The sequence below is a fragment of the Uliginosibacterium sp. H1 genome, from assembly GCF_036017065.1.
GTDB lineage: Bacteria > Pseudomonadota > Gammaproteobacteria > Burkholderiales > Rhodocyclaceae > Uliginosibacterium.
Map to the genome: position 1 here is coordinate 727,971 of NZ_JAYXHR010000002.1, position 56,370 is coordinate 784,340.

Below are 56,370 nucleotides of genomic sequence, written 5' to 3' on the forward strand. Positions count from 1 at the left end.
ACATCTACTTCCTCGCCAAGATCGGCGCCACCGATGGCAAGAGCTTCCAGCAGATGGCGGGCAGCATGACCGGCATGAGCGAGGAGGCGTACCGCGCCATGATGGTCGGCGGCGGTCGTCCCATCGAGGGCAACCGCTACCAGTCGGAGTGGGATGCCAGGCAGGACGCACGCCCCGCTGCCGAAGCAAAGAAGGAGACGAAGTAATGGCCCGTATCACCGCCAGCGTCTACACCTCCCACGTGCCGGCCATCGGTGCGGCGATGGATCTGGGCAAGACGCAGGAAGCCTACTGGCAACCGCTGTTCGCCGGTTACGAGTACAGCCGACAGTGGCTGCGCGACAACACGCCGGACGTGGTCTTCCTGGTCTACAACGACCACGCCAACGCCTTCAGCCTGGACTTCATTCCCACCTTCGCGCTCGGTACCGCGGCGCATTACGAGGTGGCAGACGAAGGCTGGGGCCCGCGTCCGGTGCCACCTGCCGAAGGGCACGCGGAACTGGCCGCGCACATCGCGCAGAGCGTCATCCAGGAGGACTTCGACCTCACCCTGGTGAACCGCATGCCGATCGACCACGGCTTCACCGTGCCGCTGTCGCTGATGTGCGGCGAGGTGCCGCCCACCGGGCAATGGCCGTTCAAGGTGATCCCGCTGGCGGTGAACGTCGTGCAGTACCCGGTGCCCTCCGGCCGTCGCTGCTTCCAGCTCGGGCAGGCGATCCGTCGCGCAGTGGCGTCCTTCGACGAAGACCTGAACGTGCACATCTGGGGCACCGGGGGGATGACCCACCAGCTGCAGGGGCCGCGTGCCGGTCTCATCAACCGCGACTGGGACAACCGCTTCCTCGACCGCCTGATCGCCGAGCCGGCGCAGCTCGCGCAGATGCCGCACATCGACTACGTGCGCGAAGCCGGCAGCGAAGGCATCGAGCTGGTGATGTGGCTGATCGCGCGTGGCGCGATGGCGGACGTGGCCGGTGGCCCGGCGCCGGTGCAGAAGCACCGCTTCTATCACGTGCCGGCGTCGAACACGGCGGTGGGCCACCTGATCCTGGAGGAAGCGTGAGGCATTCGCTCACTTCCCGTCATTCCCGCGCTCTTCGACAAGCTCAGGGAACGGACAGGAACCCGGCGACTTCGAATTCTGAAACGGCAACGACACTGGATTCCCGCTCGAGCGCAGCTCGGTTCGCCCCGAGCACGTCGAGGGGCGCGGGAATGACGGTGCGGAGGACATGAAGTGAGCAAACCCATCAAGGTCGCCCTGGCCGGTGCCGGCGCATTCGGCATCAAGCACCTGGACGCGCTGCGTCTCATCGACGGCGTGGAAGTCGTGTCGCTGGTTTCGCGCGAGCTGGACAAGACCCGCGAGGTCGCGGCCAAGTACAGCATCCCGCATGTCACGACCGATCTCGCCGACAGCCTCGCGCTGCCGGACGTCGACGCGGTGATCCTGTGCACGCCCACCCAGATGCACGCCGGTCAGGCCATGCAGTGCCTGCGCGCGGGCAAGCATGTGCAGGTAGAGATTCCGCTGGCCGATTCGCTGCGCGACGCGGAGCAGGTCGTCGCGCTGCAACGCGAGACGGGGCTGGTGGCGATGTGCGGCCACACCCGCCGCTTCAACCCCAGCCACCAGTGGGTACGCCGCAAGATCGTCGCCGGCGAGTTCGCCATCCAGCAGATGGATGTGCAGACCTACTTCTTCCGCCGCAGCAACATGAACGCGCTGGGCCAGCCGCGCAGCTGGACCGACCACCTGCTGTGGCACCACGCTGCGCACACGGTGGACCTTTTCGCCTACCAGGCGCGCAGCCCCATCGTGCAGGCCAACGCCCTGCAGGGGCCGATCCATCCGGTGCTGGGCATCGCCATGGACATGAGCATCCAGCTGCGTGCAGCCAACGGCGCGATCTGCACGCTGTCGCTGTCCTTCAACAACGACGGCCCGCTGGGCACCTTCTTCCGCTACATCGGCGACAGCGGCACCTACATCGCGCGCTACGACGACCTGGTGAACGGCAAGGAAGAGAAGATCGACGTGTCCGGCGTGGACGTGTCGATGAACGGCATCGAGCTGCAGGACCGCGAGTTCATCGCCGCCATCCGCGAGGGGCGCGAGCCCAACGGCAGCGTGGCCCAGGTGCTGCCCTGCTACGAGGTGCTGCACCGGCTGGAAATGCAGCTCGCCCAGCAGGGCTAGCGCAAGACCGCGGCCGACAACAAAAGACAAGAAAGAGGAGACAAGGACTTGATCCACGATCCACGGGAGCTGGCGGTGGAGCGCCGGCTCCGCCTGCTGTGCGACATCAGCGCGGCCATCGGCGGCGCGGTGCTCGTCGCCATTGCCGGCATCACGGTGGTCAGTGTCATCGGCCGCGCCTTCTTCTCGCACCCCATCCTCGGCGACATCGAGCTGGTGCAGCTCGGCACGGCGGTGGTGGTGGCGTCCTTCCTGCCCTACACCCAGCAGCACCGCGCCAACATCATGGTGGACTTCTTCACCCACGGCACCTCGCGTCGCACGCAGCGGCACATGGACCGGCTGGGCGTGCTGCTCTACACCGTCGTCATGGCGCTCATCGTGTGGCGGGTGGCGGCCGGCGCGGTGGCGATGAAGGCGGCCGGCGAGCGCTCCATGCTGATGGACCTGCCGCTGTGGTGGCCCTACGTGCTGATGCTGCCCGGCCTCGCGCTGTGCGTGGTGATCGGCGCCTGGCAGACCTACCGCTTCGGCCGTCCCGGCCACGGCGAGGACGGCAAGCCGGCACAGCCCGCCGCCGAAGGAGAGCCGGCATGAGCGGCATGACCATCGGCCTCCTGATGTTCGCCTTCATGCTGGTGCTGATGGCGATCCGCATCCCCATCGCCATCGCCATGTTCGTACCCGGCGCGCTGGGCTACGTCATCCTCTCCGGCTGGCTGCCGATGATCGCTCACCTGAAAGGCGCCGTGTATGGCCGCGTGTCGGTGTACGACCTGTCGGTGATTCCGCTGTTCATGCTGATGGGCGCCTTCGCGGTGCAGGGCGGCCTGTCCAAGGCGCTGTTCGATTTCGCCAACGCGCTGCTCGGCCGCTTCCGTGGTGGCATGGCGATGGCCGGCGTGCTGGCCTGCGCGGCCTTCGGCTCGATTTCCGGCAGCACCGTGGCCACCACCGCGACGATCGCCCAGGTGGCCTACCCGGAGATGCGCCGCATCGGCTACAGCGGGCGTCTCGCCACCGCCGCGCTGGCCACCGGCGGCACCATGGGCGTGCTGTTGCCGCCGTCGGTGACGCTGATGGTCTACGCCATCCTCACCGAGCAGAACATCACCAAGATGTTCCTCGCCGCCTACGTGCCGGCGCTGCTGGCCGCCATCGGCTACCTGCTGGCGATCGCCATCATCGTGCGCGTGCGGCCGGAACAGGCGCCCCCGGCGCAGGTCGTGCCGGCCGGCGAGGTGGTGTCGGCGGCGGGCCGCGTGTGGCCCATCCTCGCCATCTTCTTCACCGTGTTCGGCGGCATCTACGGTGGGTTCTTTACCGCCACCGAAGGCGCGGCCATCGGCACCTTCCTCACCTTCGGCATCACCCTGCTGCGTGGTGACATGAACCGCGAACGCTTCGTCGCCGCGGTGCGCAGCTCGGCGCAGACCAGCGGCATGATCTTCATGATCTTCCTGGGTGCCGACATGATCAACGCGGCGCTCGCGCTGTCGCAGCTGCCGGCACAACTTGCCGACGTGGTGGCCCACCTGCAGATCGAGCCGGTGGTGGTGATGGCCGGCATCATGATCTTCTACATCGCGCTGGGCTGCGTGATGGACGAGATGTCGATGATCCTGCTCACCGTGCCCACGCTGTTCCCGGTCATCATGGGCATGGACTTCATGGGCCTGGGCGGCGCCGACAAGGCGCTGTGGTTCGGCATCCTGATCCTCACCGTGTGCGAGATCGGCATGATCTTCCCGCCGGTGGGGCTCAACGTCTACATCATGAACGGGCTGGCCAAGGATGTGCCGATGGCCGAGACCTACAAGGGCGTCATTCCCTTCCTGGCGACCGACGCCATCCGCCTTTCCCTGCTGATCGCCTTCCCGGCCTTGTCGCTGTGGCTGGTGCATCGGCTCGCCTGAGGCCACAACAGAATGGTTCTGACGTCGTTGCATCTCCTTGCCGTACGACTTGTACTGTCTGCGTCGATGCGCCTAGTCACTCATTCTCCAGCTGCGGCTGCGCTCCATTCTGTTGTGACCTCTTTCTTCTCCACCACCGTTCCACACCCGCCTCACCGAGGAGACATGCCATGAACAAGCCCCTTCGCATCACCCTGGCGGCCGCCGGCCTCGCACTGTCCTCGCTGGCGGTGCAGGCCCAGGAGGTCACGCTGAAGGTGCACCACTTCCTGCCGGCCAGCTCCTATGCCCAGACCATGGTCATCCAGCCCTGGTGCGACAAGGTGGCTGCCGACTCCAACAACCGCATCAAGTGCCAGATCTTTCCGTCCATGCAGCTCGGCGGCACGCCGCCGCAGCTCATCGAGCAGGTGCGCGACGGGGTTGCCGATGTCATCTGGACGCTGCCCGGCTACACCGCTGGCCGCTTCCCCTCGCTGGAGGCCTTCGAGCTGCCCTTCATGATGCAGAACCCGGAGGCCACCAGCAAAGCACTGTGGGACTACACGCAGCAGTACAGCGCGAACGAGATCAAGGACTTCAAGCCGATCGCCTTCCACGTGCACGGCGACGGCGTGTTCCACATGACCAGCAAGCCGGTGAAGACCATGGCCGACCTGCGTGGCCTCAAGCTGCGCGCGCCGACGCGCATGACCAACAAGTTCATCGCCATGCTGGGTGGCACGCCGGTGAGCATGCCGGTGCCGCAAGTGGGTGACGCGCTGTCCAAGGGCGTCATCGACGGCGCGGTGGTGCCGTATGAAGTGGTGCCCTCGGTGAAGATCCAGGAACTGGTGAAGTTCCACTCCGAGACCGACCCCGCCGAGCCGGCGTTCTACACCTCCACCTTCGTGCTGGCGATGAACCGCGCCAAATACGACAGCCTGCCCGCCGACCTCAAGAAGGTGATCGACGCCAACAGTGGCCAGGCCGTGTCCGCCGCCGCCGGCCGCGCCTTCATGCAGGCCGACATCGAAGGCAAGAAGCTGACGACCAAGAACACCCACAACGTCATTCCGGCGAGCGAGCTGGCCGGCTGGAAGAAGATCGGCGACAAGCTGGCCGCCGACTGGGTGGCCGAGATGAGCGGCAAGGGCGCCAACGGCCAGCAGATGCTGGACGGTGCGAAGTCGCTGATCGCGAAGTACGTGGCGCAGCGCTGAGCCGGACTCACCGTCGGTCTCGTCTGCTTCGCAAGGACATTGAGTTCCGGCTTGTGAACTGTACGGTCCGGCCTATTTCGTCGGACCGTATTCCAGAGCTTCGTCGTTCCCGCGGAAGCGGGAACCCAGTGACTTTCGACAGGCTGTTAACGACGCTGGATTCCCGCTTTGCGAGCTTCCGGCAATCGCCGGAATGCCTGCGAAACCCACTACGCGGGAATGACGAGACTCTTGCCAAGAGATGACTTACTCCACCGCCATGCCGACACCTACGCGCACCATCGCCGGCCGCCAGGTCTTTCCCATCGGCCTCGGCTGCATGAACCTCAGCCACGCCTACGGCCCGCCCCTTCCGGAGGCCGATGCGCAGCGGCTCTTGCTGCGCGCGCTGGATCTCGGCGTGGACTTCTTCGACACCGCCGCGCTGTACGGCTTCGGCGCCAGCGAGGAACTGGTGGGGCGCACGCTGTCTTCGCAGCGCAGCCGCTTCCTGCTGGCCAGCAAGTGCGGCATGCAGGGCATCGAGGGCAAGCGCGTCATCGACGGTCGCGCCGCCACCCTCAAGGCGACCTGCGAGGACAGCCTGCGCCGGCTGCGTACCGACCACATCGACCTGTACTACCTGCACCGCTGGGACAAGGCGGTGCCCATCGAGGAAAGCATGGGCGCGCTGGCCGACCTGGTGCGCGAGGGCAAGATCGGCGCCATCGGCCTGTCCGAGGTATCGGCCGCCACCCTGCGTCGCGCCCATGCGGTGCATCCCGTCGCCGCGCTGCAGTCCGAGTACTCGCTGTGGACCCGCAACCCCGAGCTGGGCGCGCTCGCGGCGTGTCGCGAACTGGGCGTGGCCTTCGTCGCCTTCAGCCCGGTCGCGCGCGGCTATCTCGGCGGCGTGCTGCGCGACGTGTCCACGTTCGATGCCAAGGACATCCGCCGGTCGATGCCGCGCTTCGAATCGGCCAACTACGCCGCCAACCTGCGTCTGCTGGACGAGGCGCGGGCCATGGCCGACGAGGCTGGCTGCACGCTGGCGCAACTGGCACTGGCCTGGCTGCTGGCACAGGGCGAGGACGTGATTCCGATTCCCGGCACCACGCGCATCGACCACCTGGAGCAGAACCTTGGCGCTGCACGCGTCGCACTCAGCTCGACGCTGGTGGGCTGCCTGACTGCGCTGTTCGCGCCGGCGCGCATCGCCGGGACGCGCTACAACGAGGCGACACAGGCCGAGATCGACAGCGAAGAGTACTGAGAAGGCGCATCAGGATGGCTCTGGCGTTGTTGCATCTCCTTGCCGTACTACTTGTACTGTCACCGTCGATGCGCCTGGCCAGATCCATCCTGTTACGCCTTCCAGGCCGGACAGGTTTCACCGCATTGCGCGTCTTCGCCGGCGCCTGAAGGACGCATCATGAGCATCACGAAATCGACCGACTCATCGACGATGATTCCCACCCGCACCCAGGTCGCCATCATCGGCGCCGGCCCCGCCGGGCTGCTGCTGGGACAGCTGCTGTACAAGGCCGGCATCGATGCGGTGATCATCGAACGCCAGAGTGGTGACTACGTGCTGGGCCGCATCCGCGCCGGCGTCATCGAGCAGACCACCGCCGATGCGCTGGATGCCGCCGGCGTCGGTGCGCGCATGCATGCCGAAGGCCTGCCGCACGACGGCGTGGAGTTGTGCGTGGATGGCCAGCGCCACCGTATCGACCTCGCTGCGCTGACCGGTGGCAAGCACGTCACCGTCTACGGCCAGACCGAAGTGACCCGCGATCTCATGGAGGCGCGCGCGACCGAAGGCCTGCTCACGGTGTATGAAGCGCAGGGCGTCAGCGTGCATGACTTAGGCGCAGGGACTTCCACCGGCTCGCAGCCGCGGGTGCGCTTCACCCGCGATGGCGTCGCCCACGAGATCGCCTGCGACTACATCGCCGGTTGCGACGGCTTCCACGGCGTGTGTCGCGCCAGCGTGCCGGCCGGTGCGCTGCGCACCTTCGAGAAGGTCTACCCCTTCGGCTGGCTGGGCCTGCTGGCCGACGTGCCACCGGTGTCGGACGAGCTCATCTACGTGCGCAGCCCGCGTGGCTTCGCGCTGTGCAGCATGCGGTCGAAGACGCGCAGCCGCTACTACCTGCAGTGCTCGCTGGACCACAAGGTGGAGCAGTGGAGCGACGCCGCCTTCTGGGAGGAGCTGCGCCTGCGCCTCGACCCGCAGGCCTGCGACGAACTGGTGACCGGCCCGTCCATCGAGAAGAGCATCGCGCCGCTGCGCAGCTTCGTCACCGAGCCGATGCGCTTCGGCCGCCTGTTCCTCGCCGGCGACGCCGCCCACATCGTGCCGCCCACCGGCGCCAAGGGCCTCAACCTCGCCGCCGCCGACGTGACCTATCTCGCCGCTGCGCTGGCCGACCACTACAACGGCCGCGACGACGAAGGCCTGGCGCGCTATTCCGAGCGGGCGCTGGCGCGCGTGTGGAAGGCGGAGCGCTTCTCCTGGTGGTTCACCTCGCTGATGCACCGCTTCCCCGACAACGCCGGCTTCGGCGACCGCATGCAGGAAGCCGAGCTGGCCTACCTGTTCGGCTCGCAGGCGGCGCAGACCGCACTGGCGGAGAACTACGTCGGGCTGCCGATGGTGTTGCATTGAGGTGATGCGGCGAGTGCAACTTGGGGACGTTGTATGGGAGTTGTCGTTGGGCTTCGCTGCGCTCAACCCAACCTACGTCCACAGCGAGGGCCACGCAGGAGGGGGCAGGTTGGGTTGAGCGAAGCGAAGCCCAGCACGCAGTCTTGCCATCCGGACGGAGGACTCCGCGACGCATCGACGGACAGCGCCTTTCCCCTTGCGGTCATCTGCAGAGGCTTGCTGCAACGCCCACTGGCGGCCCTGCGGCGTCCGCCTATACTCGCGGAATGGACCAACCAGTACATCCGCGTCGACGCGCCCCGGCAAAGACCGCGACGAAGACTCCGAAGGCCGCTGCGGCGGGGACGCGCAGCAAGGCCGCGCTGCCGCGCACCAACGACCCCGAGCGCACGATGGCGGAGATCCTCGCCGTCGCCACGCAGGAGTTCGCTGCCAAGGGCCTGTCCGGCGCGCGCATCGATGCGATCGCGGACGCCACGCGCACCAGCAAGCGGATGATCTACTACTACTTCGGCAGCAAGGAGGGCCTGTACCTGGCCGTGCTGGAGGAGTCCTACCGCAGCGTGCGCCTGACTGAGGGCGAGCTGCACCTCGCCGACCTGGCGCCGGAGGACGCGCTGGCGCGGCTGGTCGGCTTCACCTTCGACCACCACTGGAACAGCCAGGACTACATCCGCATCGTCATGTCCGAGAACATGCAGCGCGGCGAGTACCTGGCCCAGAGCAAGATCATCCAGAAGCTCAACGTGCCCGCCATCAACGCCATCCGCGAGCTGTACGAACGTGGCGTCGCGCAAGGCCTGTTCCGGCCGGGGCTGGACCCGATCGACATCCATGCGTCGATCTCCGCGCTGTGCTTCTTCAACGTCTCCAACCAGTACACCTTCGACCTCATCTTCAAGCGTGATGGCCGTACGCCCAGGGCGCTGAAACAGCGTCGCGCCAACATCGTCGAGATGATCCTGCGCTACGTGCGCCGGTAACGCGCAAGGCCGCCGACAACGACAGACCACGGGCTGCTGCCGGGCGGAGGCAGGGGCTCGTCTCGCGCTGCCTGACCGCAGGCGGAATCTGCTGCGGTGCAGATGCGGGTTAGCTCGCATGGCGCAAAAACTAACTAGTTCGTACATTTTGATTGCTGGTGAAGATGGCGCGTTCCTGCGCTGGCTCCACCGGCGAACCAGGACCCGGGAACCACGGGCCCGGCTACAACAGGAGATGTGCCTCGTGCTCACAGGATTCGTCAATGCCTGCTACCGCCTGCTCGACTGGCTGGTGGCGGCGATGCTGGCACTCATGGTGGTGCTGGTGTTCGGCAACGTCGTGTTGCGATACGCCTTCAACTCCGGCATCAGCGTGTCGGAAGAACTCTCGCGCTGGCTGTTCGTGTGGGTGACCTTCCTCGGCGGCGCCGTCGCGCTGAAGGAGAACCGCCACCTCGGCACCGACTTCCTGGTCGCGCGCCTGCCGCGCCGGCTGAAGAAGCTGTGCCTCGCGGTCGGCTACCTGATGATGATCTTCGCCTGCTGGCTGGTCTTCCGCGGCGCCTATGACCAGGTGGTGATCAACGCCGGCACCACCAGTGCGGTGATGGAAGTGCCGGTCGCGTGGTTCTATGCCTCGGGCCTGGCCTTCGCGGTGCTCACCACGCTGATCCTGCTGCGCAACTTCTTCATGCTGCTCACCGGCCGCGTCGACGACGCCGACCTGGTGATGGTGCAGGAGAGCGAAGACCTGCCGCATGGCATCCCCGCCACCCACGACGCGAGGCAGGCATGACGATCGCCGTCTTCATCGGTGCGCTGCTCGCCACCATGGCCCTGGGTATCCCGGTGGCCTTCGCCCTGATGCTCACCGCGGTGGCGCTGATGTGGCACCTCGGCCTGTTCGAGGCGCAGATCCTCGCGCAGAACCTCATCAACGGCGCCGACTCCTTCCCGCTGCTAGCGGTGCCCTTCTTCATGCTGGCCGGCGAGGTCATGAACGCCGGCGGCCTGTCGCGCCGCATCGTCGCGCTGGCGCTGGCGGTGGTGGGCCACGTGAAGGGTGGCCTCGGCTACGTCACCATCGTGGCGGCCTGCATCATGGCGGCGCTGTCGGGCTCGGCGGTGGCCGATGCCGCCGCGCTGGGCGCGCTGCTGCTGCCGATGATGGTGGCGGCCGGCCATGACAAAGCGCGTTCTGCCGGCCTCATCGCGTCGGCCAGCATCATCGCGCCGGTCATCCCGCCCAGCATCGCCTTCGTGATCTTCGGTGTGGCCGGCAACGTGTCCATCACCAAGCTGTTCCTCGCCGGCATCTTCCCGGGCCTGTTGCTGGGCGCTGCACTGTGGGTCACCTGGTGGTTCCTGTCGCGCCGCGAGAACGTGGCGCCGCCGCCGCGTCGCTCGCGTGCCGAGGTGAAGCAGGCGCTGCGCGACTCGCTGTGGGCCATGGTGCTGCCGGTGATCGTCATCGTCGGCCTGAAGTTCGGCGTGTTCACGCCCACCGAGGCCGCGGTCGTGGCGGCGGTGTATGCCATCGCGATTTCCGTCTTCGTGTACCGCGAACTGACGCTGCGCACCCTGGTCCCGCTGTTCGTGTCGGCGGCCAAGACCAGCGCGGTCATCATGCTGCTGGTGGCGGCCTCGATGGTCACCGCCTGGCTGATCACCGTCGCCCAGTTGCCGGGCCAGGTCATCGAACTGCTGCAGCCTCTGCTGGACAACCCGAAGATCCTGCTGGTCGCGATCATGATCCTCGTGATGATCGTCGGCACCGCGCTGGACCTGTCGCCCACCATCCTGCTGCTGACGCCCATCCTCATGCCGCTGGTGAAGGCGGCCGGCATCGACCCGGTGTATTTCGGCGTGCTGTTCATCATCAACAACGCCATCGGCCTCATCACCCCGCCGGTGGGCACGGTGCTCAACACCGTGGCCGGTGTCGGCAAGGTGAGCCTCGACCAGGTGACGCGCGGCGTGCTGCCCTTCATGTGCGCGCAGTTCGGCGTGATGTTCCTGCTGATCCTGTTCCCGGATCTGGTCATGGTGCCCGCCCGCTGGATGTACGGCGGCTGACGGCAAAGGAATTGTTCTGCGTCACCCGCCGCGCTGGCCACGCCGCGGCGGATGGCTTCCCGGTTTGCGTAGGCCTGCAACAACCTTGCACCCACACAAGGAGACATGACATGAAAAGACTGTTCCTCAAATCCATCGTGGCGGCACTGGCCGTGGCAGCCTTCGGCGTACATGCGCAGGAGATCCGCGAACACGCGTTCAAGGTCAGCCAGGCCAACCCCAAGGGCCATCCGCTGGTGACCGGTGGCGAGAAGTTCGCCGAACTGGTCGCCGCCAAGTCGGGCGGCAAGATGAAGCTCAACCTCTTTCCCGGTGGCACACTGGGCAGTGACGCCGCCAGCGTCAGCGCGCTGCAGGGCGGCACCATCGAGATCGTGGTGCTCAACTCCGGCATCCTCGCCTCGCAGGTGAAGGACTTCGCGATCTACGACTTCCCCTTCCTGTTCGCCAACGGCAAGGAAGCCGACGCGATCGTCGACGGCCCCTTCGGTCAGAAGATGCACGCTAAGCTGCAGGAGAAGGGCATCGTCGGCCTGGCCTACTGGGAGCTGGGCTTCCGCCAGATGACCAACAGCCGTCGCGCGCTGACGAAGGTGGAGGACATCTCCGGCCTCAAGCTGCGCGTCATCCCGAACGCCATCAACGTGGACTGGGTGAAGGCGCTGGACGCCAACCCGACGCCGCTGGCCTTCACCGAGCTGTACGCCGCGCTGGAACAGAAGGCGGTGGACGGCCAGGAGAACCCGCTGTCGGTGATCCTCGCCAACAAGTTCTCCGAAGTGCAGAAGTTCCTCACGCTGACCAACCACCAGTACAACCCGCAGTCGGTGATCTTCAGCAAGAAGGTGTGGGACGGCCTCAACGCCGCCGAGCGCAAGGTGCTGCAGGACGCCGCCAACGAAGCCGCGAAGTACCAGCGCCAGGTCGCGCGTGATTCCGACGCCGGCACGCTGGACCAGCTGAAGAAGGCCGGCATGCAGGTCAGCGAGTTCTCGCCGGCCGAGACCACCAAGCTGCGCGAGCGCATGAAGCCGGTGATCGCCAAGCACGGCGAGGCCATCCCGGAAGCGACGAAGGAGATGCTGGCCGAGCTCGACAAGCTGCGTAAGTAGGAAGAGCGGGAGAAATGGTTCTGGCGTTGTTGCGCCGCCTTGCCGTACCGGCGCGTACTGTCTGCGGCGGCGCGCCTCGCCAGAACCGTTCCGCTTCGCTCCACTCCATTTCTCCCGCTCTTCCCGTGCCTGCGGCGAAGCGTCGTGGGAAGGCGAGCGTCCGGTCGCATCCGGGCGCGCCGCAAGCAGAACCCGCAGGAACCGCCACATGATCCAGGGAAGCACTTCGCTCATTGCCCACATCGGCTACCCGACGCACACCTTCAAGTCGCCGCTGATCTACAACCCCTACTTCGAGCAGGCGGGGGTGGATGCGGTGGTGGTGCCGATGGGCTGCCAGGCACCGGACTACCCGGCCCTGCTGCCGGCGCTGTTCCGCCTCACCAACATCTGCGGTGCGCTGATCACCATGCCGCACAAGGTGCGCACGCTGGAGCTGATCGACGAGCTGTCGCCCACCGCGCAGATCGCCGGCGCCTGCAATGCCGTGCGGCGTGCGGAGGACGGCCGCCTGCTGGGTGACATGTTCGACGGCGAGGGCTTCGTGCGTGGCGTGCAGCGCAAGGGCCTGCAACTGGCCGGCAGGCGCGCGCTGGTGGTCGGCTGCGGCGGCGTGGGCTCGGCCATCGCCGCGTCGCTGGTCGCCGCGGGCGTCACCGGCATCGCCCTGTACGACGCTTCCATCGACACCGCCAACGCCCTGGCCGCACGCCTGCACCAGCACTACCCGGCGGTCACCATCGTCACCGGCAGCAAGGACCCGGCGGGCTTCGACCTGGTGGTCAACGCCACGCCGCTGGGCATGCAGGAAGGCGACCCACTGCCCATCGACGTCACGCGGCTGGACGCCGGCAGCTTCGTCGGCGAGGTGGTGCTGAAGACGGAACACACGCCGTTGCTGCAGGCCGCACTCGCACGCGGCTGCAAGGTGCAGGTGGGGGCCGACATGCTGTTCGAACAGATTCCCGCCTACCTCGAATACTTCGGTCTGCCGGTCACCACGCCGGAGACCCTGCGCGCGGTGGCGCGCATGACTTACTGACGCCGCCCAACCCGGAAAGCAGGAGCCCGCGATGAATGCCCACCACCCGCTGCACGAGAGCATCCCCGAGGCCAGCAACCCGCTGGGCATCGCCGGAATCGAATTCATCGAGTACGTGACCAACCAGCCGCTGGCCCTGGGCCAGGCGCTGGAGGCGATGGGCTTCCGCGCGGTGGCGCGGCACCGCTCGCGCGAGATCACGCTGTACCGCCAGGGCGGCATGAACCTGGTGCTCAACGCCCACCCGGACGACGCGCGTGTCGGTGCCACCGAAGGCGGCGGGCCGGTCATCTCCGCGGTGGGCTTGCGGGTGCGCGATGCGCGCCTCGCGCACCAGCGCTGCCTGGACCTCGGCGCCTGGGAGGTCGCCAGCCACGCCCGCGCCATGGAGCTGCACATCCCGGCCATCCACGGCCCCGGTGGCAGCCGCTTCTACTTCGTGGACCGCTGGCAGGAGTTCTCCATCTACGACATCGACTTTACCACCATCCACGACGTCGACCCGCGGCCACCCGCGCTGGCCGGCATGCATTACTTCGGCATCGTGCAGTACATCGGCGCCGGCCGCAGCGTGGACTGGATCACCTACTACGAACGCCTGTTCGGCTTCGAGCTGATTCCCGACGACCAGCGCTTCGGCATCATGCCCAAGGGCACGCTGATGCGCAGCCCGGGTGCCGCAGGCGGCAGCGGTTTCCTGTGGCAGCTCGTGGAGCCGGTGCCTTCTCTGGAAGACGAGAGCCTGCTCAACGAGTCCCTGCAGCGCATCGGCATCGGCGTGCCGGACGTACCCGCCGCGGTCGCCGCGCTGACCGCCCGCGGGGTCAGCTTCGTGGACTCCGCCGAGCTGCACCCGGAAGACCGCGGTGCGCTGACGCGGACGGTGCTGGGCAACGTGGCCTTCGAGCTGGTTCACCAGACGAGTTGACGGTGATGCCGACCATGGCGATCGCGATGTGCAGCACAGGATGTCGGGCTTCCATGCGTACAGCCCGGGCTACGCCTGCGGCGGCACGCGCCCGCGACAACCTCCCGCTTCGTCATTCCTGCGAAGGCAGGAATCCAGCGTCGTTGGGGGTAAGAAGGAAGAGCGTGAACGACGCTGGGTCCCTGCCTTCGCAGGGACGACGGGATGGGAGGCCTTGCGGTTGCAGACGATGTGGAGACTCACCATGAACGCACTCGACGGCTTCGGCCTGGACACCATCACTTTCGCCGGCCCGCTGGAGGCCAAGCTCGCCGCCATCGCGCAGGCCGGCTTCTCGCAGGTGATGCTGAATGCACGCGACATCGTCGGCCACCCCGGCGGCGTGCCGGCGGCCGTCGCGGCGGTGCGCGCCAGCGGCCTGCGGCCCACCGGCTTCCAGGTGCTGCGTGATTTCGAGGGACTCTCCGGCCACCTGCACGACTACAAGGTGGACATCGCCAAGGGCATGCTGGAAATGTGCGCGGCGCTCGGCAGCCGCGTGCTGCTGGCCTGCTCCTCGGTGTCGCGCCACGCCACGCAGGACTACGACGGACTCGCGCGCGACCTGCGCAAGCTGGCCATGCTGGCGCTGCCGCTGGGCATCCGCGTGGCCTACGAAGGCTTGTCCTGGGGCCGCACCATCAACGAGTACACCACCGCCTGGGACGTGGTGTGCCGTGCCGACATGCCCAACCTCGGCATCGGCATCGACTCGTACCACATCATCGCCGCCAAGACGCCGCTGGACGCCATCGAGGAGCTGGACCCGGAGCGCATCTTCCTCGTGCAGCTGTCCGACTTCATGTGGCAGGAGACGCAGAGCTTCGAGGACCGCATGACCACCGCGCGCACCTTCCGCGTCTTTCCCGGCGAGGGGGTGCACAGCGACGCGCTGGCCGACCTGGTGATCCGCCTGGAGAAGACCGGCTTCCGCGGCGACTACAGCTTCGAGGTCTTCAACGACGACTACCAGCAGTTGCCGCTGGACGTCGTCGCGGCCCGCGGCCGCCGCAGCGCCCTGTGGCTGCGCGACGACGTGCTGCACCACGCGGCGCCGCTGCCGGCCTGGGCCACGCAAGCGCGCGCGGCCTGATGCCTGTCCGCGTGGCGCCTGCGCCACCTCCGTGCTGGTGAGTTTGTCGGCTCCCGGCGAGTTTGCCGAATCCTGCGGCGGCGCAACTTGTGGTCGTGCCCACGGCTGACCATGCTTGTGCAGAGGCACGGGCGTCCATCCCGGACGCACCGGGCGCATACGCAGATGCCGGGCTGACACCGGCACGCCACTCTCGGAGGAAACACCATGTACGTCAGGATGCTCACGGGGGCAGGTCTGCTCCTGCTGTCGCTCGCCAGCCAAGCGGCGACCGACTACCCCAGCGGCTACACCAAGTGCGCGCAGAACAAGGGCGCCACCTGCTCCTTCACCGGCACCCGCACGGTGGCCCTCGGCAAGTCCGGCAGCTTCGTCTACGGCAGCTTCACCAACGGCGTCGTCTGCAGGGGCAGCAACTTCCCGGCCAACAACTTCACGTCGTCGGCCTGGTGCTCCTACGCGGGGTTCGACGGAGGCGGCTCGTCTTCGTCGTCCTCGTCCTCCTCATCCTCCTCATCGTCGAGTTCCAGCAGTTCGTCGTCGAGCAGTTCGTCGAGCAGTTCCAGTTCGTCCAGCTCCTCCAGCAGTTCGAGCAGCTCCTCGTCCTCTTCGTCCACCTCGTCCGGCGGTCCGGCGAAACTGGGTTACACCTGCGCCAAGGCAGCGGCGATCGACCTGGGCAAGTACTACCTCAACAACAACCTGTGGGGTGACGACGGCACCGGCTCGCAATGCATGTGGTACACGAGCCATTCCGGCAACGACCTGGCCTGGGGCACCAACTGGAACTGGGCAGGCGCCAGCAATGCGGTGAAGTCCTACACCAGCGTGGTGCTGGGCTGGCACTGGGGCTGGCGTCGTAGCGGCACGGAGCTGCCGGTGCGCGTGTCCGACAACCGCAGCATCCCGACGACCTACAACTACACGGTGGGATCGAACGGCACCAAGAACGTCGCCTACGACCTGTGGCTGCACAACATCAACAACCCCACCTGGGAACACCAGCCCACGGACGAAGTGATGATCTGGCTGTACCGCTCCGGCGGCGCCGGCCCGGCCGGCACCAGGCAGGCCACCGTCACCATCGCCGGTACCAGCTGGGACCTGTACCGCGGCGTGGTGGGCACCTGGAACGTGTACTCCTATGTGCGCGTGTCCAACTCCAACGCCGGCACGCTGAACCTGCGCGACTTCCTCAACGACCTGACCGGTCGTGGCTGGATGAGCAGCAGCAAGTACCTCAACAGCATCCAGTTCGGCACCGAGCCCTTCGTGGGCCAGGCGCAGCTGGACGTGCACCAGTACAACGTCGACGTGCAGTGAGGCGCCGACGAGGGGGTTGTAGCTTGCCGGGCTAGCGCTCCGGTGACGAAAAAAGGGCCGGTCGATCCGGCCCTTTCTCATTGCGGCACCGACGCTGGTTTCAGCGCGGGCAGCTGGCCGCGCCGGTCTTCAGCGCGTCGGCCATGCACATCACCGCGCGCATCTGCGGCGCCTGCTTCCAGGCGTAGCTGTTGAGCGGCTGGTTGCCGCTGTAGCCCCACCAGTCCCAGCAGCCGCGCGGGTTGGCGGAGGTGGCGCCGTCGGTGGCGACGGCGCGCGGGTAGAGGATCACCAGCCCCAGCGTCTCGGCCCACTCGTTGTAGCCGGCGCGCTCGGTGAACAGCCTGTAGTTGCCGTCCGCGCCCTGGCGGCAACCGTGCAGGGCGACGTGTAGCTTGCAGGCGGTGCCGCTGCCCTCGCGACAGCGCGCCGGCACATAGGCGCGAGCCGTGTCCGCCATGCTCAGCACACCACCGGGCGCGGCCGGCAGGTAGCGCTTCTGCTCGAACTCCACGAAGCTGCCGGCCACCGGCTTGCCGGGCTTCAGCGCGGCGGTGTCCTGGCCGCGTCGCAACAGGGACTTGAGCATCGCGCCCACACCGTCGAAACGGCAGGAGGCGAGGAAGACCTTCTCGTCGCCCGGTGCATCCACCGTGCATACGTCCAGCCCGTCGGATGCGATGGGAATCGCGTGCGGCACGTTGCGGCGGCGGCTGTCGGCCTCTTCGCTCACGGTGTTGCCGAAGCCGGCGTAGAAGCCGCGGATCGCGGCGTAGGCATTGTTGCCCACCGTGGAGTCCGCCAGCCCGCGGTAGGACCACACCTTCTGCGTGGCCAGCTTCGCTACCGGGTCCACCTTGCCCTCGCCGGCCCAGCGCCGCGCCTTGTCGGCCATGCGCTCCGCCGACAGCGGCAGCCCGCCCCACTCGCTGACGGAGCCGTACATGAAGCCGAAGAACGGCCCCAGCCCGGTCAGCATGCACTGGTTGAGCGCCCACCACACCGAGCCGTCGGCGCAGGCGTAGGGCGGTGCGGCGAACAGGCCCACGCCGTCCACCCGGCCCGAGTACGCCACCGCAAGCTGCATCGCCATCGCGCCACCGGAGGACAGGCCGGACACGGTGATCTGCGCGGTGTCCAGGTGCGGCAACGCGGGCAGTGATTGTGCATGCAGGCTGGATGCTGAGCAGAGCGACAGCCAGGCGAGGGTGCGGACGAAGATTGCCTTGTGCCGCCGTTCGCGCGATCCGGACGTGTCGCGTATTGCAGGCTGCGGCGCACCGCCGGCGACGGAGGCGGGCACGGCGTGGATACGTGCGACGGGAAGCAGTGGGAGTGTCGTAGACATGGCGGTCTCGGGCAAACGGTAACGGGGCGTGGGCAGAGCATAGGCAATGCGCTGCGCATGGGTGCACTTTGCCCATGCGGACACGCCGCCGTTTGACGATCTGCCCCCTGTCAGCGCATCCCTACGCGCAATCGCGCCATCTTCCCCTTCTGGCAAACCCGCGTCAGGCCTAACTTTGCATCAACACCGGTGAGAGCTTGCACCGGCCTTCACAACGATAACAACACCCAAACAAGGATATGCCATGACCAACGCCGTTCATGACCGTACCAGTCCCGCCTATGTCGCACCGCCGATTGGCGCCGCCAACGATCTGGCGGTGTCCGGTACGTCGTGGGGAGCCATCATGGCAGGTGCGGCGGGCGCCGCTGCCCTGTCGTTGATCCTCCTGACGCTAGGCTTCGGCCTCGGGTTGTCGGCCGTTTCTCCTTGGGAGAACGAAGGTATTTCCGCCAAGGCAATCGGCGTATCAACGGTGGTATGGCTGGCTTTCACGCAGATTGCCGCCTCCGGCATCGGTGGCTACCTGGCCGGCCGTCTCCGCGTGCGCTGGTCCAGCGTACAGGCTGACGAGGTTTACTTTCGTGACACGGCGCATGGCTTCCTCGCGTGGTCCGTGGCCACATTGGTCACCGCCACATTCCTGACCGGCACCATTACCGCTGTGCTAGGTACGACAGCACCGGCCGCGGCCGCGGGCGCTGCCGTGACGGCGGAGCAGCTGGGCGAATCCCTTGACTACAACGTGGACGCCGCACTTCGCCGCGACCTGCGTACCCAGCCGCTGGATCCGGCAGTACGTGCAGAAGTCTTGCGCATCTATGCCAACGGCGTGCAAGGCAATGTGGACCTGCCCGCGGAGGATCGTCGCTATCTCGTCTCCGTCGTGACCGCTCAGACAGGCTTGCCGCCTGCCGAAGCCGAGCGTCGTGTCGACGGCAGCTACTCGCTTGCCCGCCAGACTGCGGCTGATCTGCAACGCAAGACGCAGGAAGTGGCCGACGCGACCCGTGCGGCTGCGGCCAAGACCGCCTTGTGGTCCTTCGTAGCCCTGCTGTGCGGCGCCTTCTTCGCCAGCCTCATGGCCATCTACGGCGGCCGCCAGCGCGACCTCTGACCACTGCACAGGCTGGCTCGCGCCGGCCCGTAGCAAACACGAAACATCAAGAAAGGAGACCCATCATGCGTTCGATTCTGCTCTACCTGATTGGTGTACCCATCCCGATCATCATCCTCATCGCGCTATTCACCTGAGCGTGAGGCCGGACCCGCGAGACAGGCCATTAGCGCCTGCCCGCAACAAGGGGCTGTTAAGCCCCGACCATAACCGCTTCATGCGGACCCAACCGTAGCAATCGCAACAGGAGAAATCATCATGAAGAAGCTCATCACCGCAACGATGACCGCCGCCTTTCTCACCGTCAGCATGGCCCCTGCAATGGCTGCCGATGACGGCAAGCCGAACCGCTCCGCCGGCCAGGTGGTGGATGACGCAACGGTCAACACCAAGGTCAAGGCCGCGCTGGCCGACAACGAGCTGACCAAGGCTCGCAACATCAACGTCGACACCCGTAACGGCGTCGTCACGCTGAACGGCAAGGTCGACAGCCGCGCCGAAGTCGAGCAGGCCACCGCCGTCGCCCGCTCGATCGAAGGCGTGTCCAGCGTGAACAACAAGCTGACCACCAAGTAAGCCTGCGTCAGCCACCCGGCACCGCGGCCGCCACACCGGTGGCCGCCTGCCCGCCCGGGGCCCCGGCCAGCAACCGGCGCCCCGGACATTCATCGCACAGACTGCAAAGGAGAATGACATGGCCATCTCTCAAGACTCCCCCAGCTATGGCAACAACCGTGGCGCCGCCATCATCGGCGGCCAGGGCGATACCAGCGGCCCCGGCCCGGAAATCATGGCAGCCGACACCCTTGCCGGTGACGAGGTGTACAACGCGGCCGGCGAGAAGCTCGGCAGCATCGAACACATCATGCTCGACGTGGCACAAGGCCGCATCGCCTACGCCGTGCTGTCGCACGGCGGTGTCCTCGGCATGGGCGAGAAGCTCCACGCCATCCCCTGGAGCGCCCTGACGCTCGACGCCGACCGCAAGTGCTTCGTGCTCGACATCGACAAGGAACGCCTGAAGGCCAGCGAAGGTTTCGACAAGGACCACTGGCCGTCCTTCGGCGACTCGCGCTGGGCTGCGGACATCTACGCCGCCTACGGCCGCGAGCCGTACTGGTGGGACCCGCGCGCGCACTGAGCGCCGCACACAGCGCCACGATCCGCCGGTGCCCGGAACCGGCAGATCAAGGAGCAGCGCGGGGCGATTCCTCCCTCACCCCAACCCGCTCCGGCCGGCCCGATGCATCGCAAGGTGCATCGGGCTGTTGTCGTCTGGAGGGTTTGAGCGTGCCCCCCCATTCGCTTCCTGCGCGTTGACCGTCGTGGACGGCTCCGTCTTGCGGCAGCACCCGAAGCTTGTCATTCGGTCCGTTTGACGCACCTCCATCCTGCGCGGTCTGACGCACCGTCATTCCCGCGGAAGCGGGAATCCAGCGACTTTGATTTGTGTTGTGGCGTTGTCTGCCGGCTCACGCCGTGAAGTGGCGGTTCATCGTGAGGCCGAGCCGGGACTCGCCCCGGCGGGCGAGGTACTTTCTTTGTGCGGACAAAGAAAGTACCCAAAGAAAGCCGCCCCGCTTCCGCCGCCGCCTTCGGCGGTTCCCTGCGCTGCGCGCCATGCCGAGCGGCTGCGGAACTCGCGCTTCGCGCTCAGACAGTCCTCGCCGTCGCGCTACGCGCGATTTCTCGTCCCGGCTGTGCTGCTCGGCGGCTACAGAGGGGAAGGGAGCCGTGCCACATTGCCGCGATTGTCTCTTCGGATGGCTCCACGTGAAGCATGCAGACGGTATGCTGCGGTCTTGTATGAGAGGTGAGGTTTTTGCCGATTCTGTTAGTGGGTATTGAGCCGCTACCCGTCAGACGAGAACCGTTGTGGACCAAGCGTTTAATGGTGCAGGAAGGCGCGATGTTAGGGAGCACGCGCCGATGTTAGGAAGCAAGGCTGCTCCCTAAAACAAGTTAGACATCACATGAACCCGACGCTGTATGCGTTGTGCCAAAAGCCTGTCATCGGGGCCGCCCTTTGGTTGTCTGCGCTTTGCGCATTCCCCCCGTTACTGAAGGAGACGCCCATCGCAGTTGCGCGGTCGGGTACGGTCCTGTCGACGGAGTTCAAAGTCCCGGTGAGCCACGGCTACTTCCTGTCCGCGCGGTTCACGTTTCCGAGCACGCAAGAGCGCATCAGTGACACCCTTGTGGGAAGTCGTTTCGACGCGCCATGTTACGGACCAAGTGCTAAGCGATTCGAGGATTTCCCTGCATCTGATCGCAGTCAGCTTGGGCAGCCCCTGAGGCTTAGGGTCACGATTAAGAGGCAACCGAGCGGGGCGGTCGCCTATTCACAGGACATCGCGTCAGTGTGTCGGGGCGGACATGATGGGGCGGCAGTGAAAACACAGGTGCTGAGCCTGATTGACCTTGCTGAGGGCACCTATTCGATTGAGGTTCAAAACTTGGAGTCTAGACCCGATCTCGACACACTACACCCGAGTCTCATCATCCATGCGGGTGGGAAGTAATGTCCTAACAAGTCGGTCACCTCCAATGTTGAGAGGCGCGTCGGATCAAGTCTGCGCGGCTCCAATCCCCTCTGCAGCCGCCGAGCAGCACAGCCATGACGAGGAATCGCGCGTAGCGCGACGGCGAGTACTGTCTGAGCGAAGCGAGTTCCGCAGCCGCTCGTCATGGCGCGCAGCGCAGGGAACCGTGCGAAGCACGGCGGCGGAAGCGGGGCGGCTTTCTTTGGGTTCTTTCTTTGTCCGCACAAAGAAAGAACCTCGCCCGCCGGGGCGAGTCCCGGCGCAGCCTCACGATGAGCCGCCACCCCACGGCGTGAGCCGGCAGACAACGCCACAACACAAATCAAAGTCGCTGGATTCCCGCTTCCGCGGGAATGACGGTGCGTCAGGCCGCGCCGGAATGGATGTGCTTCAGACTGCTCGGAGTGACGAGCTTCGGGGTGCTGCCGGAATGACGGAGCGTCCGCGACGTCCGGGCAAGACCGCCGCGACGTGTCCCGCTACTGCGCCACCTTCTCCCCCAGCGCACTGCGTATCGCCGCCTCCACCACCATGCGCGGTAGCGGTTTGCCGAAGAGGTAACCCTGGTGGCGTTCGATGCCACGGCGCATCAGGTGTTCGAGCTGCTCGTGCCGTTCGACGCATTCGGCGAGGATCTCGATGTTCATCGCGCTGGCGATGGCGATCACGCCGGCGACGATGGCCTGGCTGACGGGGTTGTCGGTGATGTCGGCGACGAAGGCGGCGTCCAGCTTGATCTGGTCGAAGGCCAGGTACTTGAGGCTTTCCAGCGATGAGTAGCCGGTGCCGAAGTCGTCCAGCGCGAAGCGCACGCCGCGCTCGCGCAGCTGGTTGATGACGCGGGCGGCGTCCGGGAAGGACTGCGCCTTGAGGTGCTCGGTGAGTTCCAGGCACAGCAGGCCGGGCGGCAGCCGGTATTTGTCCAGCATGCCGATGACGGTCTCGGTGAAAGCGGGATGCTCGAAGGACCGGGCGGTGATGTTCACGGCCAGGGTCATGTTCCTGAGCACGGGGTCGTGCTGCCATTTGCCCAGCGCGGCGCAGGCGGTGTCGAGCACCAGTTCCTCGATGTCGTGGATCAGCCCGCTGGCGACAGCGTCGGGCAGGAACTGCATGGGGCTGAGCAGGCCGCGCACCGGGTGGTGCCAGCGCAGCAGGGCCTCGGCGCCCACCGGGCGCAGGTTGCGGTCGACCTGGATCTGGTAGAGCAGCTCCAGCTGGCGGGTCTTGAGGGCGGCGCGCAGTTCGGTCTCGATGTTGTCCTGGTACTGCAGCTCGGTTTCCATGCTGGGCTGGAAGAAGCAGTAGCGGTTGCGGCCCTTGTGTTTGGCGCGGTAGAGCGCGATGTCGGCGCGCTTGGTCAGCTCGTCCACCGTCCAGCCGTCGTCCGGGAAGCAGGCCACGCCGATGCTGCCGTAGGAGTGCAGCATCAGGTCGCCGACGACGTAGGGCTGCGCGAGGATGGTGAGGATGCGCGTGGCGAGTGCTTCGACGTGCGCGCGGAAGGGCGTGCCCGCCGTCTGCGGGTCGCGCACCAGCAGCACGAACTCGTCGCCACCGAAGCGCGCGATGAGGTCGGCGGAGTCGATGCAGCTCTGCAGGCGCTGCGCCACCTGGCACAGCAGGATGTCGCCGACGTCGTGGCCGTAGAGGTCGTTGGTCTTCTTGAAGTTGTCGAGGTCGACGAACAGCAGGGCGGAGGGGTGGCGGTCCACGCTGACCAGGCGATGCAGGCGTTCGTTCACCGCGCGGCGGTTGCACAGCTTGGTCAACGGGTCGGTGGTGGAGAGCTTTTCCAGGTGGGTGTTCATCTGGTCCAGCTGCTGGTTCTGCGCGGACAGCAGCTGGTTGATGCGCGCCAGTTCTTCCTCGCGCCGCTTGCGGTCGTCGATATTGAAGGTGACGCCGATGAAGCGGTGCATGCCGGCATCCGCGGTGCCGGTCATGACGCGGCCATAGTTGGCGTACCACAGCCACTCGCCGTCCTTGGCGCGCAGGCGGAACTCGCTGCGGTAGTTGTCGGCGCGGCCGTCGCGGTAGGCGGCCAGCGCTTCGCCCACCGAGGGCAGGTCGTCCGGGTGCAGGATGTCGAGCCAGAAGGCGAGGCTGTCGCCGACTTCTTCCGGCTGGTAGCCCAGCTCGCGGAAGGTACGGGTGGCGGGGTGGGTCACCTTGCCGGCGACGAGGTCGTTCTCCCACAGGTCCAGCCCTGCGGCTTCGAGGGCGAGTTGCAGGCGTTTGTGGTCGTCGCTGGCGCTCATGTGCTTCGGGTCCTTCTGCGTCACCGTCGTGGCACCCGGCCGGGTGCCACGCGTCTTGGTCGATCAGGCCTCAGGTGGGCAGGGCGCCGGCGTAGCCGATGGCGCGCAGCAGGGTGGTGAAGGACTCCATCACCCCCGGCGTGCTGACCAGTTGCGGGGCGGCGGTGACCTGGACGAGGCTGACCTTCTTGCCGGTGCTCTGGCCGGTGGTGAAGTCGTAATACACCGCCAGGTCCGGCGTGGCGTTGGAGAAGCCGGCCTTCTCGTCCTCGGAGTAGTAGCAGATCGAGTCCGGCGCGATGATCAGCGGCGTGGCCTGCGCCGTCGAATAGGCGATCAGGTTCTCGTTCATGTTGTAGAGGAACACGGTGTTGGTGCTGTGGGCCGGGTCCGGGTCGGTGTCCAGGCGGATCACCCCGGCATCGAGCGAGGCGGAGCTGGTGGCCTGCGTCACCTGGGTGATGTAGTAGTTGGTGACGACCGCGGCGGCGCTGCGCCCGGTGAGGCTGGCGATCTTCGCCGCCACCGTGGCGGTGTCGGTCTGCGCCGACGAGCGCAGGAAGTTGCCCAACGCGCGGCTCTGCTCCAGCGTGCCGGGAATGTAGTTGCCGGTCAGCGCGTAGCCGTTGCCGGACGCCGACTGCCACATCGACACGCCGGCGAAGGAGCCGAAGGCCTTGACGGCGGCGCCGGCCAGCGACTCCACCTTGGGGGTGCTGGTGGTGGTGAGCACGCCGGACTGCATCTGGCTGGCCACGGTGGCGTTGTCCGCCACCACGCAGGGGGCGACCGGCAGTGCCGAGCCGGCGTAGGTGGTCTGCGGGAGTTCGGGCACGGCGCGGCCGGCGCCGTCGCCGTCCACCACCCAGGTGACGCCACCCAGGTTGAGGGCCGCGGCGATCACCGGGGCCAGGGAATTGATCGGGCCGGTCTCGATGGGAATCGTGCAGGTGGGCGTGAAGCCGCAGACGTTGGTCTGCACGGTGAGCGCGTTGCCGATGCAGGCCGACAGTTCTTCCAGGCTCATCTGCCCGGCCGCGTCCGGCGAACCCATCATGAAGATGACGCTGCAGGGGCTGCTGCCGTCGTAGTCGCCCACGGGGACGACGCCGCTCCAGTCGGGGTTGCCCGCCAGCTGGTTGATGATCATGAGTGCGTCCTGGTAACCGCCGCCGCCGCCACTACCCAGAATGGCTGCACCCGCCGCGGCATCGTAGATATCGTTCAACTCCCATGATCTGCCCGCCATCGTGACCCCCGGTTGGTTGGCACCACCGGAAATCCGGCAGGCCGAAGCCTTCGTAGCGGACGGGTAGGGCAAAACTTTAAGAAAACAGCAGGCCGGGCGTGACGCCTGCGCACGGCCTGCCCGGAAGGGTGGGTCAAGTCCGATGTCATGAAGCCGAAACGCGCGGCCGGGCAGGTGTATCCGCGTGGAGCGCGGGCCGGACCGGCTACCGGCAAACCGGTTTCGTCCCAACAGGATTCAGGCGTGAATCAAGGGGGACGAGGCCCGCGACAAGCCCGCCACGAACCACGAGCCCGCGAACCCACGAACCACGGGCGTGACGGGCGCGTCACGCCCACCTGGCTGCAGGCCTACATCCGCACCCGCTCGCCGAGGAAGTCCAGGAAGGCACGCACCCGTGCCGGCAGGTGGCCACCGTGGCCGACGTACACCGCGTAGAAGGCCTCCGTCTCGCCGGGGTTGCAGTCTTCCAGCACCGGTACCAGCCGGCCCGCTTCGATGTCGGCGCGCAGCTGGAAGGCCGCCAGCCGCACCAGGCCCAGGCCGGCGAGCGCGAGGTGGCGCAGGGCCTCGCCGTCGCTGACGCGAGTGTTGCCGTCGATCTCCCACAGGATCTGGCGCCGCTTGCGGCCGGTGCCCTCCATCAGCGGCCAGCCCTCGATGGCGCGGCGGTAGGTGAAGCCCAGGCAGTTGTGGGCGGCGAGATCCGCCGGCACCCGCGGCGTGCCGTGTTGTGCGAGGTAGGCGGGAGAGGCGACGATGTACTTGCGCGTGTCGCCGAGCTTGCGGGCCACGAGTGCGGAGTCCTTCATCGGGCCGGCGCGGATGGCGACATCGGTGCGCGCTTCCACCAGGTCCACGATGGCGTCGGTCTGCATGATCTCCACCCGCACGCCCGGGTACAGCGCCATGAACGCCGGCATCAGCGGCAGCAGGAAATGGACGCCGAAGGACTGGCTGGTGTTCACCCGCAGCAGGCCCTGCGGCGTGGCGCTGGCGGCGACGCCGCGCTCGGCTTCCTCCATGTCGGCCAGCACCCGCAGGCTGCGCTCATGGAACAGGCGGCCCTCGTCGCTGAGTTGCAGGCGCCGCGTGCTGCGATTGAGCAGGCGGGTGCCCAGGCGCGCTTCCAGCCGGCTCACCAGCTTGCTGACGGCGGACGGCGTCATGCGCAGCGCGTGGGCGGCGGCCGAGAAGCCGCCCAGTTCCACCACGCGCACGAAGACTTCCATCTCGTGGGCGCGGTTGATTTCTTGTCTCGCCATGTCTGGCCTTTCCGGTGCGTGGTCGTCTGCAACGTGCCGCAGGCGCCTGTGGTGGGCCCGCAGTGCCCTCGCAGTACGCCACATCAATCTGTGAATCCAATTCACAGGAGTTTTGCTTGCCGGCAGTCTATATCACCAAAGCCGGCTTGCTTATGCTGCGCTCCATTCCAGTCTTCCAAGGTGGAGAAGCACATGCCGCTCGCCCTCTATGCCCTCACCGCCGGTGCCTTCGGCATCGGCGTCACCGAGTTCGTCATCATGGGCCTGCTGCTGCAGGTCAGCAGCGACCTAGCCGTGTCGATTCCCGCCGCCGGCCTGCTCATCTCCGGCTATGCGCTGGGGGTGGTGGTGGGTGCGCCGGTCATGACGGTGCTGAGCAGCCGCTGGCCGCGCAAGCAAGTGCTGCTGGGGCTGATGGTCATCTTCACGCTGGGCAACCTGGCCTGCGCGCTGGCGCCCAGCTACACCGCGCTGATGGTGGCGCGCATCGTCACCGCCTTTGCCCACGGCACCTTCTTCGGCGTCGGCTCGGTGGTGGCCACCGGGCTGGTGGCAGCGGACAAGCGTGCCTCGGCCATCGCGGTGATGTTCACCGGCCTGACGATCGCCAACATCCTCGGCGTGCCCTTCGGCACCTGGCTGGGCCAGCACTTCGGCTGGCGCGCGACCTTCTGGGCCGTCACCGCCGTGGGCGTCGTCGCCTTTGCGGTCATCGCGCTGCTGGTGCCGCAGGACAGGTCGGCTCCCGAGGCGAGCGACTGGCGCGCCGACCTGCGTGCGCTGATGCGCGCCCCCGTGCTGCTCGGCCTGCTCACCACCGTGCTGGGCTTCGGCGGCCTGTTCGCGGTGTTCACCTACATCGCGCCCATCCTCACCGAGGTGACCGGCTTTGCCGATGCCGCCGTGTCGCCCATCCTGCTGGTGTTCGGTGGCGGCCTCATCCTCGGCAACCTGCTGGGCGGCAGGCTGGCGGACCGTCGCCTCGTTGCCACCGTGCTGGGCAGCCTGCTGGCGCTGTCCGTTGCGCTGGGGCTGACGACATTTTCCATCCATGACAAAACGATGGCGGTGGTCTTCGTCGGCCTGCTGGGCATCACGTCGTTTGCCACCGTGCCGCCGCTGCAGATGTGGGTGCTGGAGAAGGCGCACGGCGCCGGCCAGAGCCTGGCGTCCAGCTTCAACATCGGCGCGTTCAACCTCGGCAACGCGCTGGGTGCCTGGCTGGGCGGCGAGGTCATCGCCCGCGGCATGGGTCTGCAAGCCCTGCCTTGGGTGGCCGCGCTGGTGCCGCTGGCGGCCTTTGGCGTGGCCCTGCTCGCGCTGCGGCTGGAGGCTACGCAACGACGCAGCCCCGCCGCGGTCACAGTGGCGAGTGCGGCAGTCGGCAAGTAGCAAGCAGGGCGTCACCGGCAGGCGGCGTGTCGCACCGCCATGTGCCATGAATCCATACTTCCCTAAACACAGACGCAGGAGTGTTCTCATGAAGATCGATCTCACCGGCAAGACCGCCGTCATCAGTGGCTCCACCGCCGGCATCGGCTTCGCCACCGCCAGGGGGCTCGCCGAGGCAGGGGCCACCGTCATCCTCAACGGCCGTTCGCAGGGCTCCGTCGACGCGGCCATCGCCCGTTTGAAACAGGTGGTGCCCGGTGCGCAGGTGCGCGGTGTCGCCGCCGACGTGGCCACCGCCGAGGGCTGCGCCGCGCTGGTGGTGGCCGAGCCGGTCGCCGACATCCTCATCAACAACGCCGGCATCTTCGGCCCGCAGGATTTCTTCGACATCCCCGACGCCGAATGGCAGCGCTTCTACGACGTGAACGTCATGTCCGGCGTGCGACTGTCGCGTGCCTATGTGTCCGGCATGCAGGCGAAGGGCTGGGGCCGCGTGGTGTTCCTGTCCTCCGAGTCCGGCCTCAACATCCCGGCCGACATGATCCATTACGGCATGACCAAGACCGCCAACCTCGCGGTGTCGCGCGGGCTCGCCAAGCGGCTGGCCGGCACCGGCATCACGGTGAATGCCGTGCTGCCCGGCCCCACCCTGTCGGAAGGCGTGGAGGCCATGCTGAAGGAAGACGCCGAACGCGCCGGCCAGACCATCGAGCAGGCCGGCACCGCCTTCGTGAAGGCGCACCGCGCCACGTCGATCATCCAGCGCGTGGCAACGGTGGAGGAGGTCGCCAACCTCATCGTGTACGTGTCCTCGCCGCAGGCCTCCGCCACCACCGGCGCCGCGCTGCGCGTGGATGGCGGGGTGGTGGACAGCATCGCGTGAGCATGGCCGCGGCGCGCACGCCCGCAGCCATGCCGGCGTCACTGCGCCCGCGCCACGAGGTGCAGGAAGCTGACCGCTGGCCGCGTCGGGCCGTGGCGCGTCGACTACCATGAGCGCATGAACCGTCGCCTTCGCCTGGGTCTGCTGATTGCCGTGCCGCTGCTCGTCGTTGCGGTGTGCGGCGGCTATTACGCTGCTCTGCATCTCCTGCGCGCGCAGATCGTCGCCGCGCTGGGACAGACCGGTGAGGTGGGCGAGATCCGCGTCGGCCTGGCGCGCATCGAGATCGACGGCTTGCGCATCCGTGCCAGCCAGCGAGGCTGGCCGACGCAGGACGAGTTGCACGCGGCGCGGGTCTTCGTCACGCCCGACCTGCGCAGCCTGCTGGGCGGCCGCATCGTCGTGTCGCGCATCGAGATCGAGGACGCTGCCCTGACGGTGCTGCGCAACCGCGCCGGCATGCAGATCGTGCCCGCCTTGCTCGACAAGCCGAAGCAGCCTGCTGCCGGCAAGCCGGCTGGCCCCGACGCCCCTGCCGGCAGCGGTCCGCAGGTGCGTATCGGCCACATCGCGCTGCGCGACAGCCGCGTCGACTTCTACGATGCGACGCTGGGTGGCAAGGCGCAGCACATCCCACTCGACGAGCTGGCGCTGGACCTCACGGATCTCGTGCTGCCCGCTTTCGACGCGCGCAGCCAGCTGGATGTGCGCGCGCGCGTGGGTGGCCAGGGCAGGTTGGCGCTCGACGGCTGGCTGGTTGCCGGCACGCTGGACTCGGACCTGCAGCTCAAGCTGACCGACACCCCCCTCAAGCTCGTCGGGCCCTACCTGTTCCGCAAGCCCTACGGCGACGTGAAGGCCGGTACGCTGGCGCTGGATGTCCGCAGCAGGATCGACAAGCGCCGCCTGCACGCACCGGGGCACATGCAGCTCAGCGGTCTCGAACTCGGCGGCGTGGCGGGCTTCACGCGCGAGGCCGCTGCGGTGTTTGCACGCTCGCGCGGCCTGGATGCCGACACGAAGCGTCCGGTCGCACTGGACTTCACCGTGCAGGGCAACCTGGACGATTCGCGGTTCTCGCTCAATGAAGCGATCTACGGACAGGCCGGCAAGGCGCTGGTACAGCTCGTCGGGCTGGGCGGTGGCAGCAGCGACGGCACATCGTCCGGCACCGGCATCGGCAGCCAGATCGAGGACGCCGTCGGCAAGCTGTTCGGCAAGTAGGTGTTCGCCGGGCAGGCGGGTTCGTCGCCAGCACAGGGCGGCATCTCCCGCCTGCCTTCGCGGCGTCGCTCATAATGCCGCCCATGGACACTCAACTCGAACAGGCGCGCGACTGGTTCCTGCGCGGCATCGAACACTTCGAAGCCGGCCGGCTGGAGCAAGCCCGCGATGCCTTCCAGACCGCACTGGGTTTCGCGCCGGGACGCCCGTCGGTGCTCGGCAACCTCGGCATCACGCTGTTCCGTCTCGGCCACATGGCCGAAGCCGTGCCGGTGCTGCGGCAGGCCACCGCTGCGGACCCCGGTTATGCGGACGCATGGACCAGCCTCGGCCTGTCATTGGCCGCGCAGTCCCGCTGGCAGGAGGCGGACAGCGCGCTGGCGCGTGCCGCGGTGCTCGCGCCGCCGCAGGCCGAAGTGCTTGTCCAGCACGGCCAGTGCCTGCTGCAGCTGGGTCGTGCGCACGATGCGATGGAAGCCTACGACCTCGCCATCGAAACGCGGCCGGCCTACGCCGATGCGTGGGTCGCGCGGGGCAACCTGCTGCGCGACATGCAGCAACTGGATGCCGCCGCGACCGCTTTCGAGAAAGCCCTCGCGCTGGGTGCGGACCCGGAGCTGACCGGCTATTACCTGGCGTCGGTGCGTGGCGTCACCACGGCAGCACCGCGGCGTTATGTCGAAACCCTGTTCGACCAGTACGCGCCCGACTTCCAGTCACATGTCATCAGCACGCTGCGCTACCAGGGCCACGAACGCCTGCTGCGGCCGCTCATCAACGTCGGCCAGCGTTTCGGCCGTGCGCTGGATCTCGGTTGCGGCACCGGCCTGTGCGGCCAGCTCATCCGCCCGCTGGTGGATGTGCTGGAAGGCGTCGACCTGTCGCAAGCCATGGTCGAGCAGAGTCGTGGCACCGGCCTCTACGACACGCTGGCCCATGCTGATGTCGGCGACTACCTGAAGACCGCGCAGGGCCCGTTCGATCTGGTCATGGCTGCCGACGTGTTCATCTACGTCGGCGACCTGACGGAGATCTTCCCCGCCGTGCGCCGTCTGTTGTCCGCGGGCGGCCGCTTCGTGTTCACCGCCGAGGCCTCGGAGGGCGAAGACGTGAAGCTGCTGCCCAGCCTGCGCTACGCGCACGCCGAGGCCTACCTCCGCCGGCTGGCGGAGGCGAATGGCTTCCGGGTCGACGCGATCGAGAGCGCACCGATCCGCTACGACCAGGAGAAGGCGATTGCGGGCATGTACGTGTACCTGGCTTGAACGGCAGCGATGATCTCCACCCACATCGACGGCCACCGCTTCCAGTTGCGTGCGGCCGCCGTGTTCGTGCACGACGGCGCCGTCCTGCTGCACCGCGCGCCCGGCGACGACTTCTGGGCGCTGCCCGGAGGCCGCGTGGAGGCCGGTGAGGACGCGGCGACGACGGTCGTGCGCGAGATGCAGGAAGAGCTGGGCGAAGCCGTGCAGTGCGAGCGCCTGCTGTACACCGTCGAGGCGTTCTTTCACCACCTCGGGTCGCCGAACCACGAGATCGGCCTGTATTTCCTGGCGCATCTGCCCGCGAGTTCGCCGCTACTCGACAAGCAGCGCATACACGCCGGTGTCGAAGGTGACAAGAAGCTGGAGTTCGCTTGGTTCAGCCTGAGCGATCTTGGTGACGTGAACCTGTGCCCCTCATTCCTGCGCGATGCGCTGAACGAGCCGGGCTTGCCGTTCAGGCATGTCGTGCAACACGGCTGAAGCAGGCGGGCGCGTGGCGCGCTTCAGTCGTTGTGAAGGATGCGGCCGAAGTTGTCTTGCAGGCGGGTGATCCACCACTGCGTCTGCCAGCCATCGGTACTGAAGCGCATGTGGGAGGCCATGTCCCGCAAGCGGCGGGCATCGGGTTCGAGCCAGGTCGCCAGATAGGCGAGCACGTCGTCGGCGATATGGGTGAACTCGAGGCCGTCATGATCGAACTCGAAGACCCGTCCTGCCATGTCACCTTCCGCCGGCATCAGGATGTAGTTGCCCGAGCGCGGGGTCTCGCCGATGACGATCGCATTCTCCAGCCAGTCCGGCAGGAGATCTTCTTCCTCGTCGTCGTCGACCCAGTCCCGGAAGCAGGCGTGCAGCGCAGCCCATTCCGCAGGGGGTGCCAGATAGCGCGCGGCATCGCCGCTTTCTGCGTCGTGATACAGGACCACGCTGCCGACGCGTGCGTAAAGATCGTTCAGCCTGCCGATGGCCGGCACCGTGGCGGAGGACAGGGGCGGCGTGACGACGTGCGCGAAGCGCACACGCTTGGTCGTGCCTTCATCGTGCATGCGCCGGCACAGGAATTCGCCGGTGTGCTCGCGCAGCGCGCGTTCGAGTTGGTCGATATCCATGATCGCTGTGACGGTGCGGATCGGCGTGGAGGGTGGCGTGGACGGGTTCAGCCCGGCGGAAAGAACAGATACGCCATCGCAATCGCCGCGATGATCGCCACTGCATCCGCGATCAGGCTGCACGGCACGGTGTGCCGCGTCTTGCGGATGCCGACGGCGCCGAAGTACACCGCGATGACGTAGAAGGTGGTGTCCGACGAGGCCTGGAACAGGGCGCTCAGGCGGCCGGCGAAGCTGTCGGGGCCGAGGGTCTGCATGGTGTCGATCATCATGCCGCGCGCGCCGCTGCCGGACAGCGGCTTCATCAGCGCGGTGGGCAGGGCCGGCACGATGTCGCCGGGCACACCGAAGAAACCCAGCACGTTCGCCACGCCGCGCATCAGCAGGTCCATCGCGCCGCTGGCGCGGAACACCGCGATGCCGACGAGGATGGCCACGAGGTAGGGGATCACCATCACCGCGGTGCTGAAGCCCTCGCGCGCGCCTTCGATGAAGGCCTCGAAGGCCTGCACCTTGCGCCGCACTGCCAGCAGCAGGAAGGCGACGATGACGCCGAACAGCACCAGCCCGCTGACCAGTGCGCTGGTGGCGGACAGCTCGGCGGCGGACAGGCGTGCGAAGTACATCAGGCTGCCCGCCACGGCGGCGACCATGCCGGCCAGCCAGGAGAGCACCACCGGGTGACGTAGCTGGATGTTCTGGAAGAAGCTCGCCGACACCAGCCCGGCCAGTGTGCCGAAGAAGGTGGCGAGCAGGATGGGCAGGAACACGTCGGCCGGATTCGCCGCACCGAGCTGCGCGCGGTAGGTCATCACGCTCACCGGAATGAGCGTCAGCCCCGCGCCGTTGAGGATCAGGAACAGCACCTGCGCGTCGCTGGCCGTGTCCTTGTCCGGGTTCAGCTCCTGCAGCTCCTTCATCGCCTTCAGGCCCAGCGGCGTGGCGGCGTTGTCCAGGCCCAGCATGTTGGCGCTGATGTTCATCAGCATCGAGCCGGTGGCGGGGTGGCCGGACGGAATGCCGGGGAAGAGGCGGCGGAACAGCGGGTCCACCGCGCGCGCCAGCATCTGCACCGCGCCGGCCTTCTCGCCCACCTTCATGATGCCCAGCCAGAAGGTCAGCACGCCGGTGAGGCCCAGCGCGATCTCGAAGGCGGTCTTCGACATCGTGAAGGACTCGGTCATCACCTTGCTGAAGACGCCGGCATCGCCCAGCACCAGCCAGTGGAACAGGCAGGCGACGAAGGCGGCGAAGAAGAACAGCAGCCAGATTGCGTTGAGGACCATGGGGTGGAGTGTAGCGGGGCGAGGCGCCTGCGAGGTGCCAAGGGCGTGGGTCGTTGGAGGTGGTCGATCAACCCACTTGCCTCGTCATTCCCGCGGAAGCGGGAATCCAGCGACTTTGATTTGTGTTGTGGCGTTGTCTACCGGCTCACGGCGTAGGTTGGCGGTTCATCGTGAGGCTGTGCCGGGACTCGCCCCGGCGGGCGAGGTTCTTTCTTTGTGCGGACAAAGAAAGAACCCAAAGAAAGCCGCCCCGCTTCCGCCGCCACGCTTTGCGTGGTCCCCTGCGCTGCTCGCCGTGACGAGCGGCTCCGCAACTCGCCCTCAGTCTGTCGCTTCGCTCGGCCTTCGGTGCTCAGACATGCTCGCCGTCGCGCTGCGCGCGATTCCTCGTCACGGCTGTGCTGCTCGGCGGCTGCAGAGGGGAGGGGGCGGTGCTTACATCGCCATGGCGTGCTGTCAGCGAAAGACAGGTCGTGGCCACCCCACGACCGTTGGACAATGCCGATTGAAGCCGGCGACTGGCAGGCGCATCATGCGACGTCCGATTGCTGCCCGACACCCATGGCCCGCGTCGTCCTCACGCCACAATTGCAGCGCTTCACCGACACGCCGACTGTGGATGCGCCAGCGGCTACCCTGCACGACGCCCTGGAGGCCAGCTTCGCCGCCAACCCGCGTCTGCGTGGCTATGTGCTGGACGAGCAGGGACACGTACGCAAGCACGTCGCCATCTTCATCGACGGCGAACTGATCAGGGATCGCCAGCGACTCGACGTCGCGCTGTCGCCGGGCAGCGAGGTCTTCGTGCTGCCGGCATTGTCGGGAGGTTGAAAGAGTTGTCTGAGATCGAGATGCTCGGCGCATTTGATCGTGCTGTGGCGAGTGGGCTATTCCAGCACTATCCGGACTGGGAGGTACATGCTCGGGCAGAGGACGACGGCGGAGAAAAAGCCCTTGTCGTGGCGATCCCGGTGCCTAACCCGCGTATTGCCGGCGACCTGGAGATCAATACCTTTGACCTGCAGGTAACTGTTCACTTCGACCGCTATCACGGGCACTTCGATGCGCTGGACGATGAGGCGCTGGCATTGATAGGAAAGATTGTCTCGGATAGTTGCTCGGTGGTTTCCTACTGGCGGGACGGCAACTTGTGCTTCTCCCATTTGTCCTCCGAAGCGGACTGGCCTGACTCGAACATTGATTTTCCCTACGCGGACAGGTTGGTTTTCCGGTCATGGTCCGGAGCATGGGACCGGGAGCTGATTTGCCAGCCGCGAGATTGAATCATCGTCTCGACGGTCCCTTGTCTGTATCGACGCGGCTCCCACATGAAAGGTGACTTCTCATGACACTGCGCGCCTGGGCATCCACCCGCAAAGGACTCTTCGAACTGCTGCGCGAGGGCAGGACCTGGCGCATCGGTCGCGTCAGTTTCCTCGCCGATCCGGTGACCATGTTCCTGCCGGCGGGGCCGGATCATCCGATGATCGCGGCGCTGAACCTCGGCCATTTCGGCGTGAAGCTGCACGCCTCGGACGACGACGGCGCCACCTGGCGCGAGATCGCCACGCCGGCCTACCCGGCGCAGCCCGACGGCGTGGAAGGTGACGTGCCGTGGAAGCTGGTGCAGGTGTGGTCGATGGCCGCGGCGGATGGCGTCATCTGGGCCGGCACCTTGCCGGGCGGCCTGTTCCGCTCGACGGATCGTGGCGAATCCTGGCAATTGGTCGAGTCCTTGTGGAACATGCCGGCGCGCCGCGAATGGATGGGCGGCGGCTACGATGTGCCCGGCATCCACAGCCTGTGCATCGACCCGCAGGACCCGCGCCGGCTGCACCTCGCCATCAGTTGCGGCGGCGTCTGGTTCACCGAGGACGGCGGCGCCGGCTGGCGTCCGCGCGCGCAGGGCCTGCGTGCCGACTTCATGCCGCCGGAGCGGCAGGGTGACGAGAACATCCAGGACGTGCACCTCATCGCGCAATGCGCCCGCTCGCCGCAGGTGCTGTGGTGCCAGCATCACAACGGCATCTGGCGAACCACCAACGGTGGCGCCAACTGGAGCGAGCTCTTCCCGCCACTGACCAACTTCGGCTTCACCGTGGCGGCGCATCCGCACGACCCGGAGACGGCATGGTTCGTCCCCGCAGTGAAGGACGAGCGTCGTGTGCCGGTGGAGAACGCGCTCTTCGTGCATCGCACGCAGGACGGTGGCAAGACCTTCGAGGAACTGCGCAAGGGCCTGCCGCAGGAGCACTGCTACGACCTCGTCTACCGCCACGGCCTCGCCGTGTCGCCCGACGGCCAGCACCTGATGATGGGCAGCACCACCGGCAACCTGTGGGCGAGCGGCGACGGCGGCGACAGCTGGCAGACGGTGAGCAACCACCTGCCGCCGGTGTTCGCAGTGAGGTTCGACGGGGTCTGCGGCTGACCGCCAGCGCCGTCACTGCAGCCCGCGCCCATGACGATCGACGTCCTCTTCATCCACAGCGCCGGTACGCAGGCCGGCGGCCAGGGAAGTTCGCTGCTCGTGAAGCACCTCCGGCGCGAGCTGGGGCCCGGCTACACGCTGACCTGCCCGCGGATGCCCGTGCCCGACGAGCCTTCCTGCGAACGCTGGAAACAGAAGCTGGAGAAACTGCTGCCGGCGCGACGCTCGCCCCGTATCCTCATCGGCCATTCCCTGGGCGGATCGATGCTGCTCAAGTACCTGTCCGAAACGCAGCGCACTGTCGGCGCAGACGCGCTCTTCGTGGTGGCCGCGCCTTTCTGGGGAAGTCCGGGCTGGCAGATCGAGGAGTTCGTGTTGCGCGATGACTTCTCGCACTTCCTGCCGGACGCGCTCCCGATCCATCTCTACCAGAGCCAGGACGATGAAGTGGTGCCGGTCGATCATCTGTCCCGCTATGCCAGAGCCATTCCGCGGGCCAGGGTCCGCCAGGTGAAAGGCGGCGGTCACACCTTCGCCAACGGTCTGCGCGAACTGGTGCAGGACATACGCGCGCTGCCGATACGCGACGACCGCTGAGCTGGGCCGACGTCCGGAACCGGTAGCGCCGGGTGCTCGCCGGACGCCGGTAAGATGCGCGTCGTCCTCCAGATACTTCCGGGTTGCAGTGGCATGAGTCGTCCGATGATCGTCGTCACCGAAATCACCCCCGCAACACTTTCGCCCGCCTTGCTGGCGATATGGCGGGACTCGACCGGCGCCACCCACCACTTCGTATCCCACCAGCACCTGGACGAGATCCACGCGTTGCTGGAGACGCTGTTGCCCGCTTGCGTGCCGATGTTCGTCACCCGCGGCGAGGACGGCCATCCCTGCGCATTCATGCACGCGAGCGAAGGCGAGCTGCACATGTTGTTCGTCGCCGACCGGTATCGCGGCAAGGGACACGGTTCGGCGCTGGTGGATCACGCGATCCGCCATCTCGGCGTGACGCGCGTGACGGTGAACGAGCAGAACGCGGAGGCCACCGCCTTCTACCGCGCACGCGGTTTCGTGGTGACGGACCGGCAGGCGCTGGATGACCAGGGGCGGCCGTACCCGGTGCTGCGCATGGCACTGGCCGACCCGGCGTGACGACACGCACGTACAAGGAGCAGGAGCATGGCGAACAGGTACCGGCAACCACAGGTGTGCGTGCTGGGCAGTGCCGAGCCATCTGCTGCCGAAGCTGAGGATCACGCTGGCAGAACTCGCCGATCCTGCCATGGTGTTCCATAGACGAACTATCGGGCCCGACTGGTGGATTTGCAGCTGACCTCCCAGGGCTGAGCCGGAACGTCCCGTTCCACTGAGGAGCAAGAAAATGCCGAACGGAAGATGTCTGTGTGGCGCTGTGCAGTACGAAACCAGCGCAGCTTTCATCTATGCGGGGAACTGCCACTGCTCCCAGTGTCGCCAGGCCTCGGGTGCCGCTTTCAACTCCTTTGCGGGTGTTCCGCTAGACGCGCTTCGTGTCACGGCGGGGGAGGAGCAGTTGTCGAGCTATGCAAAGGGTCGGGACAGCGTCCTGAGGTTCTGCAAGGTGTGTGGCTCGAATCTGTTCTCGATCAAACCGGAGGCCGGTGTCGCCCACATACGGATGGGGACCTTGACCGAGGAGCCCGGCATTGCGCCGAAGGCTCACCTCTTCGTGGGCTCAAAAGCTCCTTGGCAGGATATTACTGACGACTTGCCACAGTTCCAGGAGCACGCACCTCGTGTCCGTTGAGTCTTTCATCCTGCGCACGCCCCAACAATCCAGGAGCGATGGAGTGGATTCATGAAACCCGAAGCCCTTCATCTGCGCCGCAGTCGCTGGACGCTGGTGTTCACGCTGCCGTTCGTGGTCTTCATGCTCGCGGGCGGTATCTGGGCGCTGGTCATCGCGCTGACGAGCGATGAAAGGATCTGGATTGCGGTCGGTTGTTTCTTCGCATTCGCTGCGCTGTGCATTGGCGGCGCCATCGGCAAGGGGATGTGGGAGGCGCTGTCCGACCGGGGTGTGGCCCTGATCATCGACGAAGAAGGCGTGAACGACGTGAGAGGGGGCCGGGCCTTCGCGTGGAGCGAGATCGAGCGGATCGGGATCGTTGCCGGCGGCGCCCGCATCCTGCTGAACCTGAAGGCCAGTGCGATGCCTGCGGACACGGGCTTGCAGCACGGCATCCGGCGACTTGTCGGTGGCGCGGATCACGCAATCGAATTGCGCGGCCTGAGCTACAGTCCACGTGCGCTGGACTTCGCCCTGAAGGCATTCCCCCGCAACGCCGCGTCCCGCAGTACCTGGCGCTGATCACGGAGCAGCACGATGAAAACGAAACACGCTTTCCTTGTCACGTCGTTGATGGTCGCCGTGTCGCTGACGACTGGCTGCACGACCAAGCACTGGTACAACGCCTTTCAGAGCAACATGGAGACAACATGCAGGCTGAGACCCGCTGATGCCGAGCAGTGTCTGTCGCGTATCAACAGGATGAGCTATCCGGATTACGAGAAGGCACGCACCGGAACCAAGTAAGAAGTAGTGCAGGTCTTCGCCGAGGTCATGGTGCATGGGTGGACAGAAGCGCCGCCGACCCGCGCGCCGCCGGCTGTAACGTCTCCGTCATCGTCCTGAAATACGCTCCCGCAGCTAACCTGCCGGAGCGTTTCCCATGAACACCCTGTCGACCCGCCTGCGTGGCGGTCTGGTGGCTGTCGCCGCCGCGTTGCTGTCCACCGCTGCCTTCGCCCAGAGCGGCACCATCACGCTGTACACCTCGCAGCCCAGCGACCAGATGGCGGAGGCGATCAAGGCCTTCAACCAGCAGTACCCGAACGTGAAGGTGGAAGTCTTCCGTTCCGGCACCACCGAGGTGATGAACAAGCTGCAGGCGGAGTTCACGGCCGGCGCGCCGCAGGCGGACGTGGTGCTGATCGCCGATGCGGTGGCGGCCACCCAGCTGAAGAACGACGGCCGCCTGCTGGCCTACAAGGAAGCGCCGGTGGGCAAGCTGCCGAAGGCGCTGGTCGATCCCGACATGACCTTCTTCGGCACCAAGCTGATCACCACTGGCATCGTCTATAACCGCAATCTGGTGAAGACGCCGCCGAAGTCCTGGAACGACCTGCTGGCGAAGAACGTGGCGTCCTCGCTGATCATGCCCAGCCCGCTGTACTCCGGCGCGGCGGCCATCCACGTCGGCACCGTGGTGCAGAACAAGGCCTTCGGCTGGGGCTACTACGAGAAGCTGGCCGACGGCGGCGCGATGGCCAGCAAGGGTAACGGCAACGTCATCGAGGCGGTGGCCAAGGGCGAGAAGGCCTACGGCATCCTCATCGAGTACATGGCCTTCAACGCCAAGACCAAGGGCTCGCCGGTGGACTTCGTGTTTCCGGCGGAAGGCGTGAGTGTCATCTCGCAGCCGGTGGCCATCCTCAAGACCAGCAAGAACCTGCCGGCGGCCAAGGCCTTCGTGGACTGGCAACTGTCGGAGGCGGCGCAGCGCCAGTCGGTGGGCCAGGGCTACTTCCCGGTGTTCGCCGGCGTGGCGCCGCCTGCCGGCTACCCGCAGGTGGACGGCCTGAAGTTCCTGAACGCCGACAACGGCACGCTGCTGAAGGACGACGAAGCCAACAAGAAGAAGTTCGCCGACATCTTCGGAGGCTGATCTGTCCGGCAATGCCTTGCAGACGGTCGCGCCGCTGGCGCGGCCGTCGTCGTTTACCGGTGCCGCTCCGCGCTTTTCTGCCGAGCACGCCCTGACGGCCGCGCTGCTGCTGTGGGTGCTGGTGCTGTGCGCATGGCCGCTGGCGCGGCTGTTCGTGGAAGCCTTCAGCGCGGTGCCCGGCCAGCCCTTCGCGCTGTTCGCGGAAGCCTGGGACAGCACGCGGGTGTGGCGCGCCTTCCGCAACACGCTGGCGGCATCCGCTGGCGCCACGCTGGTGTCGATGCTGCTGGGTACCAGCGTGGCCTTGCTGCTCGGGCTCACCGACGTGCGGGCGCGGGCGTCGGCGGTGTTCGTGTTCCTGCTGCCGCTGCTGATCCCGCCGCAGATCCTCGCCATGGCCTGGGCGGAACTGCTGGGGCCGGGCAGTGCCATCCTCGCGCCGCTGGGGCTGGCACCGGCGCCGGGCACGCCCAACCCCTTGTACTCCGGCACCGGTGTCGCGCTGGTGATGGGTGTCGAGCATTCCGCGGTGGTGTTCCTCGCGGTGCGCGCCGCCATGCGCAACCTGCCGCGCGACCTGGTGGAGGCGGCGCGTCTCGCGGGCGCCTCGCCGCTCCTCGTCACCCGTCGCATCCTGCTGCCGTTGTTGCGTCCCGCCATGCTGGCCGGTGCGGCGGTGGCCTTCGTGTCGGCCATCGGCAACTTCGGCGTGCCGGCCCTGCTGGGCATTCCCGGCCGCTTCCCGATGCTCACCACGCTGATCTACCAGCGCCTCAACGGCTTCGGCCCCAAGGTGCTGGGCGAGGTGTCGGTCATCGGCGTGTTGCTGGTGCTGCTGGCGGCGGCGGGCCTGGGCCTGCGCGCCTGGCTGGTGCGACGCACCGGCAGCATCGAGCGTGGCGCGCCGCTGCAGCCCTTCGCGCTCGGCGCGCGGCGGCCGTGGGCGGAGGCGCTGCTGTGGCTGTTGCTGGGCTTCTGCTGCCTGCTGCCCCTGTTCGCCCTCGTTGCCGGCTCGCTGGTGCCGGCGGTCGGCGTGCCGCTGAACGCGGACACCGCGAGCCTGGCGCACTACCGCAGCGTACTGGGGCAGAGCAACGTGCTGCGCGCCTTCGCCAACAGCTTCATGCTGGCCGCGTCGGCGGCGCTGGCCTGCGCGCTGGTGGCGGTGCCCTTCGCCTACCTCGCCACCCTGCGCCGCGTGCGCGCCGTGCGGGTGCTGGACGCGGTGGCCGACGCGCCCTACGCGGTGCCCGGCATCGTGCTGTCCATCGGCGTGATCCTGGTGTTCCTCAAGCCGCTGCCGCTGCTGGGCGTGTCGCTGTACGGCACGCTGGGCATCATCTTCGTGGCCTACCTGTCGCGCTTCCTGCCGCTGGCCTTGCGGCCGGCGGGCGCGGCCTTCGAGACGCTGGACCGCGCGGTGGACGAAGCCGCGCAGATGGCCGGCGCCGGCGTGCTGACCCGCCTGCGCCGCGTGCTGCTGCCGCTGGTGGCGCCCTCGGTGGCGGCCGGCGCCATCCTGGTGTTCATGACCGCCTTCAACGAGCTGACCGTGTCCGCGCTGCTGTGGTCCACCGGCGCCGAAACGCTGGGCGTGGTGGTCTTCATGCTGCACTACGAAGGTAACTCGCCGGCGGCCTCGGCGGTCGCGGTCATGTCCATCACCGTCACCCTGCTGCTTGCCATCGTCATGTCGCTGCTGGCGCGCAGGCTCCCTCCCGGTACCGTGCCATGGCAAGCCTGAACCCCGCCGATCTCGCCGCCCCCACCGGTGCGGCTGTGCCCGTTGCTCCCCGCGTGCTGGCGCAGGGCGTCGTCAAGAGCTTCGGCCTGACGCATGCATTGCGCGGCGTCGACCTGCAGGCCGCGCCGGGGGAGTACATCGCCCTGCTGGGGCCGTCTGGCTGCGGCAAGACGACCCTGCTGCGCGTCATCGCCGGCTTCGAGCGGCCCGACGAAGGCAGCCTGCAGCTGGAAGGCCGCAGCATGTCCGGCGCACAGCATCATCTGCCGCCGGAGCAGCGCGGGCTGGGCATGGTGTTCCAGTCCTACGCGCTGTGGCCGCACATGACGGTGGCCGACAACGTGGGCTTCGCGTTGTCGCTGCGCAAGCTGCCGCCGGCCGAGCAGCGTCGCCGCGTCGACGAAGCGCTCGCGGTGGTGGGCCTGTCGGACCTGGCCAGTCGCCAGCCCGCGCAACTGTCCGGCGGCCAGCGCCAGCGCGTCGCACTCGCACGTTGCCTGGCGATGCGCCCGCCGGTGGTGTTGCTCGACGAGCCGCTGGCCAACCTCGACACCCATCTGCGCGAAGCGATGCAGCACGAGTTCCGCCGCCTCAACCGCGAGCTGGGCGCGACCTTCATCCACGTCACGCACGATCACGCCGAGGCCATGTCGTTGGCCGACCGCGTGGTGGTGATGGAGGACGGGCTGGTGCGCCAGGATGCCGCGCCGGAACAGCTCTACCGGGAGCCGTCCTGCCGCATGGTGGCGGAGTTCGTCGGCGGCGGCATGGTGTTGCCGGTGACGGTGTGGGCCGACGCCGGCGATGGCCTGACGCAGGCCGGGCTGTGGGGCATGGCCTGCCTGTTGCGCGGCGTCGCCGATGGACGCGCGACGGCAACGGCCTGCTTCCGCCCGCGCGACTTCAGCCTGGAGCCGGTGCAGCTGCCCGGTGGCACTTCGGTCGGCCTGCGTTGTCAGGTGGTGGACAGCGCGTATCGCGGCGGCGTGTACATCGCCACGGTGCGGCCGGATGCGGAGCCCCAGGCGCTGCTGCGGGTGGAATGCACGCAGCGGCCAGTGCCGGGGCCGGCGCGCCTGACGGTGCGCGACGGCTGGCTGTTGCCGGCCGCCTGAGCTGGAGGATCGGTGGGACGGGACGCACATCGCGGCCCTGACATCCGCAATCGGAAACCATCGAAAATCATCGGAAGTCACGGGATGCAACTGCACGCCATTTCCGGGCTGGGCAGCAAGGGGCCGGCCTGTTTCCTGCTGGAAGTCGCTGGCCGCCGCCTGCTGTTCGACCTGGGCGCCGGCCCGGACGCCGGCGTGCGGCCGGACGTGGAGGACGTGGGGCCGGTGGACGCCGTGCTGCTCAGCCACGGCCATGCCGACCACTGCGCCGCGCTGGACATGCTGGACCTGCTCGGCGATCCGCCCGTGTACGCCACCGTGGCGGCGCAGGCGACCGGCCATCGCCGCCTGCGCGAGGCCCGCATCGTGGAGCTGCCCCTGCAAGGCGCCACCACGGTGTGCGGCCTGCCGCTGCAGACCGGCCGCAGCGGCCACGCCCCCGGCGGCATCTGGATGCATCTGGGCGTCGAAGGCGGCTTCCTCTACATGGGCGACCACTTCGCCGCATCGCTGCTGTATGCCTGCGACCCGCCGCCGCCCGCGCGGGTGATGCTGCTGGATGCGTCCTACGGTGACGACGACACCGACGTGGACGCCGCGCGCGTGGCCTGGCTGGAGGCGGTGCTGCACAAACCCGCACTGCTGCCCGCGCCGGCCGGTGGCCGTGGCCCGGAGATGGCCGCCTTCGCCACCGCCTACGGCATGCGTCCCGCGCTGTGCCCGCAACAGCTCCAGCTCGTCGACTACCTGTCGGGTGACGGCAGTGCCGTGTTGCGGCCGGGTGCCGCCGCGCTGCTGCGGGACTGTCGCAGCACGGCGCTGGCGCTGTCCGCCGATACGCCGCCGCAGGCGCTGATGATTGCCGCCACCGCGGATGCCGAGGGCGGCGTGGCGGGGCAGCTGTGCGAACGCTGGCAGCAGCGCGCCGACGAGGTGGCCATTCTGTTCTCGGGGCACGTGGCGCGCGGCACGCTGGCGGAGTCCCTGTACGACAGTGGCCGCGCAGGTTTCGCGCGCTGGCATGTGCACCCCACGCTGACGCAGTTGCGCGACCTGGTGGCCGCGATGAAGCCGCAGATCGTGTTGCCGGCCTTCGGTGACGCGCGCCATCACCGCGCCTGGCAGGCGGCCTTCAGTCCGGCGCTGGTGTTGCTGGATACGCCGGTCGCGCTGTAGCGATCGGCACCGCCACGCCGTGGGCTTCAGGCTGCCAGCCTGACGACGTTGCGGCCTGCGCGCTTGGCGGCGTACAGCGCCTGGTCGGCCTGCTCCAGCCACTGCGGGCTGCTCTCGATGGACGAGGACAGCTCCGCGATGCCGATGCTCACCGTCAGGTACTGCTCCGCGTTGAAAGGCAGCGGCGAGGACGCCAGTGCATCGCGGACACGCTCCGCCAGGCGCATCGCGTGGCTGGCGTCGGTCTCCGGCAGGATCACCGCAAACTCCTCGCCGCCGACGCGGCCGGCGATGTCGCTGTGTCGCACCTGCACCTGGATCAGGTGGCCCAGGTGGCGGATCGCCTCGTCGCCACAGGCGTGGCCGTAGGTGTCGTTGATGGTCTTGAAGTGGTCGGCGTCCAGCAGCAGCAGGCTGGACGGGCGGCCGTGGCGGCTGGCGCGGGCGAACTCCTCTTCCAGGCGCTGCTGCCAGTGCGCGCGGCTGAACAGGCCGGACAGCGGGTCGCGTTCGTGGGCGAGCTTGAGTTCCTGCTTCTGCTGGCTGAGTTTCAGCGACAGCCTGTAGGTCACCACGCCGATGAGGATGGGATACACCACGAGGAAGGGAATGCAGGCGGCGATGGTGGCGAGGCTGGCGGTCGGCTGGTGGCGGACATCCAGCGCGATGAAGGCCAGCATCACGCCGGCGAGGTGCGCCACCAGTCCGCGCAGGAACAGGCGCACGCCACCGACGGCGATGTTGTCCATGCTCAGCATGGTGAGGATCAGCACGCTGGGCAGCAGGTTGAAGCTCATCGCCACCACCCAGAACCCGCCGGAAACGGAATCGATCAGCAGGTTGCGGTGCTCGGCCTCGAAAGGGTTGGCCGAGCGGCTGGCCCACCAGAAGGCGATGTGCGGCCACAGCAGGCCGTTGAGGATCACCAGCGGCCACAACCAAGCCGGTGCACCGACTTGCAGCAACGCCGCACCCACCGCGACGGCGCCGAGACCGAGGCCGACGGTGCGTGGTCCCCAGATGCGCCGCACCAGGCTCAGGCCACGCTGATGACGGATCTCCAGGCGGGTCGCTGCAAGTGGCGAGGCGAGGGACGAAGCGCGCTGATCCATGAAGCCGGCAAGGGTGAAAGCACAGAGGCCCTCACTCTACCGCGAGTGTCGCGACGGCTACCTGTCGGCGCTCAGATAAAGCCCATCGTCATGTGCGCTGATGCCGGCTCAGGCCGGATCAGCCCGGATGATCGCCGTCGACGTAGTACCAGCGGCCGTCCTCGCGCACGAAACGTGAATGTTCGCGCAAACGTTCCGCGCGTCCACCGATGCGGCAGCGCGCCTCGAAATCCACCGTGCCGTGATGGTCGTCCTGCAGCGCGCTGGACAGCACCCTGAGCCCGATCCACTTCGGCGAGCCGTCGCCGCCGAGTTCCGCGGGACGCGTCGAGGCATGCCAGGTCGACAGCAGGTAGCTGTCGATGCCAAGCGCATAGGCGCTGTAACGCGAGCGCATCAGCGCTTCCGGCGTGGGGGCGGTTTCGCCGCCGTGGTAGCGGCCACAGCAGGCGGCGTAGGTGGCGGGCAGGCCGCAGGGGCAGGGCTGCTTCGCGGGTTCAGGTCTGGCGGGCATAGATGTCGGGCGTGATCTGCGCGTGCAGCGCGTCGCCCGCAAGGTAGCGGCGGATGTTCGCCAGCGCAAACGCGCCGGCATCGCGGCGGCGGTCCACGGTCGGGCCGGCCATGTGCGGCAGCAGGGTGACGTTGGGCAGGTTGCGCAGCGGCGAGTCGGCGGACAGCGGTTCCACGGCGAACACGTCCAGCGCGAACTGCACCTGGCCTTCGCGCGCGACGCGGATCATCGCGTCCTCGTCCACCACCGCGCCGCGGCCGATGTTCACGAACACTCCGCCGGGGCGGATGCTGCGCAGCAGGGTTTCATCGACGAGGCCGCGGGTACGCTCGGTGAGCGGCGCCAGTTCGACGATCACGTCGTTCCGTGCGAACAGTTCGGCCAGCGTGTCCGCGCGCGTCACGCCGCAGGCCGCGAGTTCGGCATCCGGCACGCTGGGCGAATAAGTCTGCACCTGCACGCCGAAGGGCTGCATCAGCTTCACCAGTTCGCGCGCGATGGCGCCGAAGCCATGCAGGCCGACCCGCCGTTCGAACAGCGAATGGAATTGCGAGCCATCGTCCTTCCAGGCGCCGCGCGGCATCTCGCGTGCCCAGTGACTGGCACGGCGCAGGGCGGCGATGGCGAGGAACAGGCCGCACTCGGCCATCACCCGGCTTACCGAATTGCCCCAGTTGCTGACCCGCAGGCCGCGCTCGACTTGCTGCGCGCTGACGAACTTGCGCACCGAGCCGGTGAGGTGGCACAGGTACTGCAGGCCGTCCGCTGCGTCCGGTCCCACCGGGTAGTCGCCGGGCAGCGCCGGGGTCTTCCATCCCGACACCAGCAGCTGCGGTCGGCGTGCGGCGAGCAGGGCCGCCCAGGCCGTGGCATCCAGCTCGCGCGGGTCGACGATTTCCAGCGCTGGCAACAGCTTCTGCAGCTCGCCAAACAGAGGGGGCGGCAGGAAATCGGCGTGTTCCCGGGGGGTGATGGCGAGCAGGGTGCGGGGAGCGGTCATGACGGGAAAACCAGGTCAGATCAGGAAGGAAATCGTTTGCCTTGCGATTGTACGGGAGCGTGCTGAGGCAGCCCTTCACAATTTAATCCGGGTGATATTGCGTCGGGAATTAAATCCGGGTAAATTGCGCCTCGATCCGGAATTAAACCCGGGTAAATCATTCCCGTGTCGCGCAGTCCTCCCGTCGAGTACCCATCATGTCTTCCAGCTTCCAGGCCCGATCCAGCCCCTTCTTCCACACCGCGACACCGTGCGCCGCCTTCGCCGGCGAACGCCTGATCGCCGCTGGCCCGCTCGCGGCGGTGGTCACTGCCGTGAAGGCGGAACTGGCGCGGGCCGCCGACACGCAGGTGCTCGTCTTCGAGGATGCCCAGGGCCGGCCCGTCGACATCGACTGGCGTGGCGATGCGGCACAGGTGCTGGCGACGCTGCCGCCTGCCCCGGCGGATGACCCGGCCACCGAAGGCCCGCGTGGGCCGGGGCGGCCGAAGCTGGGCGTGGTCGCCCGCGAGGTGACCCTGCTGCCGCGCCACTGGGACTGGCTGGCCAGCCAGTCCGGCGGCGCCTCGGTGGCCTTGCGCAAGCTGGTGGACGCCGCCCGCAAGGCAGGCGAGCAGGGCGAGCGGATACGCCACGCGCAGGAGGCGGCCTACCGCGTCATGCAGGCCCTGGCGGGCAACCAGGCGGGCTTCGAGGAAGCCTCGCGCGCGCTGTTCGCGGGTGATGCGGCGGCGTTCGACGGCCACACGGCAGGCTGGCCGCAGGATGCGCGCGACTACACCCGCCGGCTCGCCGCGCCGGCGTTCGCCACCGACGCTACGGCCTGAAGCCGGCGCCGGAAACGAACAGGGCGCCGCCCTTGCGGACGACGCCCTGTTCAGTGGTGTGCGCTGGAGCCTGCGCTCAGCCGCCGACCACGCCGCCATCCTCGCGGCGGATCACCACCGTGCCGGAGCGCGGCCGGCCACCCAGGGTGGCGCCGAACTGGCTCGCCGGCCAGGCGCCGAAGGCGGTGGGCTTTTCCGGGTCCGCACGTTCGCTGGGGCTCTCGCCCGGGTGCTGGATGTTCACGAACAGCGTCTTGCCATCCGGGGTGCCGGCGATGCCGGTCACCTCGCAGCCCGAGGGGCCGGTCAGGAAGCGGCGGATCTCGCGCGTCACCGTGTCGGCCACAAGCATCTGGTTGTTGCCGATGTTGGCGTAGTCGCCCTTGTTGATCACCGAGGTGGACACGTCGGTCTGGATCCACAGGCGGCCGGTGCGATCGAACCACAGGCCGTCCGGGCTGCCGAACACGTCGCCCTTGATGTTGCCGCGCTGGGCTTCGTCCGGGTGCTTGGGGTCGCCGGCCAGCACGAAGATGTCCCATTCGAACTTCTTCGCGGTGGCGTCGCCTTTGGCTTCACGCCAGCGGATGATGTGGCCGAAGACGTTCTTGGGGCGCGGGTTGCTGGCGTTCAGCGTGCCGGGGTTCTTCTCGTCGGCGCGCAGGCTGTTGTTGGTCAGCGCGCAAAACACCTCGCCGGTCTTCGGGTGGGTGGCGATCCACTCCGGACGGTCCATCTTGGTGGCGCCCACCGCGTCGGCCGCCTGGCGGCAACGGATCAGCACCGAACCCTGGTCGGGAAAGCCGTTCTCCGCGGTCAGCTTGCCTTCGCCGTGCACCAGCGGCAGCCAGACGCCACCGCCGAACTCGTCGAACTTCGCGACGTACAGCGTGCCGCGATCCAGCAGGTGACGATTGGCTTCCGGGTGCTGGCGGTCGAACTTGTTCTCGCTGACGAATTTGTAGATGTACTCGAAGCGCTCGTCGTCGCCCATGTACACCACCACGTGACCGTTCTTCGCCACCTGCACGTCGGCGCCTTCGTGCTTGAAGCGGCCCAGCGCGGTGCGCTTCTGCGGCAGGCTGTCCGGGCGCAGCGGGTCGATTTCCACCACCCAGCCGAAGCGGTTCGGCTCGTTGGGGTGCTTCGCCGAATTGAAGCGCTCGTCGAACTCGTGCCAGCGATAGCCGGCGCCACCTTCCTTCAGGCCGTAGCGCTTCTCGTCGGCGGTCGGCTCCTTGGCGGAGCTGAAGTAGCCGTTGAAGTTCTCTTCGCAGGTCAGGTAGGTGCCCCACGGCGTCTGGCCGTTGGCGCAGTTGTTGAAGGTGCCGAAGGCACGCAGGCCGCGCGGGTCGTCCTTGGTCTGCAGCAGCGCGTGGCCGGCCGCGGGGCCGGACAGGCCGATGGGCGAACTGGCCGTGATGCGGCGGGCATAGGGCGAGGGACGCACCACCTTCCAGCGGTTGCCGGCGGCCAGCACCTCGATGACCGACACGCCGTGCGCGGCCTGCGCCTTGCGCACCTTCTCGGCGCTCCAGGTCTTCATGCCGTCCGCATGCAGCAGGCCGTCGTCGGTGTACTCGTGGTTCATCACCAGCAGGCCATGGGCGGAGCCTTCGCTGTTGCTCTTGCCGAGCGGGAAGTAGCTCATGCCGTCGTGGTGCATGCCGGCCTGGCGCTCCTGGTCGGCGGCGCTGCCGCTGCCGTCCGCCTTGAAGCCGGGACCGCTGGAGATCGGGTCGCCCCAGGCGTACAGCAGGTCGACGTTGTAGCCTTCCGGCACCGCGACCGCATCGGCGGTGGACACGGGCACTGCCTTGAAGCCCAGCTTCACCGAGGGCTTGTCGGTGGCAGCGGCAGCCATGCCGGGCACGAAGCCCAATGCGGCAGCGCCCAGGCTGCCCTGCAGCAGGCGACGGCGTGCGATGTCGGTGGCCAGGATGTCGGCGAAACTGGGGTTCGGGCTGTCATTGCTGACGCCCTCGTCGGCGGCGAAGTGAGCTTGGTCCATTGCGGATCTCCGTGGTTGTGCGGGCCGCTGGCGGGGCGGCCGGGAAAACCGGACGAAGCTAATCCGCGTGGGTTACAGATATGTGACCGTTCGATGAAACGTCACGCCGAGGTCACACACCCAGGGCAACACCGAGGTCATCCCCCCGGGTCGCGCAGCGGCAGGCGCATTTCGACACACAGGCCGCCCTGCTCGCGATTTCGGGCACGCACGCTGCCGCCGTGGGCTTCGATCGCCTGGCGGGTGATGGTGAGGCCCAGACCGTAGCCGTCGTTGCTGCGTGAGTCATTGAGGCGGACGAAGGGGTCGAAGATGGCGTCCAGCGCCGACTCGGCCACCCCCGGGCCCTCGTCCTCGACACGGATGCAGGCCAGCGGGCCGACACGGCGCAGTGAGATGGAGACCGTGCCGCTGGCGGGGCTGTAGCGCAGCGCATTGCGGATCACGTTGTCGATCGCGCGCAGCAGCAGTTCGCCGCGCCCCTCCACCTGTGCGTGTTCCGCGCAGGCGAGCACCAGATTGCAGTCTCTGGCCTCGAATTCGAAGCGCGCGTCCTCCACCAGCTCATGCAGCAACTCGGACAGCTCGATCCGTTCCGCCAGGCTGCCGAAGCCCCCGGCCTGCAGTCGTGACAGGGTGAGCAGCTCTTCGACCAGCCGGTTGATGCGGGCGGACTCGCGCTCCAGCCGCTGCATGCTCTCCGGGATGCGTTCCGGTTGCTGGCGCACCAGGTCGATCGCCAGCTGCATGCGCGCCAGCGGCGAGCGGATCTCGTGGGAAACGTCGTGCAGCAGGCGGCGCTGGTTGTCGATCAGCATCTTCAGCTGGGCCGAGGTGCGATCGAAATCGCCGGCCAGGTCGCTCAGTTCATCGCGCCAGCGGCCGGGTTTGCCGACCGGGTTGGCGGTGCTGAAGTCCCCGCCGGCCACGGCGCCGAAAGCCTTGCGCAGCCCGACGATGGGGCGCGACAGGTGGCGGGCGAGCAGGGCCGCGGAAATCAGGCTGGCGACGAGGCCGACAACCAGCGGTGGCCACGGGACGCCACGTGGCCCCGGGCCGTGCCCGGGGGAAAAGCCGGGGCGTGGCGCCGCGCCGTCACCGGGCGGGCCGGAGAAGGGCCTGTCAGCGATGGGGCCTTCAGGCGTGGGGCCGGGCGGGCGCCTGTCGGGCTGCCCCGGAGGCGGCGGCAGCAACGCCGCGCTCTGCTTGTCGGAGCGCTCGATCCAGATCAGCACGCCTACGCCCCAGACGGTCAGCACCTGGGTCAGGAAGATGGCGAGGAAGAGTTTCCAGAACAGGCGGCCCATGGCGGCGGGTGACGTGTTGTGTGGCGTGTCGTGCGGAGGTGCCGCCCAGTGGCGGATTCTTAGTGGCGAATCAGTTGGTAGCCCTGGCGGAACACGGTCTGGATCACGGAGCGCCCGTCATCCAGCGGGCCGAGCTTCTCGCGGATCTTGGAGAGGTGGACTTCGATGCTGCGGTCGAACTTCTGCTGCGGTCGTCCGAGCCCCTCGTCGGAGAGCTGCTGCTTGCTGATCGTGCGGCCGACATTGCGGGCCAGCACTTCCAGGAGGTTGAACTCGGTGCTGGTCAGTTCCAGTGCCTGGCCCCGCCATTCGGCACGGCGCTCGTCGGGCCACATGCACAGTTCGCCGGCGATGACCGGCTGCTCGCCCGCGGGCTCCGGTGCGCTACTGATCCGGCGCAGGATGGCGCGGATGCGCGCCGTGATCTCGCGCGCCGTGCAGGGCTTGGCGACGTAATCGTCCGCACCCTGTTCGAGGCCGATGATGCGGTCGATGTCGTCACCCTTGGCGGTGAGCATCAGCACCGGCATGCGGCTCTTCTGGCGGAGCCGGTTGAGCACTTCGATGCCGGACAGGCGCGGCAGCATGACGTCCAGCACGGCGATGGCGAAGTCACCACCGAGTGCCAGGCGCAGGCCCTCTTCGCCATCGTGGGCGGTCTCGACGTCGAAGCCTTCGCGCCGGAGATACTCCTTCATCATCTCCACGAGTTCGGCGTCGTCATCCACCAGTAGGACACGGCTCATGGAAAAGGCCTGTCTCGCATTGACATCATCGTTGAATGATAGCGGTTGACCGTCTGTGCCCCCTGCCGGGGAGAGGCGCCGCAGCGCCCGTCACGCGCCGCATCGGCAAGCTTTGCCGGTGCGGCCTTGTTCCTGACCCCGGCCGGATGGCCGAAGCGCCCTGCTGGCGCGGATCGCGGCCTCACGGACAGGATTGCCGCCACCCGGTATGCCCGTGGAATCCTGCCGCCCGACGCATCCAGCGGGCGCTGCATTATTCGTTCTCTTGAGCCCGGCTGCGTGTTTCTTGAGGAGTTTTTAACTGCTTTGAGCCGACCTGTCGGAGAGAACCGCGAGAGCTGGCCGATAACTTGCCATGTGCAGCGTGCATTCATGCCGGAACTGCCGGCATGGCGCAGGTGGCTGGCGTCGCCAGCCTTGAAGATCACCCGCAGGGCAAGGAGTTCATGATGATCAGTGGAGTCGGCAGCAATATCAGTTCGCTGGCCAGTCAGTTGTTTTCGAAGCTGGACAGCAAGAGTCAGGGCTACATCGAGCAGACGGATCTGCAGGAAGCCTTCGACAGGATGTCGTCGAGCAGCTCTTCCAGCAGCAATGTGGAAGAGATCTTCTCCAGCCTCGACAGTGACAGCGATGGCAAGGTCACCGAAAGCGAGATGAGCAGCAGCCTCACCCGTCTCGCGGAGGAGCTGGACAACCAGTTCAATTCCATGCGCATGAGCCAGGCGATTGGTGGCATGGGTGGTCCAGGCGGCATGGGCGGCATGCCCCCCGGCCCGCCACCGCCGGGTGGCCCCGGTGGAGGGAGGAGTGAGGACGATGCGGGCTTCACCCTGGAGGAGCTGCAAGGCCAGCTCGAGGAAACCGGCAGCACCGACAGCGAGCGCGCCAGCCTGATCTTCAGCGTGATCGAGAACTTCGACGAAGCCGATACGGATGGTGACGGCAAGGTGAGCTTCGAGGAGGCGATGGCGCTCGACCAGGCGAAGAACGGCAACGATGCTGCGTCGAAGACGGCCAGCGCCACGCAGGCGGGCAGCAGCACGGGCAATGAGCTGGCAGTGATGATGCGCATAATGCAGCTGGCGCAGTCCTACGGCGTGTTCGGCACGCAGCAGGAAAGCGCACTCTCCGTGGTGGCCTGAGCGGTACGCCAGGCGCTCTGGCGCCGCGCAGGGAAACGGCCCGCACATGGCGGGCCGTTGTCACTGCATCGCTACGGATACGTCAGGGATGCACGAGGTAGCGGATCAGCTCGCCCATGTAGGTGATGTAGGCCTGCGTGGAGATGCCCTGCACCGGTGTCGTGGTGTTGAAGGGCGAGGTGTCGTACTTGTCGCCCACCAGCGTCTGCGAGTAGTCACCCGGCGTCGGGGTCGCCGGGCCCGGCCCGATGTAGGGGTTGCTGGTCTGTGTCAGCGGCGTGACCCAGCGGCCCTTGTAGGTAGAGCCCGGCACCGGCTGCAGGGTGTCGATGAGCTGCTGGGCACGGGCCGCGGTGACCGGCGTGCCGATCGGCGTGCCGTTCGGATTGTTGAGATCCGACACCTCGATTTCCACCAGCGTGAAGTAGCGCGGCAGCGGTAGCCCCGTGACATACAGCGGCGAGCGGGCGCGCACCTGCTCCGGCGTGGTCGCACTCAGCGTGTTGTAGCGGCTCCACAGTGCGTTCAGGTCGATGGTGCGGAACGAGTTGTAATGCGTGATCGGCCTGGTGATGTCGTAGTCCGCGTAGTAGTAGCCGCTCACCACGTTGGAGCCGGTGCGGTGCACGTAGATGTGCCTGTTGGTACCGATCTCGATGAAGGTGGGATGGGTGCGGTTGAGCTGGGCCGCCACGTCCGGCGCCAGCCTGACGGTGTTCAGCCAGTTCAGCGCCTCGGGAATGCGGGCCAGGAAGTCGCGTCGCCCGGTCAGCTCGTAGAAGGTCATCATGTTCGACAGCGCCGCGGCCGTGGTGTGGGTGGCCAGCGCCAGCGGCTCGTACGAGCGCGCGCCGGCGGGTCGCAGGTCCGGCGTGTACTGCAGCGAGAAGCCCGGCTGCGGTTGTGGCTGCTGCAGGTTGAGGAAGACGTTCATCGCGCGGTTGATCGGGTCCAGCACCTTCGTGTAACCGAGGGTCTGGTACACCATCACGAGGAACTCGATGTTCTCCTGCGCGACGTTGTCGTTCAGCGTGATGTAGCCGGTGTAGTCCGGCTTGCCGCGGAAGGACCACTCCGGCGCCTTCGGGAAGCGCTGCGGATAGCCGCCGCTGGGGTACTGCGCGGCGAGGATGAAGTCGACCACCTTGTCCAGCGGCGCCTTGAAGCGGGCGTCGCGCTTCTCCAGGTAGAAGCGCAGCAGGAACATGGCGGCTTCCGAGGTCACCGCGTCGTCGAAGGTGGCGTTGCCGTAGTAGTGGAAGAACTCCTCCAGGCGCCAGCCGTTCTGGCCGATGGTCTCGTACCACTTCTTGATGGACGCCTCACCCTTGGCGTCGTACATGTAGTTCCAGCCGCCGGCCGGATGCTGGGCCTGCACCACGCCGAAGGCCACCTTCTCGGCGCGGCGGTAGTAATAGTCGTCGCCGGTGGCGTGATACGCGTCGAGCAGCAGGTGCCCTACCGTCGCGGTACCGGGTGGCTGCATCCAGATCATCGACGGATAGGCCTCCATCTCGCCGAAGCGGCGACTGCCATCGAGCTGGTACGACCATACGAACCCGCCTTTGTAGGCGATGTCCTCGGTCATGTACTCGGTGGCCTTCTTCATTGCCGCCTTGACCTGCGCGTCGCCTGGCCCCGTCTGCGCAGCCGCCGCTGGCGACCACAGAATGGTGGTTGCACTGGCGAGGCTGACGCACAGTCCGAGCGCGGTGTGGCGCAGGATGGCTTTTATCTGCGTCAGGGAACGCAGGGCGCGGTGGGCTCCGGTGTCGCGCGCAGGGCGCGACGGATGCTGCATCGATTGCATCATGGTGGTGTCTCCTGGATGGAGTGCATGGGAAGGCCGCCCGGAATCGGGACGACCGGTTTCCTCCCTTCACGTCTTGATGTGACGTTCTTCTGGAATGGCGCTGTCCGCATGGCAGCGCTGCCGTCGCAGCCATGCAGCATGAAAGCGCCGTCTACACGCTAGACGGCGCTTCCGGCAGGTGCGTATCAGGGTTTGGGCGTCGCCAGCACACGACGCCGCCATCGGCCTGGGATCATGCGGATGGCATTGAACGAAGCCTGGCGTGGCCGGGCGGCCGATGATGCCGAGCGGGGACGACGAGTGGGATTCAGGCGACGCGCTGGAGGTGCACGTCGCATATCACATCGAAACAACGCCAAATCGCCGGGAAAAGCCGAAGCCCTGGCGTTCAGGCACCCAAGCCGTCAGCGACGCGAAAAACGCCGATTCACCAGCCGCGTTCGGCGCGCAGCTGGGCGAGTACCGGCGCCGTATCGGGCCGGACTTCGCGCCACAGCGAGAAGGACTCCGCGCCCTGTTCCACCAGCATGCCGATGCCGTCGGCGGTGGTACCCGCGCCGGTCGCAGCGGCGTGCTGCATGAAGACGGTAGGCTGGGGCTTGTAGGCCATGTCGTAGACCAGGCTGTCGGCATCCCAGGCGCCGGCGGGTACCGGCGGCAGTTCGCCGGTCATGCTGGCGGCGCTGCCGTTCACGATCACGTCGAAGCGGCCGGCGATGGCTTCGAAGCCACCGCCTTCCAGTCGCGTATCACCACGCAGGTCGGCGAAGGCATCCGCCAGCGCGGCCGCCTTGTCCGCCGTGCGGTTGGCGATGAAGAGCAGGGCCGGTTGCTGCGCGAGGATGGGTTCGATGACGCCGCGCACCGCACCGCCAGCGCCCAGCAGCAGCACCTTGCGGCCAGCCAGCGGACGCTTGAGGTTGTGCACGATGTCGCGCACCAGGCCGACCCCGTCGGTGGTATCGCCGTAGATCTCCTCGCCGCGGAAGGCCAGGGTGTTCACCGCCTGCGCACGTTGCGCGCGCTCCGACAGGCGCGTGGCGAAGCGGAAGGCGTCGTCCTTGAACGGCATCGTGACGTTCATGCCGCGACCGCCGTCCGCCACGAAGGCACGCACCGCCTCCACGAAGCCATCCACCGGGGCGAGCAGGGCTTCATAGCGCAGGTCCTGCTGCGTCTGCTGCGCGAAGGCGCTGTGCAGCACCGGGGACTTGCTCTGGGCGATGGGATTGCCGATGACGGCGTAACGGTCGGTCATGGATTTTGCTTTTCGTCAGAGGGTGGCCGCATGTCGAACGGCCGCTCCATCCTGCCTTGGAAGAATGGTGAACCGGTGATCGCCTTCGTACCTTGTAACACCCACGCGATAGCGATCCAGCGACACCACGCCGATCAACAACGGGGGCAACCAAGTGACGAATTGCATGCCACCGAATTCGGCGGGATAGTCGGAGTGCGGATTCGGCGTATGCACATACAGAGCGTCGGAGCCGGGATCGTTGGGATAGATGGAAACGAAGACCTGGTGCGGTTTCGACTGCTGATGCAGTTGAGACTGCACACGCGCGAAGGCATGCATCAGCGGGCGCAGGTGTTTGCGATGCTCGAGACGGCTGCGCGTGCCCCGACTCTCCCAGTCGAAATGCTCGTGCCAGTAGTTGCACCAGTTGTCGCCGGCGATATCGACGGACAGGGTGCGGGCCGACTGCCAGACGCCGCGCCAGTATTCCAGCTCGGCGTCGTTACGCACCCCCGGACACGCCTTGCGATGCTTTGCGACACGGGACATCGCTACTCCGTCGTGACCTTCTCGTTGATGAAGGTCCAGGTCCGCGTCACCACCAGCACGTCGGTGTCCTTGCGGATGTTGTCCGGGAAGGGGGCGAAGGGCGAGGCCAGCTGGAGGATGCGCAGGGCGTGTTCGTCCAGCGCCTTGTTGCCGGAGGAGCGCTCGACGTGCTTGTTGATGATGCTGCCGTCGTAGCTCAGTTCCACCGACACCAGCACGCTGCCGTACAGCTTGTTGCCGGCGCTCTTGGGGAAGTTGAGGGTGCCGACGCGTTCGATCTTGGCGCGCCAGTCTTCCACGTACTGCGCGAAGCGGTATTCCTGGGTGCGGGCGCCGACGAACTGCTTGCGCGGGCGTTGTGCGTACTCGCGCAGCTGGCGGTCGATGACGGCTTCCTGCCGGGCGATGGCGCGGGCCTGGT

General features: G+C 67.3%; 55 protein-coding genes (2 of these 55 running past the window's edge). 39 read left to right on the forward strand and 16 right to left on the reverse strand.

Annotated elements, in window-relative coordinates; genetic code table 11:
• The 16 genes from ligA to VVD47_RS13060 form a co-directional block, all read left to right on the forward strand.
• On the forward strand, positions 1-206 hold the end of the coding sequence (ligA, locus tag VVD47_RS12985) for a protocatechuate 4,5-dioxygenase subunit alpha (protein ID WP_327603895.1). Its footprint begins 232 nt before the window's first position; 206 of the gene's 438 nt are visible here — the last part of the coding sequence; the start codon falls outside the window, past its left edge; it ends in the stop codon at positions 204-206.
• Positions 206-1,069: a class III extradiol dioxygenase subunit beta gene (locus tag VVD47_RS12990; RefSeq protein WP_327603896.1), complete on the forward strand. Its 864-nt coding sequence runs from the start codon at positions 206-208 to the stop codon at positions 1,067-1,069. The genes ligA and VVD47_RS12990 overlap by 1 nt, the downstream gene beginning before the upstream one ends.
• Before the next feature lie 174 nt (positions 1,070-1,243).
• Complete coding sequence (locus VVD47_RS12995) at positions 1,244-2,206, forward strand: Gfo/Idh/MocA family oxidoreductase (protein ID WP_327603897.1); 963 nt, start codon at positions 1,244-1,246, stop codon at positions 2,204-2,206.
• Positions 2,207-2,254: 48 nt separating this feature from the next.
• A complete protein-coding gene (locus tag VVD47_RS13000; protein ID WP_327603898.1) occupies positions 2,255-2,803 on the forward strand; it encodes a TRAP transporter small permease in 549 nt (182 codons plus the stop codon).
• On the forward strand, positions 2,800-4,122 hold the full coding sequence (locus VVD47_RS13005) for a TRAP transporter large permease (RefSeq protein ID WP_327603899.1): 1,323 nt from the start codon (positions 2,800-2,802) through the stop codon (positions 4,120-4,122). Before VVD47_RS13000 ends, VVD47_RS13005 begins: the two co-directional genes overlap by 4 nt.
• 170 nt (positions 4,123-4,292) lie before the next feature.
• Positions 4,293-5,324, forward strand: a complete 1,032-nt coding sequence (locus VVD47_RS13010; RefSeq protein ID WP_327603900.1) for a TRAP transporter substrate-binding protein — start codon at positions 4,293-4,295, stop codon at positions 5,322-5,324.
• 241 nt (positions 5,325-5,565) lie between these two features.
• Positions 5,566-6,576, forward strand: coding sequence for an aldo/keto reductase (locus tag VVD47_RS13015; RefSeq protein WP_327603901.1), 1,011 nt, complete (start codon positions 5,566-5,568; stop codon positions 6,574-6,576).
• Positions 6,577-6,735: 159 nt separating this feature from the next.
• A complete protein-coding gene (gene pobA / locus VVD47_RS13020) occupies positions 6,736-7,974 on the forward strand; it encodes a 4-hydroxybenzoate 3-monooxygenase (RefSeq protein ID WP_327603902.1) in 1,239 nt (412 codons plus the stop codon).
• A gap of 266 nt (positions 7,975-8,240) precedes the next feature.
• A complete protein-coding gene (locus VVD47_RS13025; RefSeq protein ID WP_327603903.1) occupies positions 8,241-8,957 on the forward strand; it encodes a TetR/AcrR family transcriptional regulator in 717 nt (238 codons plus the stop codon).
• A gap of 244 nt (positions 8,958-9,201) precedes the next feature.
• On the forward strand, positions 9,202-9,753 hold the full coding sequence (locus VVD47_RS13030; protein WP_327603904.1) for a TRAP transporter small permease: 552 nt from the start codon (positions 9,202-9,204) through the stop codon (positions 9,751-9,753).
• Positions 9,750-11,033, forward strand: coding sequence for a TRAP transporter large permease (locus tag VVD47_RS13035; protein ID WP_327603905.1), 1,284 nt, complete (start codon positions 9,750-9,752; stop codon positions 11,031-11,033). Before VVD47_RS13030 ends, VVD47_RS13035 begins: the two co-directional genes overlap by 4 nt.
• Before the next feature lie 110 nt (positions 11,034-11,143).
• Positions 11,144-12,145, forward strand: a complete 1,002-nt coding sequence (locus VVD47_RS13040) for a TRAP transporter substrate-binding protein (RefSeq protein WP_327603906.1) — start codon at positions 11,144-11,146, stop codon at positions 12,143-12,145.
• Between the two features lie 208 nt (positions 12,146-12,353).
• Positions 12,354-13,187, forward strand: a complete 834-nt coding sequence (locus VVD47_RS13045) for a shikimate dehydrogenase family protein (RefSeq protein WP_327603907.1) — start codon at positions 12,354-12,356, stop codon at positions 13,185-13,187.
• Between the two features lie 31 nt (positions 13,188-13,218).
• Positions 13,219-14,115, forward strand: a complete 897-nt coding sequence (locus VVD47_RS13050; RefSeq protein ID WP_327603908.1) for a 4-hydroxyphenylpyruvate dioxygenase — start codon at positions 13,219-13,221, stop codon at positions 14,113-14,115.
• Between the two features lie 244 nt (positions 14,116-14,359).
• A complete protein-coding gene (locus tag VVD47_RS13055) occupies positions 14,360-15,247 on the forward strand; it encodes a sugar phosphate isomerase/epimerase family protein (RefSeq protein ID WP_327603909.1) in 888 nt (295 codons plus the stop codon).
• A 207-nt stretch (positions 15,248-15,454) separates the two neighbouring features.
• Complete coding sequence (locus tag VVD47_RS13060; protein ID WP_327603910.1) at positions 15,455-16,570, forward strand: GH12 family glycosyl hydrolase domain-containing protein; 1,116 nt, start codon at positions 15,455-15,457, stop codon at positions 16,568-16,570.
• Positions 16,571-16,670: 100 nt separating this feature from the next.
• Here VVD47_RS13060 and VVD47_RS13065 read toward each other — a convergent pair whose 3' ends face one another.
• Positions 16,671-17,918, reverse strand: coding sequence for a PHB depolymerase family esterase (locus VVD47_RS13065; protein WP_327603911.1), 1,248 nt, complete (start codon positions 17,916-17,918; stop codon positions 16,671-16,673).
• Between the two features lie 244 nt (positions 17,919-18,162).
• Here VVD47_RS13065 and VVD47_RS13070 point away from each other — a divergent pair, with 244 nt between their 5' ends.
• The 4 genes from VVD47_RS13070 (at position 18,163) to VVD47_RS20830 (ending at position 21,557) form a co-directional block, all read left to right on the forward strand.
• A complete protein-coding gene (locus VVD47_RS13070; RefSeq protein ID WP_327603912.1) occupies positions 18,163-19,035 on the forward strand; it encodes a hypothetical protein in 873 nt (290 codons plus the stop codon).
• A gap of 258 nt (positions 19,036-19,293) precedes the next feature.
• Complete coding sequence (locus VVD47_RS13075; protein ID WP_327603913.1) at positions 19,294-19,611, forward strand: BON domain-containing protein; 318 nt, start codon at positions 19,294-19,296, stop codon at positions 19,609-19,611.
• A 118-nt stretch (positions 19,612-19,729) separates the two neighbouring features.
• Positions 19,730-20,176: a PRC-barrel domain-containing protein gene (locus tag VVD47_RS13080; RefSeq protein WP_327603914.1), complete on the forward strand. Its 447-nt coding sequence runs from the start codon at positions 19,730-19,732 to the stop codon at positions 20,174-20,176.
• An 832-nt stretch (positions 20,177-21,008) separates the two neighbouring features.
• Positions 21,009-21,557 carry a DUF5625 family protein gene (locus VVD47_RS20830; protein ID WP_443080983.1) on the forward strand — a complete coding sequence of 183 codons (549 nt, stop codon included), beginning with the start codon at positions 21,009-21,011 and terminating at the stop codon, positions 21,555-21,557.
• 500 nt (positions 21,558-22,057) lie between these two features.
• Here the strand turns inward: VVD47_RS20830 and VVD47_RS13085 are convergent, their stop codons facing one another.
• From VVD47_RS13085 to VVD47_RS13095, 3 genes are all read right to left on the reverse strand, one after another.
• A complete protein-coding gene (locus VVD47_RS13085; RefSeq protein WP_327603915.1) occupies positions 22,058-23,839 on the reverse strand; it encodes a putative bifunctional diguanylate cyclase/phosphodiesterase in 1,782 nt (593 codons plus the stop codon).
• A gap of 70 nt (positions 23,840-23,909) precedes the next feature.
• Positions 23,910-25,067 (reverse strand): S-methyl thiohydantoin desulfurase domain-containing protein, encoded by a 1,158-nt coding sequence (locus VVD47_RS13090; RefSeq protein ID WP_327603916.1) that lies wholly within the window; start codon positions 25,065-25,067, stop codon positions 23,910-23,912.
• 371 nt (positions 25,068-25,438) lie between these two features.
• A complete protein-coding gene (locus tag VVD47_RS13095; protein WP_327603917.1) occupies positions 25,439-26,353 on the reverse strand; it encodes a LysR family transcriptional regulator in 915 nt (304 codons plus the stop codon).
• Between the two features lie 192 nt (positions 26,354-26,545).
• Between VVD47_RS13095 and VVD47_RS13100 the strand changes: the two genes are divergently transcribed.
• The 5 genes from VVD47_RS13100 to VVD47_RS13120 all read left to right on the forward strand — a co-directional run bounded on the left by VVD47_RS13100 (position 26,546) and on the right by VVD47_RS13120 (position 31,597).
• Entirely contained in the window at positions 26,546-27,745 is a 1,200-nt protein-coding gene (locus VVD47_RS13100) for an MFS transporter (RefSeq protein WP_327603918.1), read from the forward strand.
• Positions 27,746-27,833: 88 nt separating this feature from the next.
• Complete coding sequence (locus VVD47_RS13105; RefSeq protein ID WP_327603919.1) at positions 27,834-28,628, forward strand: SDR family NAD(P)-dependent oxidoreductase; 795 nt, start codon at positions 27,834-27,836, stop codon at positions 28,626-28,628.
• Positions 28,629-28,745: 117 nt separating this feature from the next.
• The gene (locus VVD47_RS13110) at positions 28,746-29,852 is read left to right on the forward strand and encodes a DUF748 domain-containing protein (RefSeq protein ID WP_327603920.1); all 1,107 of its coding nucleotides are present in this window, start codon (positions 28,746-28,748) and stop codon (positions 29,850-29,852) included.
• A gap of 83 nt (positions 29,853-29,935) precedes the next feature.
• Positions 29,936-31,117, forward strand: a complete 1,182-nt coding sequence (locus VVD47_RS13115; RefSeq protein ID WP_327603921.1) for a tetratricopeptide repeat protein — start codon at positions 29,936-29,938, stop codon at positions 31,115-31,117.
• Positions 31,118-31,126: 9 nt separating this feature from the next.
• Positions 31,127-31,597 carry an NUDIX hydrolase gene (locus VVD47_RS13120; RefSeq protein WP_327603922.1) on the forward strand — a complete coding sequence of 157 codons (471 nt, stop codon included), beginning with the start codon at positions 31,127-31,129 and terminating at the stop codon, positions 31,595-31,597.
• A 23-nt stretch (positions 31,598-31,620) separates the two neighbouring features.
• Here the strand turns inward: VVD47_RS13120 and VVD47_RS13125 are convergent, their stop codons facing one another.
• Complete coding sequence (locus VVD47_RS13125) at positions 31,621-32,226, reverse strand: hypothetical protein (protein WP_327603923.1); 606 nt, start codon at positions 32,224-32,226, stop codon at positions 31,621-31,623.
• A 47-nt stretch (positions 32,227-32,273) separates the two neighbouring features.
• Positions 32,274-33,512, reverse strand: a complete 1,239-nt coding sequence (locus VVD47_RS13130; RefSeq protein ID WP_327603924.1) for a nucleoside recognition domain-containing protein — start codon at positions 33,510-33,512, stop codon at positions 32,274-32,276.
• Between the two features lie 561 nt (positions 33,513-34,073).
• On the opposite strand from VVD47_RS13130, the gene VVD47_RS13135 reads away from it, so the two are divergent.
• The 12 genes from VVD47_RS13135 to VVD47_RS13185 all read left to right on the forward strand — a co-directional run bounded on the left by VVD47_RS13135 (position 34,074) and on the right by VVD47_RS13185 (position 43,685).
• Positions 34,074-34,343 (forward strand): MoaD/ThiS family protein, encoded by a 270-nt coding sequence (locus tag VVD47_RS13135; protein WP_327603925.1) that lies wholly within the window; start codon positions 34,074-34,076, stop codon positions 34,341-34,343.
• A 5-nt stretch (positions 34,344-34,348) separates the two neighbouring features.
• The gene (locus VVD47_RS13140) at positions 34,349-34,795 is read left to right on the forward strand and encodes a hypothetical protein (protein ID WP_327603926.1); all 447 of its coding nucleotides are present in this window, start codon (positions 34,349-34,351) and stop codon (positions 34,793-34,795) included.
• Positions 34,796-34,857: 62 nt separating this feature from the next.
• A complete protein-coding gene (locus tag VVD47_RS13145) occupies positions 34,858-35,943 on the forward strand; it encodes a WD40/YVTN/BNR-like repeat-containing protein (RefSeq protein WP_327603927.1) in 1,086 nt (361 codons plus the stop codon).
• 30 nt (positions 35,944-35,973) lie between these two features.
• Positions 35,974-36,540, forward strand: a complete 567-nt coding sequence (locus VVD47_RS13150) for an alpha/beta fold hydrolase (RefSeq protein ID WP_327603928.1) — start codon at positions 35,974-35,976, stop codon at positions 36,538-36,540.
• Positions 36,541-36,633: 93 nt separating this feature from the next.
• The gene (locus VVD47_RS13155) at positions 36,634-37,095 is read left to right on the forward strand and encodes a GNAT family N-acetyltransferase (protein ID WP_327603929.1); all 462 of its coding nucleotides are present in this window, start codon (positions 36,634-36,636) and stop codon (positions 37,093-37,095) included.
• Between the two features lie 229 nt (positions 37,096-37,324).
• Positions 37,325-37,729 carry a GFA family protein gene (locus tag VVD47_RS20835; RefSeq protein WP_443080984.1) on the forward strand — a complete coding sequence of 135 codons (405 nt, stop codon included), beginning with the start codon at positions 37,325-37,327 and terminating at the stop codon, positions 37,727-37,729.
• A 51-nt stretch (positions 37,730-37,780) separates the two neighbouring features.
• Positions 37,781-38,293, forward strand: coding sequence for a hypothetical protein (locus tag VVD47_RS13160; RefSeq protein ID WP_327603930.1), 513 nt, complete (start codon positions 37,781-37,783; stop codon positions 38,291-38,293).
• A gap of 15 nt (positions 38,294-38,308) precedes the next feature.
• Positions 38,309-38,518, forward strand: a complete 210-nt coding sequence (locus VVD47_RS13165) for a hypothetical protein (protein ID WP_327603931.1) — start codon at positions 38,309-38,311, stop codon at positions 38,516-38,518.
• Positions 38,519-38,654: 136 nt separating this feature from the next.
• Positions 38,655-39,650, forward strand: a complete 996-nt coding sequence (locus VVD47_RS13170) for an ABC transporter substrate-binding protein (RefSeq protein WP_327603932.1) — start codon at positions 38,655-38,657, stop codon at positions 39,648-39,650.
• A gap of 16 nt (positions 39,651-39,666) precedes the next feature.
• Positions 39,667-41,394 (forward strand): ABC transporter permease, encoded by a 1,728-nt coding sequence (locus VVD47_RS13175; RefSeq protein ID WP_327603933.1) that lies wholly within the window; start codon positions 39,667-39,669, stop codon positions 41,392-41,394.
• Positions 41,382-42,509, forward strand: coding sequence for an ABC transporter ATP-binding protein (locus VVD47_RS13180; protein ID WP_327603934.1), 1,128 nt, complete (start codon positions 41,382-41,384; stop codon positions 42,507-42,509). Before VVD47_RS13175 ends, VVD47_RS13180 begins: the two co-directional genes overlap by 13 nt.
• An 84-nt stretch (positions 42,510-42,593) precedes the next feature.
• Positions 42,594-43,685 carry an MBL fold metallo-hydrolase gene (locus VVD47_RS13185; protein WP_327603935.1) on the forward strand — a complete coding sequence of 364 codons (1,092 nt, stop codon included), beginning with the start codon at positions 42,594-42,596 and terminating at the stop codon, positions 43,683-43,685.
• A 26-nt stretch (positions 43,686-43,711) separates the two neighbouring features.
• On the opposite strand, the gene VVD47_RS13190 is transcribed toward VVD47_RS13185, so the two are convergent.
• The 3 genes from VVD47_RS13190 to VVD47_RS13200 form a co-directional block, all read right to left on the reverse strand.
• Positions 43,712-44,797 (reverse strand): diguanylate cyclase, encoded by a 1,086-nt coding sequence (locus VVD47_RS13190; protein WP_327603936.1) that lies wholly within the window; start codon positions 44,795-44,797, stop codon positions 43,712-43,714.
• Between the two features lie 118 nt (positions 44,798-44,915).
• Positions 44,916-45,311 carry a YchJ family protein gene (locus VVD47_RS13195; RefSeq protein WP_327603937.1) on the reverse strand — a complete coding sequence of 132 codons (396 nt, stop codon included), beginning with the start codon at positions 45,309-45,311 and terminating at the stop codon, positions 44,916-44,918.
• Positions 45,295-46,311, reverse strand: coding sequence for a hydroxyacid dehydrogenase (locus VVD47_RS13200; protein WP_327603938.1), 1,017 nt, complete (start codon positions 46,309-46,311; stop codon positions 45,295-45,297). The genes VVD47_RS13195 and VVD47_RS13200 overlap by 17 nt, the downstream gene beginning before the upstream one ends.
• A gap of 197 nt (positions 46,312-46,508) precedes the next feature.
• On the opposite strand from VVD47_RS13200, the gene VVD47_RS13205 reads away from it, so the two are divergent.
• Complete coding sequence (locus VVD47_RS13205; protein ID WP_327603939.1) at positions 46,509-47,138, forward strand: DUF2239 family protein; 630 nt, start codon at positions 46,509-46,511, stop codon at positions 47,136-47,138.
• Between the two features lie 76 nt (positions 47,139-47,214).
• Here the strand turns inward: VVD47_RS13205 and VVD47_RS13210 are convergent, their stop codons facing one another.
• The 3 genes from VVD47_RS13210 to VVD47_RS13220 all read right to left on the reverse strand — a co-directional run bounded on the left by VVD47_RS13210 (position 47,215) and on the right by VVD47_RS13220 (position 51,202).
• Positions 47,215-49,149, reverse strand: a complete 1,935-nt coding sequence (locus VVD47_RS13210) for a PhoX family protein (protein ID WP_327603940.1) — start codon at positions 49,147-49,149, stop codon at positions 47,215-47,217.
• Positions 49,150-49,286: 137 nt separating this feature from the next.
• Positions 49,287-50,456 (reverse strand): sensor histidine kinase, encoded by a 1,170-nt coding sequence (locus VVD47_RS13215; protein WP_327603941.1) that lies wholly within the window; start codon positions 50,454-50,456, stop codon positions 49,287-49,289.
• Between the two features lie 59 nt (positions 50,457-50,515).
• The gene (locus tag VVD47_RS13220) at positions 50,516-51,202 is read right to left on the reverse strand and encodes a response regulator transcription factor (protein ID WP_327603942.1); all 687 of its coding nucleotides are present in this window, start codon (positions 51,200-51,202) and stop codon (positions 50,516-50,518) included.
• A gap of 389 nt (positions 51,203-51,591) precedes the next feature.
• Here VVD47_RS13220 and VVD47_RS13225 point away from each other — a divergent pair, with 389 nt between their 5' ends.
• Positions 51,592-52,347, forward strand: coding sequence for an EF-hand domain-containing protein (locus tag VVD47_RS13225; RefSeq protein ID WP_327603943.1), 756 nt, complete (start codon positions 51,592-51,594; stop codon positions 52,345-52,347).
• Positions 52,348-52,429: 82 nt separating this feature from the next.
• Here VVD47_RS13225 and VVD47_RS13230 read toward each other — a convergent pair whose 3' ends face one another.
• The 4 genes from VVD47_RS13230 to VVD47_RS13245 form a co-directional block, all read right to left on the reverse strand.
• Positions 52,430-54,160 carry a pectate lyase gene (locus VVD47_RS13230; protein WP_327603944.1) on the reverse strand — a complete coding sequence of 577 codons (1,731 nt, stop codon included), beginning with the start codon at positions 54,158-54,160 and terminating at the stop codon, positions 52,430-52,432.
• 427 nt (positions 54,161-54,587) lie between these two features.
• Complete coding sequence (gene aroE, locus VVD47_RS13235) at positions 54,588-55,418, reverse strand: shikimate dehydrogenase (RefSeq protein ID WP_327603945.1); 831 nt, start codon at positions 55,416-55,418, stop codon at positions 54,588-54,590.
• Positions 55,419-55,433: 15 nt separating this feature from the next.
• Positions 55,434-55,949 (reverse strand): hypothetical protein, encoded by a 516-nt coding sequence (locus tag VVD47_RS13240; protein WP_327603946.1) that lies wholly within the window; start codon positions 55,947-55,949, stop codon positions 55,434-55,436.
• A gap of 2 nt (positions 55,950-55,951) precedes the next feature.
• Positions 55,952-56,370: the end of an energy transducer TonB family protein gene (locus VVD47_RS13245; RefSeq protein WP_327603947.1), read on the reverse strand. Its footprint extends 502 nt past the window's final position; the window shows 419 of its 921 coding nt (coding positions 503-921); its start codon lies off the right edge, out of view; its stop codon occupies positions 55,952-55,954.

Coding starts and splice junctions, on each gene's coding strand:
- VVD47_RS13125 (WP_327603923.1), bottom strand. CDS start 32,226: ATGGATATCGACCAACTCGAACGCGCGCTGCGCGAGCACACCGGCGAA.
- VVD47_RS13035 (WP_327603905.1), top strand. CDS start 9,750: ATGACGATCGCCGTCTTCATCGGTGCGCTGCTCGCCACCATGGCCCTG.
- VVD47_RS13045 (WP_327603907.1), top strand. CDS start 12,354: ATGATCCAGGGAAGCACTTCGCTCATTGCCCACATCGGCTACCCGACG.
- aroE (WP_327603945.1), bottom strand. CDS start 55,418: ATGACCGACCGTTACGCCGTCATCGGCAATCCCATCGCCCAGAGCAAG.
- VVD47_RS13205 (WP_327603939.1), top strand. CDS start 46,509: ATGTCTTCCAGCTTCCAGGCCCGATCCAGCCCCTTCTTCCACACCGCG.
- VVD47_RS13040 (WP_327603906.1), top strand. CDS start 11,144: ATGAAAAGACTGTTCCTCAAATCCATCGTGGCGGCACTGGCCGTGGCA.
- VVD47_RS13065 (WP_327603911.1), bottom strand. CDS start 17,918: ATGTCTACGACACTCCCACTGCTTCCCGTCGCACGTATCCACGCCGTG.
- VVD47_RS13195 (WP_327603937.1), bottom strand. CDS start 45,311: ATGCCCGCCAGACCTGAACCCGCGAAGCAGCCCTGCCCCTGCGGCCTG.
- VVD47_RS13240 (WP_327603946.1), bottom strand. CDS start 55,949: ATGTCCCGTGTCGCAAAGCATCGCAAGGCGTGTCCGGGGGTGCGTAAC.
- VVD47_RS13210 (WP_327603940.1), bottom strand. CDS start 49,149: ATGGACCAAGCTCACTTCGCCGCCGACGAGGGCGTCAGCAATGACAGC.
- VVD47_RS13225 (WP_327603943.1), top strand. CDS start 51,592: ATGGCGCAGGTGGCTGGCGTCGCCAGCCTTGAAGATCACCCGCAGGGC.
- VVD47_RS13220 (WP_327603942.1), bottom strand. CDS start 51,202: ATGAGCCGTGTCCTACTGGTGGATGACGACGCCGAACTCGTGGAGATG.
- VVD47_RS13230 (WP_327603944.1), bottom strand. CDS start 54,160: ATGATGCAATCGATGCAGCATCCGTCGCGCCCTGCGCGCGACACCGGA.
- VVD47_RS13165 (WP_327603931.1), top strand. CDS start 38,309: ATGAAAACGAAACACGCTTTCCTTGTCACGTCGTTGATGGTCGCCGTG.
- VVD47_RS13170 (WP_327603932.1), top strand. CDS start 38,655: ATGAACACCCTGTCGACCCGCCTGCGTGGCGGTCTGGTGGCTGTCGCC.
- VVD47_RS13145 (WP_327603927.1), top strand. CDS start 34,858: ATGACACTGCGCGCCTGGGCATCCACCCGCAAAGGACTCTTCGAACTG.
- VVD47_RS13120 (WP_327603922.1), top strand. CDS start 31,127: ATGATCTCCACCCACATCGACGGCCACCGCTTCCAGTTGCGTGCGGCC.
- VVD47_RS13060 (WP_327603910.1), top strand. CDS start 15,455: ATGTACGTCAGGATGCTCACGGGGGCAGGTCTGCTCCTGCTGTCGCTC.
- pobA (WP_327603902.1), top strand. CDS start 6,736: ATGAGCATCACGAAATCGACCGACTCATCGACGATGATTCCCACCCGC.
- VVD47_RS13075 (WP_327603913.1), top strand. CDS start 19,294: ATGAAGAAGCTCATCACCGCAACGATGACCGCCGCCTTTCTCACCGTC.
- VVD47_RS13150 (WP_327603928.1), top strand. CDS start 35,974: ATGACGATCGACGTCCTCTTCATCCACAGCGCCGGTACGCAGGCCGGC.
- VVD47_RS13105 (WP_327603919.1), top strand. CDS start 27,834: ATGAAGATCGATCTCACCGGCAAGACCGCCGTCATCAGTGGCTCCACC.
- VVD47_RS12990 (WP_327603896.1), top strand. CDS start 206: ATGGCCCGTATCACCGCCAGCGTCTACACCTCCCACGTGCCGGCCATC.
- VVD47_RS13130 (WP_327603924.1), bottom strand. CDS start 33,512: ATGGTCCTCAACGCAATCTGGCTGCTGTTCTTCTTCGCCGCCTTCGTC.
- VVD47_RS13005 (WP_327603899.1), top strand. CDS start 2,800: ATGAGCGGCATGACCATCGGCCTCCTGATGTTCGCCTTCATGCTGGTG.
- VVD47_RS13200 (WP_327603938.1), bottom strand. CDS start 46,311: ATGACCGCTCCCCGCACCCTGCTCGCCATCACCCCCCGGGAACACGCC.
- VVD47_RS13115 (WP_327603921.1), top strand. CDS start 29,936: ATGGACACTCAACTCGAACAGGCGCGCGACTGGTTCCTGCGCGGCATC.
- VVD47_RS13055 (WP_327603909.1), top strand. CDS start 14,360: ATGAACGCACTCGACGGCTTCGGCCTGGACACCATCACTTTCGCCGGC.
- VVD47_RS13100 (WP_327603918.1), top strand. CDS start 26,546: ATGCCGCTCGCCCTCTATGCCCTCACCGCCGGTGCCTTCGGCATCGGC.
- VVD47_RS13025 (WP_327603903.1), top strand. CDS start 8,241: ATGGACCAACCAGTACATCCGCGTCGACGCGCCCCGGCAAAGACCGCG.
- VVD47_RS13160 (WP_327603930.1), top strand. CDS start 37,781: ATGAAACCCGAAGCCCTTCATCTGCGCCGCAGTCGCTGGACGCTGGTG.
- VVD47_RS13085 (WP_327603915.1), bottom strand. CDS start 23,839: ATGAGCGCCAGCGACGACCACAAACGCCTGCAACTCGCCCTCGAAGCC.
- VVD47_RS13190 (WP_327603936.1), bottom strand. CDS start 44,797: ATGGATCAGCGCGCTTCGTCCCTCGCCTCGCCACTTGCAGCGACCCGC.
- VVD47_RS20830 (WP_443080983.1), top strand. CDS start 21,009: ATGAACCCGACGCTGTATGCGTTGTGCCAAAAGCCTGTCATCGGGGCC.
- VVD47_RS13080 (WP_327603914.1), top strand. CDS start 19,730: ATGGCCATCTCTCAAGACTCCCCCAGCTATGGCAACAACCGTGGCGCC.
- VVD47_RS13015 (WP_327603901.1), top strand. CDS start 5,566: ATGACTTACTCCACCGCCATGCCGACACCTACGCGCACCATCGCCGGC.
- VVD47_RS13070 (WP_327603912.1), top strand. CDS start 18,163: ATGACCAACGCCGTTCATGACCGTACCAGTCCCGCCTATGTCGCACCG.
- VVD47_RS13135 (WP_327603925.1), top strand. CDS start 34,074: ATGGCCCGCGTCGTCCTCACGCCACAATTGCAGCGCTTCACCGACACG.
- VVD47_RS13180 (WP_327603934.1), top strand. CDS start 41,382: ATGGCAAGCCTGAACCCCGCCGATCTCGCCGCCCCCACCGGTGCGGCT.
- VVD47_RS20835 (WP_443080984.1), top strand. CDS start 37,325: ATGCCGAACGGAAGATGTCTGTGTGGCGCTGTGCAGTACGAAACCAGC.
- VVD47_RS13185 (WP_327603935.1), top strand. CDS start 42,594: ATGCAACTGCACGCCATTTCCGGGCTGGGCAGCAAGGGGCCGGCCTGT.
- VVD47_RS13010 (WP_327603900.1), top strand. CDS start 4,293: ATGAACAAGCCCCTTCGCATCACCCTGGCGGCCGCCGGCCTCGCACTG.
- VVD47_RS13215 (WP_327603941.1), bottom strand. CDS start 50,456: ATGGGCCGCCTGTTCTGGAAACTCTTCCTCGCCATCTTCCTGACCCAG.
- VVD47_RS13110 (WP_327603920.1), top strand. CDS start 28,746: ATGAACCGTCGCCTTCGCCTGGGTCTGCTGATTGCCGTGCCGCTGCTC.
- VVD47_RS13050 (WP_327603908.1), top strand. CDS start 13,219: ATGAATGCCCACCACCCGCTGCACGAGAGCATCCCCGAGGCCAGCAAC.
- VVD47_RS13155 (WP_327603929.1), top strand. CDS start 36,634: ATGAGTCGTCCGATGATCGTCGTCACCGAAATCACCCCCGCAACACTT.
- VVD47_RS13095 (WP_327603917.1), bottom strand. CDS start 26,353: ATGGCGAGACAAGAAATCAACCGCGCCCACGAGATGGAAGTCTTCGTG.